Raw genomic sequence first — 57,159 nt, 5'->3', positions numbered from 1 at the left:
CGTTGTAGCGGCTCTCGCGATGGACGATGCGGTGGAGCAGCGTCTCGGGAATTTCGTAGAGCTTCGAATATTTCTGAATGAGCTTGGTGACGAAGCTCTTTTCGACGGTCGGCGCATCGTCCTTGTCGTCGTCGCTGAACATCGGCGGCGCCGTCGGCGGATCGATCGGCCCGGATTCATCGAAGCCGTAATCCATGCTGGAACGCGGCGTCGTATCGACTGCGGCAAGTGCAGCAAGGGCGCCGTTCTGCGGTGTCGCGGCAAAGGCAAGCTGGGTCGTCGGCTGTGCCGGGGCTCCCGGACGCGGCGTCGGCACCACGGACTGGATCGCCGTCATCTCGGGTGTCAGCGGGATTTGCGCATAGGCCGCCGGCTGCATGGTGAGATCGGCAGGCTGAGAGGTTGTCACGGTCGGCATTGCCGTCGCGGTCAGGGCCGGGGATGCCTGGGGAAGGGTGGCGCCGGCGACCGCCTGACCGGCTGTGCCTTCGGCTGTCGGGATTGCGGCAAGCGTGGCGTCTTCACCGGGTTTCGGCATCGGCACCACGGTCTGAGCAGCTGTCAGTTCGGCCTGAGAGGTGTATTCGACGCTCGCGCACCCGGTCATCACGCCGCAGCAGAGCACCGTAGAAACGACAAGACTGCGTTTCAGCGCGGACAATCCGATCGCTACCATTCCGTCACTTTCGTGAAATCGCGCCGCCCCGGCAGCGTTATAAAAGTTACTAAAAAGCTTAAATCCGACGACCCCATTAACCTATTCGTGACATTCCGGCAACCACGGATTATTTCTAAGCTGCAATACGGCGATACCCCGCGGTTACGGCGCCTGCGGCGATCAATAGGGTGCCGCCGGTGCGGTTTACAGCGCGCTGGACGCTCGCCTTGCGAATCAGTCCGCGTGCGGTATGGGCGAGAAATGCGTAAGTGGAGGCGTTGAGGATCGCCAGTACGAGGAAGGTCGCTTCCATGATCGCCATCTGACCGACGAAGGGCAGGGCCGGATTGAGGAACTGCGGCACGAAGGCGACGAAGAAGATGATGCTCTTCGGATTGAGGGCGGTGACGACATAGGCATGGAGGAAGATCTTGAGCGATTTCTCCTCCGGCAGATTGTCGTTGTCGGCGACCGGTTCGCCGATGACGGGAGCCCGCCAGAGCTTGATTCCCAGCCAGATCAGGTAGGCGCCGCCGATCCACTTCAGGACCGTGAAGAGGGTGGCGGAGGCGGCGAGGACGGCGCCGAGACCAAAGAGGGACGCCGTCATCGCGGTGAAGTCACCAAGCGCCACGCCGCTCACCGTCGCAAACGCAGTCCTGCGTCCATGACCGAGCGCATAGGAGACAACGAGCAGTATCGTCGGTCCCGGTATGGCCAGCATGATGGCGGATGCGGCCGCAAAAGCGAGCCAAGCTTCGAATGACATGGTGTCTCCTCCTATTCCTCAGGAACAAGCAAAGACATCATATTAACCATCCGTCAATCACGCTTCTTTGTATTTCTGGCCTATATTGTCCATGACTTCGGCAAACCATGCCGTCGACAGGTCAAAAGCCTTGCCGCCCTTGATGCGCGGGAATTCTATAGTGCGCAATTTACCGTTTTGCGCTTCATCGTGGCCGGTGACGCCGGAGACTTTGTTGAGCGCGCTTTCGACGGCGAGATCGACCATGCTCTGGATCAGCCGGAGGTCGTCGCCGTTGGCCGGCGCCGAGCGGGCGAAGTAGCCCGATTTCTGCACGAGCGAACGTTCGGCGTTCAACAGGCTGGCGAACTGCTTCTGGAACCAGGCGCCGACATTGATCGTGTCGATCTTCACATGGCCGAAGGCGTCGCGCTTGACCGTCTCTCCGGCGGCTTCGCGCTCCGCGACGATGGCGTCGAGGCAGGCGCCTTCGGAGACGAAGACCGTGGCGTGGCCGTTGCGGTCCATGCTTTCCTTCAGGCGGGCGGCCTCGGCGTCGAGGTCGAAAGCCATCTCAGGCAGATAGACGGCGTCGATGCTCTTCAGATGCGCGTCCATCATCAGGCCGTCGACATACTGGTTGCGGCTGGTGCGCTGGAGATAGGCGCGGGCGGTGGCGGCCGTCAGCCAGCCGCAATGGCGGCCCATGACCTCGTGGATGACGAGGGTGCGGGGGGCGGCCGTCTGTTCGTTGCCGACATTGTCGAAGAAATGCGCGCCGACTTCGGCCGCCGTCCAGGCGCCGAGCGACTGGCGGATCGGCACCACGTCGTTGTCAACAGTCTTCGGCAGGCCGACGACGGTCAGATTGTAACCGTTGGCGGCGAGATAGGCGGCAAGATCGGCGGCCGTGGTGTTGGTGTCGTCGCCGCCGATCGTGTGGAGAATGGTGATACCGTCATTGGCGAGACGTTCGGCGGCCACCCGCAGCGGGTTATCGCCTTCCTTAACCAGGCCGCGCTTGACGCAATCGGCGGCATTGGTGAGCTTGACGCGGCTGTTGCCGATCGGCGAGCCGCCATAACGATGCAGCAGCGGCGCCTTTTCGCGCATCTCGCGGGTGATCTCGATGCTGTCGCCGAGCAATACGCCCTGATAGCCGGACTTGTAGGCGACGATATCGATGTCGGGAGCAATGTCGCTGTAGCGTTCGATGAGGCCGCCGACGGCGGAGGAAAGACAGGGGGCCAGGCCTCCGGCGGTCAGCATTGCGACTTTCTGCTTGGCCATGATCCCTCCTATGGCGTTTCGGTGCGGCGGCGTCAGCTATCGGCGTTGCACTGAATTCGATTCAAGCGACGCGCTTACCTCATTGTTTTCATGCATGTCGTCATCCCGGACCCGCTGCACATTTCCAGGCGACATGCATGAGCGCATGGATGCGGCAGGGAAAGGAGCCTGTAAAGTAAAGAATTTACGAAAACGCGCCTTTCTGCGGCGTGGCGACCAGAAGAGCTGATATAATCGTTTCAAGCCCGTTCTGGCTGTCGAGAACTCTTGTGGAAATTACCGGCGAGCGCGCTCCGAAGCGCAGGTGCCCGGCGCAGGAGGACGCTTTGCTGCGGTGCGACAATTACCAAATCGTGAAAACTGTGTTCGGCCCTACGACCAATAGTCGCCTTGCAAAGGCTACGATTCTTTGGTCAAGCTGTTTGTATATAAGTTGACAAGCGTGCGAGAGATTTCGATGTCCTTCTGGGAAAAACTGTTGAATGCCATTGGCAATACCGCGGGCAATGCGCTGTCTGCGGTGGTCGAGGCTATCCGAACGGTTTTCGAAGGCGATCCCGAGACCCGGCGCAAGGTGGCTTTCTCCGTGGCGATCATCGCGCTGTCGGCCAAGATGGCCAAGGCCGACGGCATCGTCAGCGAGAAGGAGGTCGACGCCTTCCGCGAAATCTTCGAATTTCCGCAGGATCAGGCGAAGAACGTCGCCAGGCTTTACAACCTCGCACGTCAGGACGTGGCCGGCTACGAAGCCTATGCCGAAAGGCTTTCGACGCTCTGCGTGACCTGTGCGGCCAATTGCACGGTGCTGGAAGACGTGCTCGACGGTCTCTTCCATATCGCCAAGGCCGATGGGCTGATCCACGAGAAAGAACTGAATTTCCTCAGCCATATCGGCGAGATCTTCCAGATGAGCGAGACGCGCTTCGAGCAGATCGCCGCCCGTCACGTCTCCACAGGCGGCGATCCCTACAAGGTGCTCGGTGTGTTGCCCTCGGACGATTTCCCGACCATCCGCCGCCGCTATCACGGCCTCGTCAGCGAACATCACCCCGACCGGCTGATCTCGCGCGGCGTGCCGAAGGAGTTCCACGTCATCGCCAATGAGCGCATGGCGGCGCTGAACGCGGCCTATGCGGCGATCGAGAAGGAACGCCGCGCCGCATGACCTCTTTCGAGGCCGACTGCGGGAGCGCCCGCGTGCAGCCTTCGCCGAACCATGGCGAGCGCGCGGGCGGGCGCCGTCCTGACATGATCCTGCTGCACTATACCGGCATGCCGACGGCGGATGGCGCGCTCGACTGGCTCTGTCGCGCCGAGAGCCAGGTTTCCAGCCATTATTTCGTGCATGAGAACGGCGAGGTGGTGCAGCTGGTGCCGGAGGTGCGGCGGGCCTGGCACGCGGGAAAGAGCAGCTGGCACGGCGAGACGGATATCAATTCGCTGTCGATCGGCATCGAGATCGCCAATGCCGGCCATCCCGGCGGGCTTCCCGATTACCCAAAAGAGCAGATCGCCGCGGTGATCGAATTGTGTCGCGACTGTGTCAAACGTTGGTCGATCACGCCGGAGCGGGTCCTTGGGCACTCCGATGTCGCTCCGATTCGCAAGGTCGATCCGGGTGAGAAATTCCCCTGGGCCGAACTCTACAGGGCGGGCATCGGGCACTGGGTCGAGCCGGCAACGATCACCGGCGGGCGCTTCTTCCAGCGGGGTGATGCCGGCCAGCCTGTCGAGGCACTGCAGTCGATGCTGTCTCTCTATGGTTACGGCACTGAAATCACAGGGCAATTTTCCGAAAAGACGGCAGGTGACGTGGAGGCTTTCCAGCGTCATTTCCGGCCCGAACGGGTGGACGGCATCGCCGATTTCTCGACGATCGACACGCTGCACCGGCTTCTATCGGCGCTGCCGCGTTATTCCTGAGCGGAAGAGCCCCGACATCAGGTAGTTTTCTCGCGGCCGTCGAGAAAACTACCTCGCCACATCATTTCCCTATTATCTCCTCATTGCGATGGTCTAAGAACGCCCGCTGAACAGCGCTCACGGCTTTTTAAAGTGTAACCACGGGCGCCAAATGAAACGATAAGAATTGCTGCGGAACGCGATCAGTTCTTGATCGCGTATGACCGGATGACGGCGAGGCGCGCAGTCCTGCAATTCTATGGGTCGGAGTGATTAGACTACATGAATAATATGATTGTTGGTGCTGCGGCATGCGTTGGTATGCTGCTGGCGGGAAATAGTTTTGCCTTGGCTGGTGATGACTGGGGTGCCAGGGCCGAAACCATCCCGCTGAAAACCGTCGATCGCCAGAGCGGCTATGCCATGCCCGATTTTTCCGCCAGCGTTCCCTATGCCGCGCTGATCAATAAATATGCTGCCGAATACGACGTACCGGTGGCGCTCGCTCAGGCCGTCGTGCGTGTCGAGAGCAATTTCAATCCGAAGGCACGCGGCAGTGCCGGCGAAATCGGCCTGATGCAGATCAAGCCCGCGACGGCGCGGATGATGGGGTATTCCGGCACGAAGAAGGGCCTGTTCGATCCGGAAACCAACATCAAATACGGGATGAAATATCTGGCAGCCGCCCATCAGCTCGGCGGCGGGCAGACCTGCAACACCATCCTGAAATACAATGCCGGCCATGCCGCCACGCGCATGAACCCGGTGTCGAAGACCTATTGCGGCAAGGTCCTGGCGATGCTCGACTGAGCTTCGCCAGACGCGTCGGGCGAAAATTCTCCCGGCATTTTTGCGATATGAATCAGGACGCTTGCCGTGATATCCCCACCTGAATCGAGGTGAGCCACCTCGAGACGAGGTTAGGCCACCTCGAGACGAGGTTAGGCCACCTCGATGCGAGGTTAGGTATGGCAATCGATTTCAGGTTCATCATCATCGGGCGCGGCATGATGGGGGCAGCTGCTGCACGGCATCTCGCCTCGATGGCCGACGGCATCGCGCTGATCGGCCCGCGCGAGCCGGAGCAACGCAAGGCCCATCACGGGATATTCGCCAGCCATTACGACGAGGCGCGCATCACCCGCACTTTCGACGGCAATCTGGCCTGGGGAAGTTTCGCCGCCCGTGCGCTCGACCGCTACCGCGAAATCGAGGCAAGGAGCGGCATTTCCTTCTATTCGGAGGTCGGCTGCCTGTTTGCCGGTCCGACGCCAAGGGATGAGCAGGACTATATCAACCGGGCGCTAACCGTCAGCCGGACGCTCTGCAGCAATATCGAGACCATCGCGCCGTCGGACCTTGGCCAACGTTTTCCCTATCTTGCCGCCGATCCAGATTTCACCGGATATTTCGAGCGCAAGCGCGCCGGGCACATCAACCCGCGGGCGCTGGTGCGGGCGCAGGCGAGGCTTGCCGAACAGGGTGGCGTCTCGCTGATCGAAGCAGTCGCCACATCCGTGCGCGACGCCGGTTCCCATGTCGAAGTGACGGCCGGTGGCAGAAGCTACAGTGCCGAGCGCGTGCTGGTCGCTGCCGGCGGTTTCAGCAATTTCAATGCCCTGCTGCCGCGTCCCGTCGATACCAGGGTGATGGCGCGCACGGTCGTCTTCTACGAGATCGGCGCGCGCGAGATGGCGATCTTCGGCGATATGCCGTCGACGATCGTGCTCGGCGACCGGGAGGAGGATCACATCTATATCCTGCCGCCGGTGCGTTATCCCGACGGCAAGACCTATCTGAAACTCGGCGGCGACACCGAGATGCTGTCTTTCAGAGCGCTGGAGGATGTCGGCGCGTGGTTCCGTTCCGATGGCTGCGTGGCCGAGCGCGAGCATCTCGCGCGCGTCGCCCTCAAGTTGATGCCAGCGCTTGCCGGCTGCCCGGTCACCTCGGGGCCTTGCGTGGCAAATTTCACGCCGACCGGTTATCCCTACGCCGGATTTACCCAGTCGCCGCGCATCGCGGTGCTTACCGGCGGCAATTTCGTCGCGGCCAAATCTTCCGACGAACTCGGGCGATTGGGCGCCGTGCTTCTGGCCGAAGGGGCGCTCGGCGACAAGGATTTCGGCGGCGAGCTGACGCCGGTCTTTGCCTGAAAGGGAGCATCATGGCAGTCGATTTCAAATATATCGTCGTCGGCCGCGGGCTGATGGGGGCTGCGGCGGCGCGGCATCTGGCGCGACAAGTGGATGGTGTGGCGGTGATCGGCCCGGACGAGCCTGATGATCGCAAGGCGCATCAGGGCGTCTTCGCCAGCCATTACGACGAGGGGCGCATTACCCGCACCATCGACCCCGACCGCAACTGGGCGCTGCTCGCCAACCGCGCGATCGGCCGTTACCGCGAGATTTCCCGCGACAGCGGCATCGACTTCTATCGCGAGGTCGGCTGCGTCGTCGTCGCGCCTGATGGAAGCGATTATCTCCAGAGGACCCGGCAGGCGGCCGTCTCGCTTGGCGTCGAGACCAGCCTTCTCGGTGAGGCCGGGCTGAAGGCCGCCTTTCCTTTCTTCGCCTTTCCCGATGGCGCCGCCGGGGTCTTCGAGGCGAGAGGGGCCGGGCATATCAGTCCGCGCAAGCTGGTCAAGGCACAGTCGCTGCTGGCGGAAAAGGCCGGTGCCGCCGTCATTCGCGACCATGCCGTCTCGATCCGCAGCGTGGGCGGATCGGCTGTCGTCGAGACTGCCGGCGGCCGGAGCTATCGCGGCGAGAAGGTGCTGCTGGCAGCGGGCGGATTTTCCATTGCGGAGAATCTGTTGCCGCGTCCGGTTGCTATGACGGTTTATGGCCGGACGGTCACGCTTTTCGAGGTGAGCGAGATCGAGGCGGAGCGTCTTGCGACCATGCCGTCGCTCATTCTCGATGTGCCCGGCATCCATATCTACCTGCTGCCGCCGATCCGTTATCCCGACGGCAAATTCTACCTGAAGATCGGCGGCGACCCCGACGATCTGGCGCTCGGCGACGAGGCAGCGATGCGCGCGTGGTTCAAAACCGAGGGGCGCGAGACCGTGCGCGCCTATCTCAAACGTATCGTCGAAGGGCTCGTGCCCGACATGGCGCCGCTGTCGATTTCGACGGCGGCCTGCGTCGTGTCGCAGACGGAAAGCGGCCATCCGATGATCGGCTATACCTCATCGCCGGAAATCGCGGTGCTGACGGGCTGCGCCGGCACCTCTGCCAAGAGCTCGGACGAAATCGGCCGGCTTGGGGCCGAGCTGCTTTTATCAGGCAGAATCAGCGAACAGGGCTACTCCACGGATTTCACACCGCAATTTCGCTAAATAAATTTTGATTTAGGTGGCAATTGCCGTCTCTCTCGTTTATGGGAGCCCTGCCAGTTGGCTGGGCAGCCGCGCTTTACCAATGCCGAAAGGCGGTAGGGTGAGGAAAGTCCGGGCTCCACGGAAACACGGTGCCGGATAACGTCCGGCGAGGGCGACCTCAGGGAAAGTGCCACAGAAAGCAAACCGCCTGTCATGACAGGTAAGGGTGAAAGGGTGGGGTAAGAGCCCACCGCATCTCCGGCAACGGAAATGGCACGGTAAACCCCACCGGGAGCAAGACCGAATAGGGATGACGTGGCAGGCCGAAAGGCCTTCCGGCCGGTTTCCAGGCCAGTCATCCGGGTGGGTTGCGCGAGGCAGCGTGCAAACGCTGTCCCAGAGGAATGGCTGCCACGTTCCGGTTCACGCCGGGGCCATACAGAACCCGGCTTACAGGCCAACTGGCGATTAACTTTTGTGGCGTGATCAAGCCCCGATGTCAGGAATCACTTCCCGCTAAGCCGCTGAAATCGAAAGTTTTCAAGTGGATGCTCATGCAATCCGCCTGTTGAAAATTCTTTTTCCAAAAGCAGCGTTGCGCGCCATCGCGGGAGGGCGATCCTAACCCTTTGTTAAACTTAACGGCTTATAAATTTTTGATCATGCGTCTATTGCAAAATGGGCGTATCCCATTGACGCCCATATGGTCCCATGCTATCCCAAATGCGCACTGCACCAGGGCAATCACCTGCCCATTCATCGCAAAGCAAAGGCGTCTTCCTCTCCGGAAGCGTCGGAGGGGTTTTCGCTCATCCGGCTTGCGACGCTGTGCCTGATATCGGGAGTTTCGGGCGTCTTTTGGTCCGGATCCCTGCGGGAACGGATGTTTCGTGTGATGAGCCGCTTCCTTTCGAACGCGACCAACAGGATCGATGCCAAGGGCAGGGTTTCCGTGCCTTCGGCGTTCCGTTCCGTGCTGGCGCAGCGCAATGTTCAGGAGCTCTATTGCTTCCAGGACTTTGTGTTTCCGGCGATCAGCGTCGGCGGTCCGGATCTTCTCGAAAGATTCGAACGGCAGATTGCTGCGGAGGATCCGTTTTCGCCGGGTGCGAACGAGATGTCGCTTCTCATTCACGGGGGCGGGGTCTTCATGAAGCTCGACGCCGAGGGGCGGCTGATGGTCACGGATTTCATTCGCGGCTTTACCGGCATCTCGGACGAAGTGACTTTCGTCGGTCGGGCGGATCATTTTCAGCTCTGGCAGCCGCAGGCTTTTGTGGCTGCGCAGGCGCAGGCACGAGGGGAGCGCAAGCTGGCGGGCAAGCGTTCCTGAAAGAACGAGGGAACGGAATGGTGGCGAATCCTGGCGGAGGTTCAACTGATGCCGGTGGCGGACCGGTTCGTCACATTCCTGTTCTTCTTGATGAAGTGCTTTCGGCGCTGGCGCCCGCGCCCGGCAAGCTTATCCTCGACGGTACCTTCGGTGCGGGCGGTTATAGCTCCGCCATTCTTGCCGCCGGCGCCGAGGTGATCGCGCTCGATCGCGATCCGACGGCGATTGCATCCGGCCAGGCAATGGTTGCCGCCCATGCTGGCCGCCTCAAGCTCGTTCATTCGCAATTCTCGCATCTTGCTGATCATGCGCCGCAAGGCGGGCTCGATGGCGTCGTTCTCGATATCGGCGTTTCCTCCATGCAGATCGATGAGGCTGAGCGCGGTTTCTCCTTCCAGAAGAACGGGCCGCTCGACATGCGCATGTCGGCCGCAGGCGTTTCGGCCGCCGATGTCGTCAATCGTGCCAAGGTCGCCGATCTCATCCGCATCTTCCATTTCCTCGGCGAGGAAAGCCAGGCGCCGCGCATCGCGCATGCGATCGAGAAGCGCCGCGAGGAAAAGCCGTTCGAGACGACACGCGATCTTGCCGGTCTCATCGAGCTGGTCACCCCGCGCAAGATGAAGGACAAGATCCATCCGGCAACACGCGTCTTCCAGGCCTTGCGCATCTTCGTCAATGACGAGCTCGGCGAACTCGCGCAGGCTCTGTTTGCGGCAGAGGCGGCGCTGAAGCCGGGCGGCCGGCTGGTCGTCGTCACCTTTCATTCGCTCGAAGACCGGATCGTCAAGAAATTCTTCTCCGACCGCGCCGGCAAGGCGTCGGGGTCGCGGCATCTGCCGGTCGCGCATGAGCGGGCGGCAACTTTCGCAGCGATCGGCAAGCCGATGGTTTCGGCAAGCGAGGCGGAGGCGGAGATCAATCCGCGCGCCCGCTCCGCCAAGCTGCGCGCCGGCTTGAGGACGGAGGCCGCCGCTGAGGCCGCGGATATGTCGCTCTTCGGGTTTCCCAATCTCGCCAGTCTCGGAAAGCTTGGAGGTTGATATGCTGAAAACGTTCGATCTCGTGCTCATCGGCGTTATGACGGCCACCGCCGCCGTCACCTACACGATCAAGCATCGCGCCGAATTGAAGCTCGAGGAGGTTCATCGCCTCGAAGCCGAGATCAAGCTCGAAGAGGACACGATCGACCTTCTCAAGGCTGACTGGGCGCTGCAATCGCAGCCAAACCGTCTGGAGCGGCTGGTCAAGGCCTATGATGACGAGTTGCAACTGCAGCCGACGCAATCGACGGCGCTGGTGCATGCCAAGGAATTGCCGATGCTGAAATCCGAGGTTCCCGTGCCCGACGTGACCGAGGCCAAGGCTGGCGCCAAGGGCGCGACCGGGGCCGGCGCCAAGGGCGCAGCCCTAGCCGGCGTGACCGTCACGACGAAAGCGCAGCCCGTTCCAAAACCCGCGCCGCGCGCCGAGGCGGAGGATGAAGCAGACGAGATCGAAACGGGGTCGGTGGAATAATGTCGTTTCTTTCCCGCATCATGGTGTTGAAGAGCCAGGCGCATTTTTCCGCCGGCGTCTATAACCGGTTCGGCGGTCCGTCGCCCGCCGGCCTGGCGATCGAGGGATCCCGCAAGAAGAAATCGGGGCAGGCAAAGAGCCGTGTCGGCTTGCTGATCCTCGGCTTCATGGGTGTCTACGTCATTATCGGCGGTCGTCTCGTCGAATATGCGATGAAGGATCAGGAGGTCGTCTCCAGCATCCTGCCGCCCGATCGGCTGATGGCCTCGCGCCCCGACATTCTCGACCGCAACGGCGAAGTGCTGGCGACCGATATTCGCACCGTCTCGCTGTTTGCCGAGCCCAACAAGATCGTCGATGCCGACGAGGCGGTCGAGAAGCTTGCGACTGTTCTGCCCGAGCTCGATGTTCGGGATACCTATAAGAAGCTCTCGGTCAAAACCTCGCACTTCGCCTGGCTGCGCCGGCAACTGACGCCGAAGCAGCAGAGCCAGATCCTGGCGCTCGGCATTCCCGGCATCGGCTTCCGGCCGGAGAAGCGCCGCTTCTATCCGGGCGGCTCGACTGCCGCACATATCCTCGGTTACGTCAACATCGACAACCGCGGCGTAGCCGGCATGGAGAAATATATCGACGACCAGGGTCTTGCCGACCTCGCCTCGGTCGGCATGACCAGCGACCAGCCGCTCGAGCCGGTGCGGCTTTCGATCGACCTGCGCGTGCAGAACATCGTCCGGGACGCGGTCGTCAACGCCGTCAACAACTTCCAGTCCAAGGGCGCCGGTGCCGCCGTCATCGATGTGCATACCGGGGAAGTGCTGGCCATGGCCTCAGCGCCGGATTTCGATCCGAACGATCCGCAGGAAGGGGCCAAGGAGGGTTGGCTCAACCGGATGACCAACGGCACCTTCGAAATGGGATCGACCTTCAAGACCTTTTCGCTGGCGATGGCGCTCGACACCGGCAAGGTGAAGATGACCGACACATTCGATGCCAGCAAATCGATCTATATCGGCGGTTTCACCATCCACGATTTCCACGGGCAGCGCCGCTGGCTGACCGTGCCTGAGATTTTCCAGTATTCGTCGAATATCGGCACGGCGCGTGTCATCGACATCGTCGGCATCGACGCGCAGAAGGACTATCTGACCAAGTTCGGCCTCTTGACCAAGATGCAGACCGAACTGCCCGAGGTGAAGATGCCGAGCCAGCCGCGGGTCTGGAAGAAGATCAATTCGATTACGATTTCCTTCGGCCATGGCGTCTCGACGACGGCGCTGCAGACAGGGGTGGCGGCTGCCGCTCTCGTCAACGGCGGCAAGCTGATCGAGCCGACATTCCTGCCGCGCAGCCGCGAACAGGCCGATGAGATCGCCACGCAGGTCATCAAGAAGACGACCAGCGACGAGATCCGCTATCTGCTCGATTTCAACGGCTACAAAGGATCGGGCCGCGTCGCCCGCGTGCCGGGCTTTGCCGTCGGCAGCAAGACCGGTACGGCCGACAAGGTGGTGAACGGCCGTTATTCGGCGACTTTGAACTTCAATTCCTTCATTGCCGCATTCCCGATCAACGATCCAAGATATGCCGTGATCACCTTCTGCGACGAGCCGAAAACCGGCGAGAAGCAATATGGCGGAACGATCTCTGCCGGCACCGCAGGCCCGATCGCCCGCGAGATCATCAGCCGCGCGGCTCCCATTCTCGGCATCGAGCCGAAATTCGGGGAGGGCGGATCGGCCTTGCTGGTGTCTTATTGAGTGTGAATGAATATCGACGCCGATTCGCGAGGGGTGGACCGGCTTCAAGAGAGAAAAGTGCATTCGATGAAATTGCGAGACCTGGCCGGAGATCAGTTTCCGGAAATTGAAGCACAGCTCGAAGGCCCGGCAGGCCTGCTTGATATTTCAGGCCTGTCATCGGACAGCCGCCACGTGACGCCGGGCAATGCCTTCGTCGCAGTCGCCGGCACCAAGGCAGATGGCGCGGGCTTCATCGCCGATGCGGCCGGCCGAGGTGCAGCCGTCGCGATCTCCTCCCAGCCTGTTGATGCCTCCATCCCTGTGCTTGCGGTCAAGGAGCCGCGCCGGTTCCTTTCGATCGCCGCTTCGCGTTTCTTCGGCAGACAGCCCGAGACCATGGTCGCCGTCACCGGCACCGCGGGCAAGACCTCGGTTGCTTCTTTCACCCGGCAGATCTGGGCGCATGCTGGGCATGCGGCGGCGATGATCGGCACAACAGGTGTCGTCTCGCCGACGCGTAACGAATATGGTTCGCTGACGACGCCCGATCCGGTGTCGCTGCACAAGCTGCTCGCCGAACTTGCCGGCGAAGGTGTCACGCATGCGGCGATGGAGGCTTCCAGCCATGGCCTCGACCAAAGCCGGCTCGACGGCGTCAAGCTTGCCGCTGCCGCCTTCACCAATCTCGGCCGCGACCACATGGATTATCACCCGACGGTCGAGTCCTATATGGCCGCCAAGATGCGGCTGTTCGAGGTGCTGTTGCCGAAGGGTGCGCCGGCGGTCATCTTTGCCGACGATCCTTGGTCGGCGCAGGCGATCAAGGCCGCGGCCGATGCCGGTCATAATGTGCGCACCGTCGGGCGCAAGGGCGATTACCTCGCCTTGAAACGTGTCGAGCACTTCCGCCACAAGCAGACCGCCGAGATCCATATTGGCGGCGAAATCTTCGAAGTGGACATTCCGCTGGCCGGCGATTTCCAGGTCGCCAACGCACTGGTCGCGGCAGGTCTTGCCATGTCGACCGGCGTCGAGCCGAAAGTTGCGATGGCCGCACTCGAGAAGCTGGTCGGCGCGTCCGGCCGTCTCGAACTGGTCGGCCATACGAAAGACGGCGCGCTCGCCTATGTCGACTATGCCCATAAGCCTGACGCGCTGGAAAACGTGCTGGGCTCGGTCCGGCCCTTCACCACCGGCCGCGTCGTCGTCGTCTTCGGCTGCGGCGGCGACCGTGATCGCGGCAAACGGCCGATCATGGGCGAAATCGCCTGCCGGCTTGCCGACGTCGTCATCGTCACCGACGATAATCCGCGCTCGGAGGAGCCGGCCTCGATCCGGGCGGAGATCATGGCGGCGGCACCTAGCGCCGCGGAAATCGCCGATCGCGCCACCGCGATCCGTCAGGCGGTTGGTATGTTGCGATCCGGCGATACGCTGATCGTCGCCGGCAAGGGGCATGAAGAAGGGCAGACGATCGGCAGCGTGACCCTGCCGTTCTCCGATCATGCGGAGGTGCGCAAGGCCTTGGAGGAACTGCAATCTTGAGCTGGCTCTGGACGACCGAAGATATGATCGCAGCAATGGCGGGGCGCCCCTTCGGCACTCTGCCTGAAGGCATCACCGGCATTTCCATCGACAGCCGCTCGATTGCTCCAGGCGAAGCCTTCTTCGCGATCAAGGGCGACCGTGTCGACGGTCACGACTACGCATCGATGGCGGTGGCGAACGGTGCCTCGCTTCTCGTCGTCAGTGAGGCGAGGCTTCCGGCCATGGGCCGCCTGACGGTGCCGATGATCGTCGTGGAGGATGTGCTCGCGGCACTCGGCCGGCTCGGCCTTGCCTCGCGCGAGCGCTCCAAGGCCCGGATCATCGCGGTGACGGGCTCCGTGGGAAAGACGACCACCAAGGAAATGCTCCGGCATGTGCTGTCGCCCTCCGGCAAGGTGCATGCCTCCGTCGCCTCCTTCAACAATCATTGGGGCGTACCGCTGACGCTGGCGCGCATGCCTGGCGACACGGATTACGGTGTCTTCGAAGTCGGGATGAACCATCCCGGCGAGATCCGGCCGCTGGTCGAGATGATCCGTCCCGACGTCGCCATCATCACGACGATCGCGCCGGCGCATCTCGGCAATTTCAAGAACATCAAGGAGATCGCTGCCGCCAAAGCGGAGATCTTCGAGGGACTAGAACCAGGCGGCCATGTCGTGCTCAACCGCGACAACGACCAGTTCAATTTCCTCGACCGCACGGCTCAGTCGCTCGGTATCGAACACATCCGTTCTTTCGGCCAGCATGCCAAGGCCGAATTCCGGCTGGCGGAATTCAACGGCGCGGACGAGAATTCGACGCTGTGGCTGACGATCGGCGGCGAGACGCTGGAGGTCGCGATCGGCGCGCCCGGCCGCCATATCGCCGAAAATGCGCTCGCAGCGCTCGGGGTCGTCAGGATCGTCGGCGCCGATATGGAAAAGGCGATCGCTGCACTGGCGACGCTGAAGCCGGAAAAGGGCAGGGGCAAGCGCCACCGGCTTTCGATGGGCAGCGGCAGTGGCAGCTTTACGCTGATCGACGAAAGCTACAATGCCAATCCGGCTTCGATGCGCGCGGCGATCGCGCTGCTGGCGGCCTCCGAGCCGACCAGCCGCGGACGCCGCATCGCCGTGCTCGGCGACATGCTTGAAATGGGCGAGTATGCGCAGAAGGTTCATACCGATCTTGCCGTGCCGCTGCTTGCGGCCGGCATCGAACATGTCTGGCTCGCAGGAGCAGAGATGGCTGCGCTCAAGGAATCATTGCCGGAAAGCGTCCATGTCGAATATCGCGAGAACACCGGCGAACTGACGGATTATGTATTGAACTCGGTCGCACCGGGCGACGTGTTGATGGTGAAATCGTCTCTGGGCATCGGTTTCGGCAAGATCGTCGCCGCGCTCCTTGACAAGTTCCCGCCATTTTCCGACACGCAACGCGAACTTTGATCGGGTAAACAAGGGGCCCTGAATGCTGATCTGGCTTGTCGAACTGTCGGAATATTTCAAATTTCTGAACCTGTTCAGATATATTACCTTCCGCACAGGCGCTGCTCTCTTCACCTCGGCCCTGATCGTCTTCCTGTTCGGGCCGACGATCATCAATTCGCTGCGCATCCGGCAGGGCAAGGGCCAGCCGATCCGCGCCGACGGACCGCAGACGCATTTCAAGAAGGCCGGCACGCCGACCATGGGCGGGCTGATGATCCTTGCCGGCATCGTCGGCGCGTCGCTGCTCTGGGCCGATCTTTCCAACGTCTACGTCGTCGCCACGCTGCTGGTGACGCTCGGCTTCGGCGCGATCGGCTTCTATGACGACTATCTCAAGGTGACGAAGCAGAGCCATATGGGTTTTTCCGGCAAGGCGCGCCTCGGCATCGAGTTCATCATCGCCGGCATCGCCGTTTATTTCATGATGCGCACCGCCCTTGCCTCGGGCGTTGCCGGTTCGACCTTCGGCTCGTCGATCGCCTTTCCCTTCTTCAAGGACTTCATGATCAATATAGGCATCATGTTCGTCGTCTTCGGCGGCTTCGTCATCGTCGGCGCCGGCAATGCCGTCAACCTGACTGACGGCCTCGACGGGCTTGCCATCGTGCCTGTCATGATCGCCGCCGCCTCCTTCGGCGTCATCGCCTATCTCGCCGGTAACGTGGTGTTTGCGAACTACCTGCAGATCAATTTCGTGCCCGGCACCGGCGAGCTTGCAGTCGTCCTCGGCGCCGTCATCGGCGCCGGGCTCGGCTTCCTCTGGTTCAATGCGCCGCCGGCCGCCATCTTCATGGGCGACACCGGCTCGCTCGCGCTCGGCGGCACGATCGGCACCGTCGCCGTCGCCACCAAGCACGAGATCGTCATGGCGATCATCGGCGGCCTCTTCGTCATGGAGACGCTCTCGGTCATCATCCAGGTCGGCTTCTTCAAAATGACCGGCCGACGGGTCTTCCTGATGGCGCCGATCCATCATCACTTCGAGAAGAAGGGCTGGACCGAGAGCCAGGTGGTAATCCGCTTCTGGATCATCGCCGTCGGCCTTGCCATGCTCGGCCTCTCGACGCTGAAGCTGCGGTGAGGCGGCGATGATCCCGGTCACGACGCTCAAGGACAGGAAGGTCGCGCTTTTCGGGCTCGGCGGCTCCGGCCTTGCCACCGCCCGGGCGCTGGTTTCGGGCGGCGCCGAGGTGACCGCCTGGGACGACAATCCCGACAGCGTCGCCAAGGCTTCCGCCGAAGGCATCCGGACGGAGGACCTGCACACGATCGACTGGAGCGCGCAGGCGCTGTTCGTGCTATCACCAGGTGTGCCGCTCACCCACCCCAAGCCGCACTGGACCGTCGATCTTGCGCGCGCCGCCGGCGTCGATATCGTCGGCGATGTCGAGCTCTTCGTGCGCGAGCGCCGCGCCCGTGCGCCGGATTGCCCGTTCATCGCCATCACCGGCACCAACGGCAAGTCGACGACGACGGCGCTGATCGCCCATATCCTGAAATCGTCAGGTTACGATACGCAGCTCGGCGGCAATATCGGCACGGCGGTCCTGACGCTCGATCCGCCGAAGGCCGAACGTTACTACGTTGTCGAGTGCTCTTCCTACCAGATCGACCTGGCGCCGACGCTGGACCCGTCCGCCGGCATCCTGCTCAATCTGACGCCCGATCATCTCGACCGTCACGGCACGATGCAGCATTATGCCGACGTCAAGGAGCGGCTGGTCGCCGGCAGCGATACCGCGATCGTCGGCATCGACGACAGTCATTCGGCGCTGATTGCCGACCGCGTCGAGCGGGCAGGCGTCAAGGTGGTGCGCATCTCCCGCCGCAACGTGGTGGCATCAGGCATTTATGCTGAGGGCACCAGGCTCATTCAGGTCGCCGGCGGCGCCATGCTGCCCTTCGCCGATCTCGACGGCATCCAGACGCTGCGCGGCAGCCATAATGCGCAGAACGCCGCCGCAGCCGTGGCCGCCTGCCTTGCCGTCGGTGTTTCCGCCGACGACATCCGCGCCGGCCTTGCCTCATTCCCCGGCCTCAAGCACCGCATGCAGCCGGTGGGGCAGCGCGGCCGCGTCGTTTTCGTCAATGATTCCAAAGCGACCAATGCCGATGCCGCGGCGCCGGCGCTTTCGAGCTATGATCGCATCTACTGGATCGCCGGCGGCCTGCCGAAATCAGGCGGCATCACGACGCTCGCTCCCTATTTTCCGCGCATCGCCAAGGCCTATCTGATCGGTGAGGCGGCGGCGGAATTCGCAGCCACCCTCGGCGAGGCCGTGCCTTACGAGATCTCGGGTACGCTGGAGCGCGCGGTCGTGCATGCGGCAGCCGATGCCGAGCGCGACGGGGCTGCTTCGGCCGTGATGTTATCCCCGGCTTGCGCAAGCTTCGATCAGTATAAGAATTTCGAAGTCAGGGGTGAAGCCTTCGTCGGACACGTGGCAGCGCTTGACGGGATCGCGATGCTGATCGGTTCGGCAACAGGAGAGAAATGACATGGTAAGCCGCGCGGAACGTGGGCCTCTGGCCGATTGGTTCTGGACCATCGACCGCTTCTTCCTGGCGATGTTCATCTTCCTGATGGGCATCGGTTTCATGCTGTCCTTTGCGGCCTCTCCTGCCGTTGCCGAGCGCATCGGGCTCGAGCCTTTCCACTTCGTCAAGCGCCACGCGGCCTTCATGATCCCTTCGATCTCCGTCATGCTCGGACTGTCGTTCCTGACACCAAGGCAAGTGCGGCGAACGGCGATCCTGCTGCTGATCGTGTCGCTCGCCATGATGGTGCTGGTGCTGTTCGTCGGGCAGGAGGTCAAAGGCGGCAGGCGCTGGATCTGGATCGCCGGCCTCTCGATCCAGCCGTCGGAATTCATGAAGCCCGCCTTCGTCGTGGTTTGCGCCTGGCTGTTTGCCGAACATGCGCGACAGCCTGAAATTCCCGGCAATCTCTTCGCCATCATCCTGTTTGCCATCGTCGCCGCCCTGCTCGTCGCGCAGCCCGACCTCGGCCAGACCATCCTGACCACGGCCGTCTGGGGCGGGATGTTCTTCATGGCCGGCATGCCATGGATATGGATCATGCTGCTCGGCATCGGCGGCGCCGGCGGCCTGCTCAGCGCCTATTACGTCTTCCCGCACGTGGCCTTGCGCATAGACAAGTTCATGACCGGCGAGGGCGATACGTTCCAGATCGATACGGCGCGCGAGGCGATCATCCGCGGCAGCTGGTTCGGCCAGGGACCGGGCGAGGGCATCGTCAAGCGCATCATCCCGGATGCGCATACCGACTTCATCTTCTCTGTCGCGGCCGAGGAGTTCGGCATCGTCTTCTGCATGGCGCTGGTGGCGCTGTTTACCGTGCTGGTGCTGCGCGGCCTCTCGCATGCCTATCGCGAGCGCAACGACTTCAACCGCTTCGCCGTTGCCGGCCTGGTGCTGCAGATGGGCATCCAGTCGATCATCAATATCGGCGTCAACCTCGAACTGCTGCCGGCAAAGGGCATGACGCTGCCGCTGATTTCCTACGGCGGTTCGTCGATGGTGGCGATTTGCGTCACCGCCGGCTTCATTCTGGCGCTGACGCGCCATCGACCGGAAAAACGCGCGCAGGACCGGAGCCTTTTCCGCGTCCCGCACGGCATGCCGGCGGAGTAAAAGGCCATGAGCAAAGGCATCGTGCTGCTTGCCGCCGGGGGAACCGGCGGCCATGTGTTCCCGGCGGAGGCGCTGGCCTTCAAGCTGAAGGAGCGCGGCTACTCGGTGCATCTCGTTACCGACAGCCGGGCCGAGCGCTATGCCGGCAAGTTTCCGGCCGAGGAGATCCATGTCGTGCCGTCGGCGACGATCGGCCCGAAGAACCCGGTTGCCGTCGCGCGTTCGCTGTGGACGCTCTGGAGCGGCATGCGGGCGGCGAAGAAGCTGATCCAGCGGCTGAAGCCCGTCATCGTCGTCGGTTTCGGCGGTTATCCGACGGTGCCGCCATTGCTTGCCGCCACGAGGCTCGGCGTGCCGGCGATGATCCACGAGCAGAATGCCGTGATGGGCCGCGCCAACAAGGCCCTGGCGACACGCGTGCAGGGTATTGCCGGCGGTTTCCTGCCGGACGGGGGCGGCGCCTTCCCGGATAAGACGGTGACGACGGGCAATCCGGTCCGCCCGGCGATTATCGCCGCCGCCGAGGTGCCCTATGCACCGTCGCATCCGGGTGAAGCCTTCAATCTTGTCGTCTTCGGCGGCAGCCAGGGCGCGCAGTATTTCTCCAAGGCACTGCCGACGGCGATCAGCCTGCTCGACGATGCGCTGCGCCTGCGCCTGCGCATCACCCAGCAGGTGCGTCCCGAGGACATGGAAATGGTCGGCGGCTGCATCGCCAAGCTGGAGATGGGAGCCGATATCGCTCCCTTCTTCACCGACATGGCCGAGAGGCTGGCGAAAGCCCATCTCGTCATCTGCCGCTCTGGCGCCTCGACGGTTTCGGAGATCTCGGTCATCGGTCGGCCGGCGGTGCTGGTGCCTTACCCGCACGCTCTCGATCACGACCAGGCGGCGAATGCGGCAGCGCTGGCTGCGACCGGCGGGGCCAAGGTGATCGCCCAGTCGGAGCTTTCGCCGGAGAAGATCGCGGCGATCCTGACGGCCGTGATGAACGATCCGGAAAAGCTTTCGCACATGGCAGCGGCGGCGAAGCTCGCCGGAAAACCGGATGCGGCGAACTTGCTTGCCGACATGGTTGAGGCTATTGCCGCCGGACGGACAATAGCGGAATTCAAGAGGACACGCGTATGAAACTGCCGAAGGCGATCGGTCTCGTTCATTTCATCGGCATCGGCGGCATCGGCATGAGCGGCATTGCCGAGGTGCTGCACAATCTCGGCCACAAGGTGCAGGGATCCGACCAGGCCGACAGCGCCAATGTCCAGCGCCTGCGCGACAAGGGCATCGAGGTGTTCGTCGGCCACCGGGCCGAGAACCTGGGTGATGCCGAAGTCGTCGTCGTCTCGACCGCGATCAAAAAGAGCAATCCGGAACTGATCGCCGCCCGCGAAAAGCTGCTGCCGGTGGTGCGCCGCGCCGAAATGCTTGCGGAGCTGATGCGCTTCCGCAACGCGATCGCCATCGGCGGCACGCATGGCAAGACGACGACCACGTCGCTGGTCGCCACCCTGCTCGAAGCCGGCGGGCTCGATCCGACCGTCATCAACGGCGGTATCATCAACGCCTACGGCACCAATGCCCGCATGGGCGAGGGCGAGTGGATGGTGGTCGAGGCCGACGAATCCGACGGCACCTTCCTGAAGCTTCCGGCCGATGTCGCCGTCATCACCAATATCGATCCGGAGCATCTCGACCATTACGGCAATTTCGACGCCGTGCGCGCCGCCTTCCGGCAGTTCGTCGAAAACGTGCCGTTCTACGGTTTCGGCGTCATGTGCCTCGACCATCCCGAGGTGCAGTCACTGGTCGGCCGCATCGAGGACCGCAAGATCATCACCTATGGCGAAAACCCGCAGGCCGACGTGCGCTTCACCAATGTGCGCATCGACGGCACGCGCTCGATCTTCGACGTCGAAATCCGCCGCCGCCGCACCGGCCAGGTGATCGAACTCAAGGGGCTGGTCATGCCGATGCCCGGGCGGCATAATATTTCCAACGCGACGGCGGCGATCGCCGTTGCCAACCGGCTTGGCATATCGAGCGCCGATATCGCCAAGGGGCTAGCCTCCTTCGGCGGCGTCAAGCGCCGTTTCACGCTGACCGGCGAATGGAACGGGGTGCAGATCTTCGACGATTACGGCCACCATCCGGTCGAGATCAAGGCGGTGCTGCGCGCTGCCCGCGAATCCTGCAAGGGGCGGGTGATCGCGGTCCACCAGCCGCACCGCTACAGCCGGCTGGCAAGCCTATTCGAGGAATTCGCGGCCTGCTTCAACGATGCCGACAGCATTTTCCTGGCGCCGGTCTATGCGGCGGGCGAAGATCCGATCGCCGGTATCGATTCCGTGTCGCTGGTCTCGCGGATAAAATCCGGCGGCCATCGCGACGCCCGCTTCCTCTCCGCGGCCGAGCTTCTGCCGCAGATGGTTGCGGAGGTTGCAAAGCCGGGCGATTTCGTGGTTCTGTTGGGGGCTGGGAGCATCACATCCTGGGCAGCGGCGCTGCCCAAGCAACTGGAAGGCCTATCGGGAAAGTCCGTATGAAACAGGTGAATGGGGAAAAGCTTCTCGCGTCTCTCGGAGACGGTGTAAAGGATATCCGCGGTCGCATCACGCCGGATGCCCCCATGGACCGCGTCACCTGGTTCAGGGCAGGCGGCCTGGCCGAGCTGATGTTCCAGCCGCATGACATCGACGATCTCGTCGCCTTCCTGAAAATATTGCCGGAAGAGGTGCCGCTGACGGTGATCGGCGTCGGCTCCAACATCCTGGTGCGCGACGGCGGCATTCCCGGTGTCGTGCTGCGCCTGTCGGCCAAGGGCTTCGGCTTTGTCGAGCTTGCCGGCGAAAACCGTATTCTGGCCGGCAGCATCTGCCCCGACAAACATGTTGCGGCGATGGCGATGGACAACGGCATCGGCGGCTTCCATTTCTTCTACGGTATTCCGGGCAGCATCGGCGGCGCGGCGCGCATGAATGCCGGGGCCAACGGCGTGGAGACGCGCGAGCGGCTGATCGAGGTCAACGCCGTCGACCGCAAGGGCAACAAGCACGTGCTTTCCAATGCCGAGATGGGCTATTCCTATCGCCATTCGACCGCATCCAGCGAGCTGATTTTCACCTCCGTGCTGTTCGAGGGCTATCCGGAAGAGCGGGCGCAGATCCGTGCCGAGATGGACGCCGTGCGCAATCACCGCGAGACAGTGCAGCCGGTGCGCGAAAAGACCGGCGGATCGACCTTCAAGAACCCTGCTGGCCATTCGGCCTGGAAGCTGATCGACGAGGCAGGCTGCCGCGGTCTCGTCATCGGCGGAGCGCAGATGTCGTCGCTTCACTGCAACTTCATGATCAATATGGGGCAGGCGACCGGCTACGATCTCGAATATCTCGGCGAACAGGTGCGCCGCGAGGTCTTCGAGAAAGAGGGCATCAAGCTCGAATGGGAAATCAAGCGCCTCGGTGTCTTCATGCCCGGCCGCGAAGTGCGCCCGTTCCACGGCGTCACCAGCGAATAGCTTTTATTTCACGGCAAGCTTCAGACCTTCGCGCGGCGTGACGATGGGCGACCAGCCGAGCACGTTGCGGGCGTGGGATATATCGACCTGCAGCGAACCGCAAAGACGCTGGTAGACGGCGTCCTTTCCCGTCAATCTCGCGCCCAGCTGCAGCAAGGCGGGGGGGAAAGGGAGCAGCATCGGTTTGACGCCCAACCCCGCGGCAATTCCTTCGATGAGCCCGGGAGTGGAGAGATCTTCTCCGTCGCCTGCGAGAAAGGTCTGGCCGGCCGCACCCGGATGCGTCATGGCCGTGATGATCAGATCGACGAGATTTGGAAGCGCAACCAGCGTCCGGTGGTTCTTCAGGGACGCGAAAGGGAGCGGTATCTTTTTCCTGACAAGTCCGACGAGCAGGGCGAAGTTGCCCCTGGCGCCAGGCCCATAGACGAGCGGCGGCCGAATGACGACGACTTCGATGCCGGTTCGGGCGGAGATTTCATGCAGCCCGATTTCGCTTTCCAGCTTCGAAACGCCATAGGGATCGAGCGGCATCGGCGTGTCGTCGTGGCGGAAGGGCCGGTCGTTCTCTTCACCATTGACTTTAATGCTGCTGATGAACACGAGCCTTTTTACCCCGGCGCGCGCGGCCTGCTCGGCGAGATTGAGAGTGGCGGCGGTGTTGATCCGGCGGAATTCCGTCAGTGGATCGGCGGCGCGGTCGTTCATGATATGCACGCGGGCGGCGAGATGGACGACGACATCGACACCTTCGAGTGCTAGCGCCCAGTTCGTGTCGCTGGATATTTCGATAGGGAAATGCCGCATCTCTGCCGGAAAGCCGGCGGCTGCGGATCGCGTGGTCACCTTAAGCTCCCACAGCCGCTCTCCCTGCAGTCTTTCGACGAGAGGCCCGCCGACAAAGCCGGCCGCGCCGGTGATGAGGCATCGCATGATCTGTTCCCCGCTTTACCTTGAGTGCTCCGGTTAGCCGGAAGTGCCGACCGCATCAATAAAAAAGCCGCGCCGGTGACCGTCACGGCTTCCTCGACGACGCCGACTGACTGCAGGACCTGAGGTCATCTCTTTGAGATCGAATGGTTTTTCCACGCGGCTTTTCGGGTTTTGTCGATCGGCCGGGATGTTTGCCATGACACTTTGAAGAGGCGGAGCTCGGAAAAACGAGGTGGGCGACACGGACAAATGCCGCGCCCGGGAAGATGAAGTTAACGAAAGTAAACACTTCATTAACCATAATGATGCTCTAATGCATGCAGGTCGGACAAAGGCCCGAAGCGGCGCAGACAGCTTGGCGCAAGCGTCGATTTCGAGAATGGAAGTTATTTTTGGGGGTGTTGATGAGTCGCAAGCATGTCGCTGTCCTGATGGGCGGATTTTCCTCGGAACGGCCTGTCAGCCTTTCCTCGGGAAAGGCTTGCGCAGAAGCCCTCGAAGCGGAAGGCTTCGAGGTGACGCGGATCGACGTGGCGCGCGATGTTTCCGAAAAGCTTGCAGCGCTGAAGCCCGATGTGGTCTTCAACGCGCTGCATGGACCCTTCGGCGAGGATGGCACCATTCAGGGCATCCTCGAATATCTCGAGATCCCCTATACCCATTCGGGCGTGCTTGCCTCGGCGCTGGCGATGGATAAGGACAAGGCGAAGCTTGTCGCCGCCGCCGCCGGCATTCCTGTTGCCGAATCGCAGGTGGTCAACCGTTTCGCCTTTCCCTCGACGCATCCGATGAGGCCGCCCTATGTGGTGAAGCCCGTCCGCGAAGGGTCGAGCTTCGGTGTCGTCATCGTCACGGAAGATCAGGCGCATCCGCCCCAGGTCGTCAGCTCGCCCGAGTGGCGCTACGGCGAGGAGGTGCTCGTCGAGCGCTATGTTTACGGCCGCGAACTCACCTGCGGCGTCATGGGCGAGACTGCGCTCGGCGTCACCGAGGTGGTGCCGCAGGGGCACAATTTTTATGATTACGATTCCAAGTATGCGGCAGGCGGTTCAAAACACGTCATCCCGGCGAAAATTTCACCGAATATTTACCAAAAAATACAAACATTGGCTCTAAGGGCGCATCAGGCAATCGGTTGTCGCGGCGTCAGTCGGTCCGACTTTCGTTACGACGATCGTTTCTCCGAAGACGGCGAAATCATCTGGCTGGAGGTCAATACCCAGCCAGGCATGACTCCAACCTCGCTTGTGCCCGAAATGGCCGGTCATGCCGGCTATTCCTTTGGTGAGTTTCTCCGGTGGATGGTGGAGGACGCGTCTTGTTTGCGTTGACGGTCAAGAGGATAGGGCGCCCCAGCCATCATGCCGTGCTTCCGGTCATGGAAGCCGAAGAGCGATTCGTGTTGCCGCGTCCGCTGCGCCGCGTTACCCGTTTCCTGATCAGCCTCGGCAGCGGCCGCATTTATATCCCGGCCCATACGGGCACGGTTTCGGCGGTCGCTTTCCTGGCTGCAACAGGGCTTTACGGCATGTCGCTCGGTGGCCACACCGAAGCCGTTGCGCAGGCGACGACGACGGCGGCAGGTTTTGCAATCGAAGATGTGAAGGTCTCCGGCAATTCCGAGACTTCCGAAATCGAAATCCTGCAGCTGATCGGTCTCGACGGCACGACCTCGCTGGTCGCCCTCGACGTCGATGCGGCGCGCCGGAAGATCGCGCATTTGCCCTGGGTCGAGAATGTCGAAGTCCGCAAGATCTATCCGAAGACGATCGAGGTGAAGCTCAAGGAGCGTCAGGCCTATGCGATCTGGCAGCACGGGCAGGAGCTTTCGCTGATCGAAAAGAACGGCAGCGTCATTGCGCCGCTGCGCGACAACAAGTTTTCGTCGCTGCCGCTCGTCGTCGGCCGCGATGCGGAAACGGCGGCGGCGTCGCTCGACGACGCCTTCTCGAAGTGGCCCGACGTCAAGGCCCGCGTGAAGGCCTATGTCTGGATATCGGGCCGTCGCTGGGACCTGCACATGGATAACGGCGTTGTCGTCAAGCTGCCGGAAGACGGTATCGATCAGGCGCTGGCGACGCTTTCGAAGTTCGACAAGGAGCACCAGCTCCTGGAGCGCGACATTGCCGCGGTCGATCTCAGGCTGTCCGACAGAACCGCGATCCAATTGACGCCGGAGGCTGCGGTCCGCCGGCAGACGGCTGTGACGGAGCGCACGAAAGAATTGAAGAAGACGGGGCAGAATATATGAGCTTGTTCGGTTCGTCCCATTTCGGATTGCCGCGCCTGAAACCGCTTTCGTCGAAGCGGTCGCATGTCGTTTCTGTGCTCGACATCGGCTCGACCAAGGTGGTCTGCATGATCGGCCGGTTGACGCCGCGCGAGGAAAGCCAGATCCTGCCAGGCCGCACGCACAATATCGAGATCATCGGCATCGGCCATCAGCGTTCCCGCGGCATCAAGACCGGCGTGATCGCCGATCTCGACGCGCTGGAAGGCGTCATCCGTCTCGCCGTCGACGCGGCGGAGCGCATGGCGGGGCTGACCGTCGAGAGCCTGATCGTCAATCTGACGGCCGGCCGTCTCGGCAGCGACATCTACACGGCGACGATCGATCTCGGCGGCCAGGAAGTCGAGCTCAACGATCTGAAGAAGGTGTTGTCGGCGGCCTGCCAGCAGTCGCTGCGCCAGGACCGTTCGGTGCTGCATTCCCTGGCGACCGGCTTTTCGCTCGACGGCGAGCGCGGCATCCGCGATCCGCTGGCGATGTACGGCGATGCGCTCGGCGTCGACATGCATGTCGTGACGGCGGAGCGCTCGGCGCTGAGGAACCTCGAGCTCAGCGTCAACCGCGCGCATCTGTCGGTCGAGGGCATCGTTGCGACGCCCTATGCATCGGGCCTTGCGGCTCTCGTCGACGACGAGGTCGAGCTCGGCTGCGCGGCGATCGATATGGGCGGCGGCACGACGACGATCTCGGTCTTTGCCGAAGGCAAGCTCGTTCATACCGATGCCGTCGGCCTCGGCGGCCATCACGTGACCACCGATCTGGCGCGCGGCCTTTCGACCCGCATCGAGGATGCGGAGCGTCTGAAGGTCGTGCATGCCACGGCCCTTTCGAATTCTTCCGACGAGCGCGAGTTGATCTCGATCCCGCCGATCGGCGAGGATGATCGCGACCAGCCGTCGCAGGTGCCGCGGGCGCTGGTTTCGCGCATCGTTTCGGCCCGAATCGAAGAGACGATGGAACTGATACGCGACCGCATCCAGCGCTCCGGCTTCAGCCCCATCGTCGGCAAGCGCGTCGTCTTGACCGGTGGAGCCAGCCAGTTGACCGGCCTTGCCGATGTGGCGCGGCGCATCCTTGCCCGCAACGTCCGCATCGGCCGTCCGATGGGCGTCTCGGGACTGCCGACAGCGGCCAAGGGCCCGGCCTTTTCGACGGCCGTCGGCCTGATGATCTATCCGCAGGTCGCGGACATGGAGACACATGCGTCACAGAGCGGCCTGCTCATGTCGCTTGGGGGAAATAACAGCCGCATAGCCCGGATGGGCCAGTGGCTGAAGGAAAGCTTCTGAAAATTGAGTAATTGGCCGGCGTGGCGATGCGGCCAGAGAGAGAAGGAACAGGTACCATGACCATCAAGCTGCAAAAGCCTGACATCACAGAGCTGAAGCCGCGCATCACCGTATTCGGCGTTGGTGGCGGTGGCGGCAACGCCGTCAACAACATGATCACCGCCGGTCTCCAGGGCGTCGACTTCGTCGTCGCCAACACGGATGCCCAGGCGCTGACCATGACGAAGGCCGAACGGGTCATCCAGCTCGGCGCCAACGTCACCGAAGGCCTCGGCGCAGGTTCGCAGCCGGAAGTCGGCCGCGCGGCCGCCGAAGAGTGCATCGACGAGATCATCGATCACCTGAACGGCACGCATATGTGCTTCGTCACCGCCGGCATGGGCGGCGGCACCGGCACAGGTGCTGCGCCCGTCGTCGCACAGGCCGCCCGCAACAAGGGCATCCTGACGGTCGGCGTCGTCACCAAGCCGTTCCATTTCGAAGGCGGGCGCCGCATGCGCCTGGCCGAGATGGGCATCCAGGAGCTGCAGAAGTCTGTCGATACGCTGATCGTCATTCCGAACCAGAACCTCTTCCGCATTGCCAACGACAAGACGACCTTCGCCGACGCCTTTGCGATGGCCGACCAGGTTCTCTATTCGGGCGTTGCCTGCATCACCGATCTGATGGTGAAGGAAGGTCTCATCAACCTCGACTTCGCCGACGTCCGCTCGGTCATGCGCGAAATGGGCCGCGCGATGATGGGCACCGGCGAAGCCTCCGGCTCCGGCCGCGCGCTGCAGGCCGCCGAGGCTGCAATCGCCAACCCACTGCTCGACGAGACCTCGATGAAGGGCGCCCAGGGCCTGCTGATCTCCATCACCGGTGGTCGCGACCTCACCCTTTTCGAAGTCGACGAAGCCGCGACCCGCATCCGCGAGGAAGTCGATCCCGACGCCAACATCATCCTCGGCGCCACCTTCGATGAATCGCTTGAAGGCATCATCCGCGTCTCTGTCGTCGCAACCGGCATCGACCGGGCGATCAGCGAAGCCGCCGAGCGCAACCTGCAGCCGGTCGCACGGCCTGCAATCCGTCCCTCCGCGGCTGTTGCTCCGGCAGCGGCCGCAGTTCAGCCTGCCCCCGTGATGCAGGCACCGAAGGCCGTGGATCCGATTGCGCAGACCATCCGCGAAGCAGAGATGGAACGCGAGCTCGAGTTCCCGGCCCCGCGTGCTAGCGCCCCGGTGCAGCAGCCGGTGGTACAGCAGGAAACCTTCCGTCCGCAAAGCAAGATCTTCGCGCCCGCACCGGAAGCTCCGGCAATGCGTCCTCCGGTGCAGCAGCAGGCTCCGGCGCCCGTTATGAGCCAGCCGGTCATGAGCCAGCCCGTCCAGCAGCAGCCGGTCCGGCAGGAGCCGATCATCCGCCAGGCGCCCGAACCGATGCGCATGCCGAAGGTCGAGGATTTCCCGCCGGTCGTCCAGGCCGAACTCGACCACCGCACGCAGCCGGCTTCGGCGCATGCAGTGGAAGAGCGCGGTCCGATGGGCCTGCTGAAGCGAATCACCAATTCGCTTGGCCGCCGCGACGACGAAGCCGTTGCCGCCGACATGACTGCCGCACCGCCGGCCGCTTCGCAGCAGCGCCGTCCGTTGTCGCCCGAGGCAAGCCTCTACGCACCGCGCCGGGGCAACCTCGACGACCAGGGCCGGGCGGTTCCGCAGGCCCGGATGATGCAGGAAGACGACCAGCTGGAAATCCCGGCATTCCTGCGTCGCCAGTCGAACTGAGCGGCTGAGTAAGCACCGTTCATGCCCGGGATCGAGGTCCCGGGCATTGCTGTTTTTCAGCCCGTGATTCGCAAGCGATTTCAATCGTGTGACTTCGTAACAAAGCGAAAGAAACAGTGATTTGGATTGGAGCGCCGGGGCACGTAAGTATGGTGCAAGGAAACTGCCCCAGGAGCCCTTTCGACGGGCTCCTTGTACAGAATGAACGATGGCCGCGCCGATTGGGCAGACCCGGTGCGGAAGAATAAAGGCAGAATTTTATGGCAATTGGCTTGCTGGGTTTTCAAACGACGGTATCGCGTCCCGTGACGCTTTCGGGCATCGGGGTCCATTCGGGTGCGAATGTTTCGATCACGCTGAACCCGGCGGAATCGGACACCGGCGTTGTTTTCCAGCGCCTGCATGCCAATGGCGACATCACCGAACTCAAGGCCGTCTCCTCGCAGGTAGGCAATACCGACCTCTGCACCGTGCTCGGTTTCTCGCCGGCCCATTCGGTCGCGACGATCGAGCATGTCATGGCGGCGATCTATGCGCTCGGCCTCGACAATGTGGTGATCGAGGTGCAGGGCTCGGAAATGCCGATCATGGACGGCAGCTCGCTGCCCTTCGTCGAGGCGATCGAGCAGGTCGGTCTGGTTTCGCTCGGCGTCAAGCGCCGCTACATCCGTATCACCAAGCCGGTGCGTATCGAGCATGGCGGCTCCTGGAGCGAATTCCGTCCCTATGACGGCACGCGCTTCGAAGTCGAGATCGATTTTGACTGCCCGCTGATCGGCCGGCAGAAATGGGCCGGCGACATGTCCGCTTCCGTCTTCAAGACCGAGCTTTCCCGCGCTCGCACCTTCGGTTTCATGCGCGATGTCGAGCGTCTCTGGGCCTCGGGTCACGCGCTCGGCTCCTCGCTCGAAAATTCCGTCGTCATCTCGGACGACAACACCGTCATCAACGTCGAAGGGCTGCGTTACGCCAAGGACGAATTCGTCCGCCACAAGACGCTCGATGCCGTCGGCGATCTGTCGCTTGCCGGCGTCCAGTTCATCGGCTGCTACCGGTCCTATCGCGGCGGTCACAAGATGAATGCCAATGCGCTGAAGGCACTGCTTGCCGATCCCTCCGCCTATGAGGTTGTGGAGACGTCGACGCCGCGCCAGCGCGTCGCCGCCCGTGAACTGATTGCGGTCAGCGCTTCGGAATTCGCTCCCTGGTCGGCATGACCTCCAGCATATTTTCAAGACCAGGCCGCCTCTTTCCCGGAGGCGGTTTTTTTATGTCCGCCGGGTCAGATGCTTTACTGCCACAGGTCGGGGAAGAAAAGGAAAAGCCGGTCATTCCCCGGCTGCTGCCACAAAAATGCGTTAATGCCTTATCATTGCGTTGCTCTTGATGCACATTTATGGCTAGAAACGCCAGCGAGGCGTGGCTGCCGTGGAGCGAGCGGCGGCAGTGGGGTTCTTTCGAATGGGTTATGCAGGATCTGAAGGTATGATGAAGACAGCGCGTGCTTTGTTCGCATCGCTTCTGGTGCTCAGCGCAGGCGCCTCGATATCCGGTTGCCAGTCGGATCCTGATATCGACATCACCAAGCTCGGCCTCGAAACCGATCCGCCTGACGTACTCTACACCCAGGGCCTTGCCAACATGAAGGCCGGCAACATGGCGGAAGCGGCGCGCAAGTTCGACGCGATCGACCGCGAGAACCCGTTCTCCGAATGGGCGCGCAAGGCGCTTGTGATGAGCACCTTCGTCAAATACCGTCAGGGCCGCCTGGACGATGCGCTTGCCTCAGGCAACCGCTATATGTCGCAATATCCGAAATCGCAGGATGCCGCCTATGTGCAGTATCTCATCGGTCTCACCTATTCCAAGCAGATCGTCGACGTGACGCAGGACCAGCGCGCCTCGGCAAAGACGATCGAGGCGATGCAGGCCGTCATCGACAATTATCCGAACTCCGAATATGTCGACGACGCGCAGGCGAAAATCCGCTTCGCGCGCGACCAGCTCGCCGGCAAGGAAATGCAGATCGGCCGCTACTATATGGAGCGGAAGGAATATCTCGCCGCGATCTCGCGCTTCCGCATCGTCGTCGAGAAATATCCGAACACCAACCAGATCGAAGAGGCCTTGGCGCGTCTCGTCGAAGCTTATTATTCCATGGGCATCGTCGACGAGGCGCAGACGGCGGCGGCTGTTCTCGGCCACAATTATCCCGACAGCCAGTGGTACGCCGATTCCTACAAGCTGCTGCAGAGCGGCGGTGCCGAGCCGCGTGAAAACAAGGGCTCGTGGATCGCTGCGGCAGGCAAGAAACTTCTTCTCGGTTCCTGAGGCCAATGCTGATCCAGCTTTCGATCCGCGATATCGTCCTGATCGAGCGGCTGGATCTTGCCTTCGAGACAGGCCTCTCTGTGCTGACGGGCGAGACCGGGGCGGGCAAATCCATCCTGCTCGACAGCCTGTCGCTGGCGCTCGGTGGGCGCGGCGACGGCGGCCTGGTGCGCCACGGCGAGGACAAGGGCCAGGTGACGGCGGTGTTCGACGTCGGCATGGAGCACGGCGCCCGCAAGCTACTGCGTGAAAACGGTATCGACGACGAGGGCGACCTGATCTTCCGGCGCCAGCAATCGGCGGACGGGCGCACCAAGGCCTATGTCAACGACCAGCCGGTCAGCGTGCAGCTGATGCGCCAAGCCGGCCAGATGCTGGTCGAAATCCACGGCCAGCATGACGATCGCGCCCTTGTCGACACCAATGCCCACCGCACCCTGCTCGACGCCTTTGCCGGTTTAACCGATGAGGTTTTGGAGGTTTCCCGGCTGTATCGCCTGTGGCGCGACAGCGAGCGGGCGCTGAAGAAGCACCGCGAGAAGGTGGAAGGCGCGGCGCGCGAAGCCGACTATCTGCGTTCCTCCGTCGAGGAACTCGAGAAGCTCTCGCCGCAGGATGGCGAGGAGGACGAACTCGCCGATAACAGGCAGAAGATGATGAAGGCGGAGCGAATCGCCGGCGATATTGCCGAGGCGTCCGAGTTCCTGAACGGCAATGCCTCGCCGGTGCCGCATATCGCCTCGCTGGTGCGCCGGCTGGAGCGCAAGAGCCATGAGGCGCCGGGCCTGCTCGAAGACACCGTGACGCTGCTCGATGCCGCGCTCGACCAGCTTTCCAACGCGCAGATGGAAGTCGAGGCGGCGCTGCGCAAGACCGAATACGATCCGAGGGAACTGGAGCGGGTGGAGGAGCGGCTTTTCGCGCTCAGGGCCGCCTCGCGCAAATATTCCGTGCCCGTCACTGAGCTGCCGGCGCTTGCCGTCCGGATGATCGCCGATCTTGCCGACCTCGACGCGGGCGAGGAGAGGCTTGCCAGGCTCGAAGCCGAGGTCGGCCTTGCGCACGAGAATTACGACGCGGCGGCGCGCTCGCTCTCCGACAAACGCCATCATGCCGGCACAGCACTGGCTGCGGCCGTCATGACGGAGCTGCCGGCGCTGAAGCTCGAACGCGCCCGTTTCATGGTCGAGATCACCACGAATGCGCAAGAGGCGCTTGCCGAAGGCATCGACGTCGTCGAGTTTCATGTCCAGACGAATCCTGGCACGCGGCCGGGCTCGATCATGAAGGTGGCTTCCGGCGGGGAACTGTCGCGTTTCCTGCTGGCGCTGAAGGTGGCGCTCGCCGATCGTGGCTCGGCACCGACGCTCGTCTTCGACGAAATCGATACCGGTGTGGGCGGGGCGGTCGCCGATGCGATCGGTCAGCGGCTGAAGCGGCTGTCGGAGCGGGTGCAGGTGCTGTCGGTCACACATGCGCCTCAGGTTGCGGCGCGCGCGGCGACACACCTTCTGATCTCCAAGGGGCCGGCGGCCGAAGGCTCCGAAAAAATCGCCACACGGGTGGCGACGATGGCGCAGAAGGACCGCACCGAAGAGATCGCCCGGATGCTGGCCGGCGCTTCGGTGACGGAAGAGGCGAGGGCGGCCGCGAAGCGGCTGCTGGCCGGCAACGGCTGATCGCCAGACCGGCGGCTGTGATATGCGCTTCGATTCACGTTATGCGAATCACTCGATCAGCGGTGATCTCTTGCCATGCGTCTTTTCCATTTCAGCGATGATCCGGATATTGCCGTGTTCGAACCGCGCCCGGTCCGCATCCCCTCCGAACGCGCAGCAGGCCGGGAATGGCTGAACGGTCCGCTCGTCTGGGCGATCGATGGCGATCATGATTTCATGTATCTCTTTCCGCGTGACTGCCCGCGCATCCTGATCTGGGCGACGCCCGAGACGTCGGAGACGGAGCGACGTCGCTGGCTTGGCGACTGGCGGGCCGCCGTCTTCGTCGAACGCCATTGGCTGAAAAGGCTCGAGGCGGAGACCATCCATCGTTATGAGATGCCGGCGGAGGATTTCGAAGACCTTGAAGATGCGGGCATGTGGGTGTGCCGCCGTCGCGTCATTCCGATGGAGCGGATTGCCATATCGCGGCTCGATCGGGAGTTTGCGCCGAGAGGGGCGGAACTCCGGGTGGTCGATAGCCTGCGGCCGCTGAAGGGCCTCTGGAACACGAGCCTGCATGTCAGCGGTATTCGGTTGCGCAATGCGAGGGATTGGGAATAGGGCGACCCAATGCTACGCATCTATGCAATGCTCCGACGTGTCAATGCATTTCAGAGAATAGAATTTGGTGCGAACGCCGGCCCCACCCTCTCTTTTCATCCGGCAATTTTGCTCTAAAAACAATGCCAGATTCTCTGGAGTGATGTTCCATGTCCATCGAAGGTTCCGCCGTCGACACGTTGACGATCGAAGAGGCTGCCGCCGAGCTTGAGCGGCTGGCCAAGGAGATCGCGCATCACGATGCGCTCTATCACGGCAAGGACCGACCGGAGATATCGGATGCCGATTACGACGCGCTGAAGCGCCGCAACGATGCGCTGGAAGTGCGGTTTCCCGAGCTGATCCGTGAGGATAGCCCGTCGCGGCGTGTGGGTGCCGCGCCCTCCGTCACCTTCTCGCCGGTTGTCCATGCGCGGCCGATGCTGTCGCTCGACAACACGTTTTCGCAGGAGGACGTGCAGGATTTCGTTGCGAGCGTCTATCGCTTCCTCGGTCGGCTGCCGGACCAGTCGATCGCCTTTACCGCGGAGCCGAAAATCGACGGTCTGTCGATGTCGATCCGTTACGAAAACGGCAGGCTGGTGACGGCCGCGACGCGTGGCGACGGCACGACGGGGGAGAATGTCACCGCCAATATCCGCACCATCGCGGAAATTCCGAGTGAGCTGCCGAAGGGTGTGCCCGCGGTGGTGGAGATCCGCGGCGAGGTCTATATGGCCAAAAGCGATTTCCTGGCGCTGAACCGGCAGATGGAGGCGGAGGGCAAGCAGACCTATGTCAATCCGCGCAATACGGCGGCCGGGTCGCTGCGCCAGCTCGACGCCAAGGTGACGGCGAGCCGGAAGCTGAAATTCTTCGCCTATGCCTGGGGCGAAATGGCGGAGATGCCTGAAGATACGCAGTTCGGCATGGTGCAGATCTTCAAGAAATGGGGCTTTCCGGTGAACCCGCTGATGAAGCGGCTGAATTCGGTCGCCGACATTCTAGCGCATTACGATGAGATCGGCCTCGAGCGCCCGGATCTCGATTACGACATCGACGGCGTCGTCTACAAGGTCGACAGCCTCGAACTTCAGCAGCGCCTCGGCTTCCGCTCGCGCAGCCCGCGCTGGGCGACGGCGCACAAATTTCCGGCCGAACAGGCCTTCACCGAGGTCGAGAAGATCGAGATCCAGGTCGGCCGCACCGGGGCGCTGACGCCGGTGGCGCGGCTGAAGCCGATCACCGTCGGCGGCGTCGTCGTCACCAATGCGACGCTGCACAACGAGGACTACATCAAGGGTCTCGGCAATAGCGGCGAGCGCATCCGGCCTGAAGATCACGATATCCGCGAGGGCGATACCGTCATCGTCCAGCGCGCCGGCGACGTCATTCCGCAGATCCTCGACGTGGTGATGGAAAAACGTTTGGCTGACGCCCGTTCGTATGAATTTCCGAAAACCTGCCCGGTCTGCGGCTCGCATGCGGTGCGCGAGGTCAACGAGAAGACCGGCAAGATGGATTCGGTGCGCCGCTGCACCGGCGGCTTCATCTGCCGGGCGCAGGCGACGGAGCATCTGAAGCACTTCGTCTCGCGCAACGCCTTCGATATCGAAGGGCTCGGCTCCAAGCAGGTCGACTTCTTCTTCGAAAACGAGGATGCGTCGCTGCAGATCCGCACCGCGCCCGAAATCTTCACGCTGGAGAAGCGCCAGCAGCAATCGCTGACCAAGCTGGAGAATATCGACGGCTTCGGCAAGGTCAGTGTCGGCAAGCTCTATGCGGCGATCAACGAACGGCGCAGCATTGCGCTCCACCGTTTCATCTATGCGCTCGGCATCCGTCATGTCGGCGAGACCACGGCGAAGCTGCTGGCGCGCTCCTACGGCACATACGAAGTTTTTGCGACGGCGATGCAGGAGGCGGCACCGCTTTCCGGCGACGCCTGGAACGATCTCAACGCCATCGAGGGCATCGGCGAGGTCGTGGCGCGCGCCATGGTCGAGTTCTACAAGGAACCGCGCAATGTCGAGGTGATCACCCGCCTGCTTGAGGAGGTAACGCCCCAGCAAGCCGAACAGCCGGTCACCTCAGGCAGTCCGGTCGCCGGCAAGACCGTGGTTTTTACCGGCTCGCTGGAAAAATTCACCCGCGACGAGGCGAAGGCGAGGGCGGAAAGCCTCGGCGCCAAGGTGGCGGGATCGGTCTCGAAGAAGACCGACATCGTCGTCGCCGGCCCCGGCGCGGGCTCCAAGCTCGACAAGGCGCGCGAACTCGGCGTGCAGACGATGGACGAGGACGAGTGGCTGGCATTGATCAGCGGCTAAGGGGCTGACGGCACGCTGCCAGCCTCGTTCACTCATAACCTGAGCCGCGCCATCGTATAGGCGTCGACATACTTCCCCGATCGAAACCCAAAGGCCTTCAACAGGCCCTCCCGCTCGAAGCCAAACGTCTCGTAGAGGCCGATGGCGGCGTCGTTGTCGGTGTAGACGGTCAGTTCCAGCCGTTTGACATCCAGCCAGTCGTCGGCGGCGTCGACCATGGCGCCGAGCAGGATGCGGCCGAACCCGCGGCCGGTGAAATCGTCATGCACACCCATGCCGAGACTGGCGACGTGCTGCCTGCGGCCGGAGAGGCGGTTGAGGCCGCAATTGCCGATGATCTTGCCATCCAGGGTAACGACGAGATTCAGCGCGCCCGGCGACGGGTTTTCCATGTTTTTGCGGACCTCTTCGACCCTCTGGTACGGCGGCCGCAGGGTGCCGGCCCGATAGCCCGGCAGATTTATCAGATCGGTGATTTCCTCCGCATCGGAAAGGCGGACTGCGCGCACGAGGACGCCCTCCGGCAGGCGCGCTCGGCGGCCAGGCTCATTCTCTTCGTTTTCAGACATTGGCTGCTCTCCGTTGGTTTCAGGAGGAGAGCCGGAGTTTCTGAAAACCCTGCTCGCCTCGGCAGGGTTTTCGGGATGATCGGATCGCTGCTAACGCGCCATCGCTCCCGCATACCCTTCAAGGGTCGTGGTGTGATGAATAAGCGCTGCCATGGTCACCGAACCGATCATGGTGGCAAGTTTCGATATGTGGGGTTGAAATGTCAACCGTACGTCGTGCCGAATTTGCGCGGCCGGGAGCGGGACGGTATTTCTGTTCCCCGAAGAAACGATTCGGGTGCTGATTTGAAGACCATCGCGATTGACTTCGAGACGGCGAACGAACAGCGCGGCAGCGCCTGTTCCGTCGGCCTTGCCTGGATCGAGGAGGGCAGGGTCACGCGCGTCGAGGAGCGGCTGATCCGGCCGCGGGACATGCGTTTTTCCGGGATGAACATCGCGATCCATGGTATCCGGCCGGAGCATGTGGAGGATGCGCCCGATTTTCCCGAGGTGATGGACGAGTTCCACGAGGATATCAGCGGCGCGACGATGATCGCCCATAATGCCGCCTTCGATTTCAGCGTCTGGCGGGCGTGCCTCGATCTCTACCGACAATCCTATCCTGAATTGACCTATCTCTGCAGCCTGAAGATGGCGCAGCGGATCTGGCCGCACTTCCTCTCGCATCGGCTGAACCTGATCGCCGAGTATCTCGGCCTGCGTTTCGTTCACCACAACGCCGCCGAGGACGCCGTCGTCTGCGCGGCCGCAGCCATCGAGATGGCAAAAGCGGTCAAGGCCAATGCCGTTCACGCCATACCGGCGCTGATCGGCATGAGGCCCGGCCGGCTGACGGCGCGGGCCTATGAGCCCTGCACCTGCCGGAAAGGCTGATCGTTGTCGCCGTCGGCCTTTCTTGCAATGCATCGGGACGCACTTATCTAGAAGGCGGATTATTTAGGGAGCCGCCATGTCCAAGCTGCGCAATCTTCTCCTCGCCTTTTCCTTCGCCGCCCTTTCCGCCGGCGCCGCCTCGGCCGAAGTCGTCGGCAAGGTCGGGGTCGACTGGATCGGCAACGACATCATCGTCGAGGCGGTCTCCGATCCGGAGGTCAAGGGCATCACTTGCCACGTCACCTATTTCGACCGCAGCCTCATCGACCGGTTCAAGAACGGCAACTGGTTCGAAGATCCCTCCAACAATTCCATCGCCTGCCGGCAGACCGGGCCGATCGAGATCGGCAATATCGACCTGTCCAAGGATGGAAGCGAAGTATTCCGCCAGGGCATGTCGCTGATTTGGAAGACGCTGGTCGTCAACCGCATCTACGACAAGACCAACGACACGCTGATCTATCTTGCCCATTCCAGGGAACTGACGGATGGCTCGGCGAAGATGTCGATTTCGACGATTCCGCTCTATGGACAGAACGTGACGTGGAAGAATGGGAAGCCGCAATAAGGCTGCAGGTTGGTGCGCAACGCGAGTTTCATCTTGAGTAGTGCATCTCTCCGAGTTCCCTCATGCCTGTGCTTGTCACAGGCATCCAGCGTGCCAAAGTCCTTGGGCGCAGGAGACTCATTTTGACAAGCGAGCCATTCACCGCGCAGACGCGCGGTGAATGGATCTCTGTGACGAGCACAGAGATGACGGAGGAGAGGGTGTGCCATGCGGCTCGGAGAGATTGGCGATGTCCTCTTCAAACAAAAAGGCCCGGACAAACCGGGCCTTCCAACGCCAGAATGGAAGAATATCAAGCCGCCTGCGTCAATTCGTCGGCGATGACGGTGTCGAGGTTCAGGAAGCAGACCATCGTCTTTTCGAGCGCGACGATGCCGCGGCAGAAGGCGCGCTGGGCTTCCGGGATGATTTCCGGCGGCGGCTGCAGGTCTTCGCTCTTGATGGTCATCATGTCGGAAACCTGCTCGACCAGCAGGCCGACCAACTTGCCGGCGATATCGGTGACAATGATCGCCGAGCGCTCGGAGGGCTCGGTCATCTTCATGCCGAGCCGGCAGGCCATGTCGATGACGGGGATGACCGCGCCGCGCAGGTTGATAAGGCCGAGCACGTAAGGCGGGGTGTGCGGCATCGGCGTCACCGGCGCCCAGCCGCGAATTTCGCGGATGGCCATGATGTCGATGCAGAATTCCTGGTCGCCCAGGTGGAACGAGACGATTTCGAGATAAGCGCCCGACTGCTTAATGGCGTTGTTGTTGTTCATGGTCAGAATTCTTCCCAGTTATCCCCGGCGGAGTAGCGATGCAGAACCGCCGTTAAATATAGATGTGACGGCTTAAGTCTTTCCTAACGATATGTATTTTGGGATTGCCCGTCGCTCTGAAGGCAAGCTATTCACAAACATCGCATTTTTGATCCGTGCTGATTTCTGCGGGCCGACTTCCGGTTGGGGCGGCCGCGGTCGATGAGACAATTAATCACGGGTCAGAAAACATATTGTTGAGTTGCGCGCCTTCGGTCGAGACTATAATCACGCCGGCAGAGGCGGGCGGCGCATCCGCCTGGATCGAGGATCTCGCCAATGAAGACATTCCGCATCGCCGTCTGGGTCGGTGTCCTGATACTTGCCGGGGTTCTCGGCTTGGTCCGGTGGTATCCTTTTAAATCGGGGGATGTGGCGGTGGAGGCCCCCTTCGGTGTTCCTTTCACCCTGGTCTCTCAAAGCGGGCAGCCGATCACCGAGCAGGCACTGCGCGGCAAGCCGACGGCACTGTTCTTTGGCTTTACCCATTGCCCTGAAGTCTGCCCGACGACGCTTTTCGAGTTGAACGGCTGGATGGAGAAGGTCGATCCCAAGGGTGACAAGCTGCAGGCCTTTTTCGTGACCGTCGATCCGGAGCGCGACACGCCCGAGATCATGAATGGCTACGTCTCCAACGTTTCCAAGCGCATCACCGGCATTTCGGGCCCGCCCGACAAGATTGCCGAGGTCATCAAGGGTTTCCGCGTCTACGCCAAGAAGGTGCCGGTCGACGAGAAGGATCCGAACGGCGATTACACGATGGATCACAGCGCCTCGGTCTTCCTGCTCGATTCGGCCGGGCGGTTTGCCGGAACGATCGCCTATGGCGAAAACCCGGACACGGCGGTAAAGAAGCTGGAGAATCTCGTCAGCAAGGGGTGATGGTTTCAGCGTGATGGGGCGCTGGCTCGACCGATGGCGGGCAACGGAAACGGGAAAGACCGCCTATCGTGAGTGAAATCCGCCTTTACGTGACGACCACTGAAACCCAGGCCGAAGAGATCCTCGACCTTCTGAGCGCGGTCTTCGGCGAAGAAGACTTTGCCATCGGCACCACCGAAATCGATGAGAAGAAAGACATCTGGGAAGCCTCGATCTATATGATGGCCGAGGACGAGGCCGAGGTGCATTCCCGCGTCGAGGGCGCGTTGAAAACCTCTTTCCCCGATGCCCGGCTGGAGCGGGAAGTCATCCCCGATGTCGACTGGGTGGTGAAATCGCTGGAGGGGCTGAAGCCCGTCAGGGCAGGGCGCTTCCTGGTGCACGGCTCACATGACCGCGACAAGGTCCGCTCCGGCGATATCGCCATCGAGATCGATGCCGGACAGGCCTTCGGAACCGGCCATCACGGCACGACCGCCGGCTGCCTAGAGGCCATCGACGCCGTGGTGCGCTCGCGCCCGGTCCGCAACGCGCTCGATCTCGGCACCGGCAGCGGCGTGCTGGCGATTGCGGTGCGCAAGCTGAAGAACATACCGGTGCTGGCAACCGACATCGATCCGATCGCGACGCGGGTGGCGGCAGAAAACGTGCGCCGCAACGGCATCGCGTCGGGCATCGTCACTCGGACTGCGCCGGGCTTTCATTCGACGGCCTTTTCCGAGCATGGTCCCTTCGATCTCATCATCGCCAACATTCTCGCCCGGCCGTTGATCCGCATGGCGCCGCAGCTTGCGACGCATCTGGCACCCGGCGGCTCGGTCATCCTTTCGGGCATTCTCGCGGCGCAACGCTGGAAGGTGATCGCCGCCTATAGCGGCGCGCGGCTTCGCCATGTCAGGACGATTTGGCGCAACGGCTGGGTGACGATCCATTTCGATCGGCCGTGAGTTTTTGGGACGATGAGGAGGCGAGTGCCTGTCTGATGGCGCATCCGACGCTGTGTTTCACTGCACCGGCGGCGAGTTTGGCGAGAACATCACCTCATTCTCCGTCATCCTCGGCCTTGAGCCGAGGACCCATGCCACTGCTGCTGATGGATGCTGCATGGATGCTCGGCTCAAGGCCGAGCATGACGGAGCGTGGGGTCGGCGGGAGGAGCCATTCACCGTACAGACGCCTATATCAGGAACCTGTCCGCCAGCTAAACCCTACCGACGATAACAAAAAAGGCGGTGCCGATGGCACCGCCTTGGACCGGTCTATCCGGCCAATGCCCGCGAGCTCAAGGGGAGGAGCGCTCGAGCGGGCTCTACTGCATTCCAATAGGCCGGTCCGGGAGGGAGGAGACGGACGGGCTTTCAGATTTAGAACGCGTAGCTGGGAGCGCCGTTGTGGCGCGTGGCGCGCTGGCCGGCGCCGAGCAGCTTGAGGCTGTCGTCGTTCTGCGGCCGGCGGGCGCCGATGACGTGACGTACGGTCTGGCGTTCGCCAGCCTGTGCCGGGCTGCTATATGCGAAGCGCGAGAGAGAGGCGGTCATTTCAAAAAATCCTTTGTTGCAGGTTCATCGCGAACCGTTCGATGCCGCCTATATAGCTATTCTGAAAAGCCGAGGCAGAGGGTTTCGCTCATGGGAGCCATGCGGCCAATGCATAAAGCGTGCCAAATTAACTTTTCGCGTCACAGTTCTGTCAAAATATTGGGCGGCACCCTGGGTTTCGACTCGTTTCGTCGCTTTTTCTCCCCATCGGTTGAAATTTCGCTAACATGGCCGGCATCCCCTTTACCGGATTCGTCTCAATCATTCGGGTTTCCAGCATGTTCCAGTCCTTCGAAGTCACCTCCACGCCCCAATTCGGCAGGGATCGCGTATCGGCGCTGCGCGCTGCTTTCGATTCGCTCGGGATCGACGCCTTCCTTGTGCCGCGCGCCGACGAGTTCAACGGCGAATATGTTCCCGCATGTTCGGAGCGCCTGGCATGGCTGACGGGCTTCACCGGCTCGGCAGGCGTTGCAATGATACTGCGCACGCAGGCGATCGTCTTCGTCGACGGGCGTTATGTGACGCAGCTTGCCGAACAGGTCGACGGTTCGGTCTTCTCGGGCGGCGATCTCGTCAACGAGCCGCCGCATCTCTGGCTGGCCGCAAACGGAGCCAAGGGCCTGCGGCTCGGCATCGATCCCTGGCTGCATGCCGGTGCCGAGGTGCGCCGTCTGGAACGGGCGCTCTCGCAGATCGGCGGCACGCTCACCTTCCTGCCGCACAATCCGCTCGACAGGCTCTGGAGCGACCGGCCGGCCGAACCGCTCGGCGCGGTCAGCATCCAGAATGTCGCGCAGGCCGGCGTGCTGGCGAGCGACAAGATCGCCACGATCGCCGCCGATCTTTCGAAGAAAAACCTCGCCGCGGTGCTGATTGCCGATCCCTCCTCGGTTGCCTGGACCTTCAACATCCGCGGCGCCGACGTGCCGCACACGCCGCATCCGCTGGCGCGCGCCATCGTCCATGCCGACGGGCGGGCCGAGCTCTTCCTCGACAAGCGCAAGACCGGCATCGAGCCGGAGGCCTATCTCGCGCAGATCTGCACGCAGCTGCCGCCCTCGGCGCTGGAGGAAAGGCTCGCCGCCGTTTCCAGGGATGGCGGCCGTGTGCTGATCGACCCCGATATCGCCTCCTATGCGCTGGCCGAGATTATCCGCAAGGCGGGCGGCGAAGGCGTCGAGGGCGCCGATCCCGCCAAGCTGCCGCGCGCTGTGAAGAACGACGTCGAGATCAACGGCTCGGCCGCCGCGCATCTGCAGGATGGGGCGGCGATGGTGGAATTCCTCTATTGGCTGTCGCAGACGAAACCCGCGACAGTGAGCGAGATTGCCGCCGCCGAACACCTCGAAGCGGCGCGCGCCCGGGTCGGCCAAAACATGCAGAACCCGTTGAAGGACATTTCCTTCGACACGATTTCCGGCTCCGGCGAACATGCGGCGATCATGCATTACCGCGTGACGACCGAGACCAACCGGATGATCGAGGCCGGCGAACTTTTCCTGATCGATTCCGGCGCGCAATATATCAATGGCACGACCGACATCACTCGCACGGTTGGCATCGGGGCGGTTTCTGAGGAGCATCGCCGTTTCTTCACGCTGGTGTTGAAGGGTATGATCCAGATCAGCACGGCGCGGTTCCCGAAGGGCACTCGCGGCTGCGACCTCGATCCGCTGGCGCGCATTGCGCTCTGGCGGGCAGGGGCCGATTTCGCCCATGGCACCGGCCATGGCGTTGGCTCCTATCTCTCGGTGCATGAGGGACCGCAGCGCATCTCCAGGCTTTCGACGCAGGAACTGCTGCCCGGTATGATCCTGTCGAACGAACCGGGCTATTACCGGCCCGGCAGCTTTGGCATCCGCATCGAGAACCTGATCTATGTGCGCGCGGCCGAGGAGATCGACGGCGGCGATGCGGCCATGCTCGGCTTCGAAACGCTGACTTTCTGCCCGATCGACCGCAGCCTCGTCGTCCCAGAGCTTCTGACCCATGACGAGCTGCACTGGTTCAACAACTATCACCACCGCACGCGCGAGGCGCTGATGCCGCTGATCCACGACCACGATGTCAGGGCATGGCTCGAAAATGCAACGCTGCCGCTGGAATATTAAGGTAACGGCGTCTGGACGCCGGCCTCAGACGCCGGCGGTATGGCGCCAGATCATCACGGCGATCCAGGCGGCGACCAGCATCCATGTATGGGTGAAACGCAGGCCGACGAAGAGGGCGACGATCAGCGCCAGCTTCGAGTCCCAGCCGCCGATGAAGAACGCAGGTGCGACCAGCGTCGTTAGGACGGCGGCCGGCACGGCATTCAGTGCCGCCTCCATGCGCGGCGGGATGCTCCTCATCCGGGTGATGAGAATGTAGCCGCCGATGCGTGTGGCGAAGGTGGCGGCTGCGGCGGCGAGGATGACGAGCGCCATGTGAAGATCGAATTCCATGGCTCAGACCTCATGCATTTCGGATTGCAGCGCGTCGGCTTCGAGATCAGGCTCCCGCGACGGCAATGGCAGCAGGGCGGCGAGCACGATGCCGGCGGCCGCACCGAGGCTGACATGCCAGGGCGAGCCGACATAGCGATAGGCGAGCACGGAAGCCACGGCGCTGACGAGCGCCACGGGCAGGAAATTGTCGCGCTTGCGGAAGCCGAGGACGATGCCGAGGAAATAAGCCGGCAACAGGATATCGAGGCCGATGGCCTTGGGATCGCCGATGAAGCCGCCGAGCATGCCGCCGGCGACGCTGATCAGCACCCAGGGAATGTAGATGATGATGCCGAAGCCGAAATACCAGGCGAAGGTCAGCGGTTTGCCGGCCTCGCTGCGTTTCACCGCTTCGGCAAATTGCGGATCGACGAGCAGGAAGAAGGTGAAGAATTTCTGCACCGGCGTGAAATGGCCGATATAGCGCGCCAAGGCCGCCGAATAGAGCACGTGGCGGAAATTGACGGCGAGGATCGATAGCACGATCAGCCAGGCATGGACATTGTGGCCGAAGAGCTCGATGCCGACCATCTGGCTGGCGCCGGCATAGACGGTGGCGCTCATAAAGGCGACCTCGGAAAGCGACAGGCCGTTTTCGACGGCGAGCGCCCCGAACAACGCGCCAAAGGGCGCCGACGCCAGCGCAACGGCGGAGCCGCCCCGCAAACCTTCAACAAAGTCGGCGCGATTCATATGGGTGATCCTGTTGGAAATTCAGCTTTCACTTATGGTCTGTGATCTGCCGCGGCAATTGAATTTCGTTGATTGACCTATCGATTTCGCTGAAGCATCAAAACCCTGATCGCGTCGGCCAGAGAGGACCTCATGAAGAAGATCGAGTTTTCGAAGGAAGAAAAGGCTGAAATCGTTTCGCGCATCTGCGCTTATTTCGACCGGGAACTCGATCCCATCGGCGCCTTGCCGGCCGAATTCCTGCTTGATTTTTTCGCCGTGGAGATCGGGCCGTACCTCTACAATCGAGGGCTGAGAGATGCTCAAGCGGCCCTATTGAAGAGAATGGAAGACCTGGCCGAGGACATCCATCTTCTCGAGCGGGAGGAATAATCCTAGCGTCTGGGGACGGAAATCAGGGCCTTCATTTAACGCCGCAGGACATTTTTGCTTTCCAGCGTGCCACAGACCTCGTCAAACGCTTCGGCCCGGTTTCCGGGAGCGATGAGACCTACGACGCCTATGTCATGAAATAAGACGCCGGACATCAGTCGCTCTCGTTGTTCAGCGCCAAGGAGGGTGGGCGTGCGCCAAACCGACATTCCCTACGTTGTCTTTGGCGTGAGTCAGCCGGCCAGCACCTCAGCGCTGTCGATGATCGCGATGCCATGGGCGCGCATCTCGTCGATGGCGGCGGCGACGCCTTCGGGGCTGATGCCGCGGCTTGCATCCTCGATGAAGCGGACGCGAACACCAGGCATCATCTCCAGCGCGTCGAGGGCAGAGAATTTGACGCAATAGTCGGTCGCCAGCCCGCAGACGTCGAGGTCGGTGACACCCTGGTCCTCGAGGAAATCGGAAAGGCCGGTCGAGGCATCACGGTCATTGTCGCGGAAGGCCGAATAGCTGTCGATATCGGGATCCTCGCCCTTCTGCTGGATCAGGTCGATCTCTGCGGATTTCAGCGCGGGATGCAGTTCGGCATCGAGCGTGCCCTGGATGCAGTGGTCAGGCCACATCATCTGCGGCTTGCCCGACAGCTCGCCCATCTCGAAAGGCGCGGCGCCCGGATGGGCGGAGGCGAAGCTGCCGTGGCCTGGCGGGTGCCAATCCTGCGAGGCGACGATGAGGCCGTATTTGCCGCTGTCGATCAGGCTGTTTGCGACGGGAACCACCTTGTCGCCATCCGGCACCGGCAGATTGCCGCCCGGACAGAAGCCATTCTGAATGTCGACGAGCAGCAGCGCTTTCATCAAGGCCAATCCCTTCGCTTATCTCAGTGTAAGACGCCAAGCATATTGCACGCATCAACTAGTGGATTTCCCGGCGTCGGCGCGCAAGTGTTAATTCTGGTACTAGCGGTAGTAGCTGGCTGAAAAAGAATACGCTAATGCAACCATTGCGATTGTCGCGACGGCTCGCGTGTCGAAATGAAAAGGGAAGGAGGAAGCCGATTTTGCGTCTGGCGGCGGATCGAGGCTCCCCCGGCGGAGCCCCATGCCGAACTATGCCGCGGTCACGCCGTCGGCTGTGGAATCATCCGCTGCGGCGGAAGCGCCGTAGGTATTGCGGTGGGCTTGCAGGGCCGTCTGCATGTCGCTCAGCACTTTGGTGAGGAGCGGGTCGCTATCGCCTGACGCATTAATTTTGTTCGGATCGGCGGCGAGGAATTCGGACTCGGTCAACTTGCCGTCGCCATTTGTATCCATCGCGGCAAAGATGCCCTTGGAATCGTCGTCGCTCTGATCGCTGCCGTCGCTCTGATCGTCGCTGCCGTCAGTCTTCTGCAGGGACAGCATCAATGACAGGATGTCGGCGGTGATTTTTTTGGCGATATCGGCGCCGCTGTCGTCTGATGTCGCAGCCGTGCCGGATGACGAGGATTGCGATGCGGCGGCGAGCTCATCCGGGGAAATGACGCCGTCGCCATTCTTGTCGAGGCTGGAAAGCGGAGACTGGTACTGGGATAATGTGCTGCCGAGAGATGAAACACTGGTCACTTGAACCTCCTTCGAAAAGTTCGTCGTGAAGCCCGCCTTTCATGGACGGGCAGATTCCGGGCTAAGCTGATTTGCGCAATGCGTCAAAGCGACGTTTTGACACGTTAACTTTTCGGTTACCAAATATATCCTATTGGAATTATTGTATTTTTATAGGTGGGGGGGTTCGGCCGGACGGAGTTCTGCACCGGTCGCGAAAGCGAGATGCGAGGGCGATCTTGCTCCCGGCCGCGATTTCTGCCTTTCTTGCTCAGACGCAAGCCGGAAGCGAAACCATGTCCGAGGCAGAACCGAACGAGAAGATCGATGCGACGTTCCGCAACGGGTCGCTGACGGCGACCGGGATCATCCTCGGTTTCTCCCTTAATTTCATCAGCCTCTGGGTTTCCAATCCCAATGACTGGAGCCGCATCGACCTGCTGCCGATGTCGTTCCTGACCGTCGGCATCGCCATTCAGGTGAAGGTGTTTGCCGATCTCTTGGCGCGGGACTCGCTGCTCGCCGTCAAATATGACCGGTCGCGCCGGCTCTTCCTGATCGGATTGTCGATCGTGGCTGGCGGCATGGGCATCGCCCTGATGAACGACATCCTCGGGCTGGGAAGCATGCGAATGCTCGGCTGAAGGTTCTCGGCGCTGCGGGTCAGACGCGCTCGACGAACCCGTCCAGCACCCGCTTCTGGCCGGCCCGGTCGAACTCGATCGTCAGTTTGTTGCCTTCGATGCCGGTGATGTTGCCATTGCCGAATTTCAAATGGAACACGCGGTCGCCGAGGGTAAAGCGCGACGGTTCCGACGAGGTGGATTTTGCCACCAGCTCGCCGTCGATTGTCCGCCCCTTCGGGCCGCTTTCGCCATAGCCGATACGTTCGACGGCGTGGCCGGAGCGGCTGCCCCAATTGTCGCGCGTGGCGTCGGTCTTGTTGGCCTGGGCGCGTTTCCAGCCGGGGGTGGAATAGGAATTGGTAAAGGGTTCTGATTTGTCGAAGCGGGACTGGCCGTAGCCGCCACGGCCATAGCCACCATAGTTCTGTTCCATTTCGGCCACCTCGACATGGGTCTCCGGCAATTCGTCGAGGAAGCGCGAGGGCAGGGTCGATTGCCAGAGGCCGTGGATGCGGCGGTTGGAGACGAACCAGATGTGGCAGCGGTGCTTGGCGCGGGTGATGCCGACATAGGCGAGGCGGCGTTCCTCCTCCAGGCCGGCGCGGCCGCTTTCATCGAGCGAGCGCTGATGCGGGAAGAGACCTTCCTCCCAGCCCGGCAGGAAAACGGTGTCGAACTCCAGGCCCTTGGCCGAGTGCAGCGTCATGATCGAGACGGCATCGAGGTTCTCGTTGGTCTCGGCATCCATGACAAGAGAGACGTGCTCGAGAAAGCCCCGCATCGACTCGAAGCTTTCCATCGAGCGGATCAGTTCCTTCAGGTTTTCAAGGCGGCCGGGCGCTTCGGCGCTCTTGTCGTTCTTCCACATGTCGGTATAGCCGGACTCTTCGAGGATCTGCTCGGCAAGTTCGGTATGCGGTGTGTTTTCAAGCAGTTCCTGCCATCGGCGGAAAGATTGAATCACGTCGAAGAGGGCTTTGCGCGCCTTCGGCTTCAACTCGTCCGTTTCGATGATGTCGGCGGCTGCCGCAAGCATCGGGATATCGCGGGCTCGCGCGTAGTCATGCAGTGCGCGCACCGTCGTATCGCCGAGACCGCGCTTCGGCGTGTTGATGATGCGCTCGAAGGCGAGGTCGTCGGAAGCTTGAGCGACAAGGCGGAAATAGGCCATGGCATCGCGGATCTCGAGGCGCTCGTAGAAGCGCGGGCCGCCGATGACGCGGTAGTTGAGGCCGAGTGTGACGAAACGGTCTTCGAATTCGCGCATCTGGAAGGAGGCGCGCACGAGGATCGCCATATCGTTCAGCAGATGTTTGCCGCGCTGAAGCTGCTCAATCTCCTCGCCGATGGCGCGGGCTTCCTCCTCCGAATCCCAGGAGGCATGCACCTGTACCTTGACGTCATCCGGATTGGAGCGTTCGGTGAACAGCGTCTTGCCAAGCCGCCCTTCATTATGGGCGATCAGATGGGCGGCGGCTCCGAGGATGTGTTCGGTCGAGCGGTAGTTGCGCTCGAGCTTGATGACCTTGGCGCCGGGGAAATCCTTCTCGAAGCGCAGGATGTTGTCGACCTCGGCGCCGCGCCAGCCATAAATCGACTGATCGTCGTCGCCGACGCAGCAGACGTTCTGCGGCTCGCCCTTGGCGCGCTGGGCAAGGAGCCGGAGCCACATATATTGCGCGGTGTTGGTGTCCTGATACTCGTCGACGAGGATATAGCGGAAGCGGCCGTGATATTCCTTCAAGAGATCCGGGTTCTTGCGGAAGATCGCGATCGGATGCATCAGCAGGTCGCCGAAATCGCAGGCATTCAGCGTCGTCAGGCGCGCCTGATAGGCGAAATAGAGGTCGCGGCCGCGGCCATTGGCAAAGGCGCGGGCATCGCCCTCGGGGATATCGGCCGGGCCGAGCCCCTTGTTCTTCCAGGTGTCGATCATGCCGGCGAACTGTTTGGCCGGCCAGCGTTTGTCGTCGAGGCCTTCGGCTTGGATCAGTTGCTTGATCAGGCGGACGACATCGTCGGTGTCGAGAATGGTGAAATCGGAGCGCAAGCCGACGAGTTCGCCGTGGCGGCGCAGAAGCTTGACGCCGATCGAGTGGAAGGTGCCGAGCCAGGGCATGCCTTCGACAGCGCCGCCGACGAGCAGCGCGATGCGCTCCTTCATCTCGCGGGCGGCCTTGTTGGTAAAGGTGACGGCGAGAATCTGCGAGGGGAAGGCGCGGCCGGTATTGAGGATATGGGCAATGCGGGTCGTCAGCACGCGCGTCTTGCCGGTGCCGGCGCCGGCAAGCACGAGGACCGGGCCTTCCAGGGTTTCGACGGCTTCGGTCTGCTCGGGGTTCAGCCCGGCGAGATAATCCGGCCGGCTGCCGCCGTCGCGGGCCGCCATGGCGCGGGCGGCAATGCCACCGGTGGCGGGCGCCCTTCCGGCTGATGCGGCGGGCGGCTGCGGCTTGCGCGCCATCTCGCCCGGCTCTTCGTCGAAGAAGGGAATATCGTCGAAACTATTGCTCATGGCGCGTAATGTAGTGATTCGGGAAGGAAAGACCAGAAAAGATGTTCTGCTTTCATTCCCAAGCCGCCGCTATCCCAAGGGGTTTGTGCATGACGGCAGGGCTGCTGGATAGGACAGCGGCGACACGACGGAAAAATATCAGCCGCACTCTGTCGGAAACCGCGTTGGTGGGGCGTCCTTGGATCATCGGACAGTGGTCCGGATCTGCCGTCAACAAGGAGGCTGCATCATGACGAAGGTCGTTTCGAATCTCTGGTTCGCTGAGGAAGCGCGCGAAGCCGTCGAATTTTATGTGTCCATTATTCCGGATTCCGGCATCGGCCGCACCACCATCCTTCCGGCGGAAACGCCGAGCGGGCCTCCCGGCAGCGTCGAGCTGATCGAGTTCACGCTCGGCGATCAGGCCTTCCTGGCGATGAAGGCCGGGCCGCTCGATAGCTTCAACCATTCCTTCTCGATCGCGATTCTGTTGGAAAACCAGGCCGAGATCGATCGGATATGGGACGCGTTCCTCGCCAATGGCGGCACGCCGGAGGCCTGCGGCTGGCTGAAGGATCGCTGGGGCCTATCCTGGCAGATCGTGCCGCGCATGCTTGCCGAGATGATCGCCGACGACGACCGCGAGCGGGCCAAGCGTGTGACCGAGGTGATGCTCGGCATGGTCAAGATCGACGTCGGCGCGCTGGAGAAGGCATTCAACGGCTGAATTGCACCGGCGGGCGGAAGATCGCAACGATCGACTCACGGCCGGAATGCGGCCGTTTTCAAGATGTCAGCCGGGATCGGCACATGCTGTCCCGGCATCGACTCTGGGCAGATCTGGCTGCCAATCGTCGATTTTTCCGGAACTCGAATCACGGGCGACATTGCACACCCTTTTCATCTTTCTGTCACGTCGCGAAATGTGCTGATACCGCAAGCGTGCTTTTTTCAACTATAATGTGAAACAGTTTCGTAGAGTAAAAATAACCGGTGAATGCACGTTTTTGTGCGTTGCAAGAAATAGCCGGTGAGCGTCGAATATACCTACGAAATTATTGATTCTTAGGAACGCCGTAGCCATCTCGATGGTTATACGGCTTAGAGCCTGCGGCATAAACCTTAATGGAGGTCCCATGCTGAGTGAATCCGTATTCGATGCGTTTACGCGCAGTTACGAAGCGCGCCGCGAAACCGACCTGTCGGTGCAGGAATATCTCGATCTCTGCAAAAAGGACCCGATCGCCTATGCCAATGCGACCGAGCGCCTGCTCGCCGCCATAGGCGAGCCGCAGATGGTCGACACCGCCAGGGACGCGCGCCTCGGCCGGATCTTCATGAACAGGACCATCCGGATCTATCCTGCTTTTGCCGGCTTCCATGGCATGGAAGAGACGATCGAGCGCATCGTTTCCTTCTTCCGGCATGCCGCGCAGGGGCTGGAGGAGCGTAAGCAGATCCTCTATCTCCTCGGCCCGGTCGGCGGCGGCAAGTCGTCCTTGGCGGAGCGGCTGAAGCTGCTGATGGAGGTTCATCCGATCTACGTGCTGAAGGCGGGCGACGAGATCAGCCCGGTTTTCGAAAGTCCGCTCAACCTTTTCGATCCGGAAACGATGGGGCCGCTGCTCCAGGAGCAATATGGCATCCCGATGCGGCGCCTGAACGGTTTGATGAGCCCGTGGTGCCTGAAGCGGCTCGACGACTTCGGCGGTGATATTTCCCGCTTCCGTGTCGTCAGGATACAGCCTTCGCGGTTGCGCCAGATCGCCATCGCCAAGACCGAGCCCGGTGACGAGAACAATCAGGATATCTCGTCGCTGGTCGGCAAGGTCGATATCCGCAAGCTTGAGACCTACTCGCAGAACGATCCCGACGCCTACAGCTATTCGGGCGGGCTCAACCGCGCCAATCAGGGCGTGCTTGAATTCGTCGAAATGTTCAAGGCGCCGATCAAGATGCTGCACCCGCTGCTGACAGCGACGCAGGAGGGCAACTATATCGGCTCCGAGAATATCGGCGCCATACCCTTCTCGGGTATCGTGCTGGCGCATTCGAACGAAGCGGAATGGCAGACCTTCAAGGCCAACAAGAACAACGAGGCCTTCATCGACCGCATCTGCGTCATCAAAGTTCCCTATTGCCTGCGCGTGGCGGAAGAGCAGAAGATCTACGAGAAGCTGATCGAGGGATCGGAGCTTGCGGATACGCCGTGCGCCCCGGCAACGCTCGAAATGCTTGCCCGCTTCTCGGTGTTGTCCCGTCTGCGCAAGCATGAGAACTCGACGTTCTTCTCGAAGATGCGCACCTATGACGGCGAGAGCCTCAAGGAGACCGATCCGCGCGCCCGCAGCGTTCAGGAATACCGGGATGCCGCCGGCATCGACGAGGGCATGGACGGAATATCGACCCGCTTCGCCTTCAAAGTGCTCGCCTCCACCTTCAATCACGATACCACCGATATCGGCGCCGATCCGGTTCACCTGATGTACGTTCTGGAGCAGGCGATCCGCCGCGAGCAGTTTTCCGACGATGTCGAGAAGCGTTATCTGGAGTTCATCAAGGCCGATCTTGCGCCTCGCTACGCAGAGTTCATTGGCAATGAGATTCAGAAGGCCTATCTTGAGTCCTATGCGGATTACGGACAGAACCTGTTCGACCGCTACGTTGATTATGCCGATGCATGGATCGAAGACGTTGACTTCAAGGATCCCGATACCGGCCAGCTTCTCGACCGCGAGCTCCTCAATCAGGAACTGACGAAGATCGAAAAGCCGGCGGGCATTGCCAATCCGAAGGACTTCCGCAACGAAATCGTCAAGTTTTCGTTGCGGTCGCGGGCAGCCAACGGCGGAAAAAATCCGTCATGGACGAGTTACGAGAAAATCCGGGAAGTGATCGAAAAGCGAATGTTTTCGCAGGTCGAGGATCTTTTGCCGGTCATTTCCTTCGGATCGAAGAAGGATTCGGAAACAGAGAAGAAGCATAGCGAATTCGTCTCGCGCATGGCCGCGCGAGGTTACACGGAGCGGCAGGTTCGGCGCCTTGTCGAATGGTACATGCGCGTCAAACAGGCAAGTTAATGCGGAGCCATTATGCACATTGTCGACCGGCGGTTAAATCCGCGCGGTAAAAGTCTGGAAAATCGGCAGCGGTTCCTTCGACGCATGAAGGGCGCCGTGCAGCAGGCGGTGAAACGTTCTCTGCAAAACCGAAACATTCGAGATGTGCTCGACGGCGGGGAGATCAGCCTGCCGATCGATGGAATGGCCGAACCGAGCCTGCGCAGGGGCGAGGGTGGCATCAGTGATCACATCTTGCCGGGCAACAGGGCTTTTGTTGAAGGAGACATCCTTCCACGCCCGCCAAGCGGCAGAGGCGGAAAACCAAAGGATGCCGGCGAGGGTGACGGCGAGGATGGCTTCCGTTTCGTGCTGACGCGCGAGGAATTCCTCGACGTGTTCCTGGACGATCTGGAACTGCCCGACCTTGCCAAGCGGCGTCTGGCCGAAACCGAGGAGGAAACGCCATTCCGGGCCGGCTATTCGGTATCCGGATCGCCGTCCAACATCGCCGTCGGTCGCACGACGCGGCTGGCGATGATGCGCCGCGTCGCGCTTCACCGCCCGCGCCGCGAAGAGATCGAAGCCCTGCAGCGGCAGATCGAGGAATGCGAAGACGACGAGAGCCGACTGGCGCTTGAGGCGAAACTCAAAAGCCTGACGGAAAAAAGCCGACGCATTCCCTATATCGACCCGCTCGACGTGCGCTACCGCCGCTTCGAAAACGAGCCGAAGCCTGTGGCCAAAGCCGTGATGTTCTGCCTGATGGACGTCTCCGGCTCGATGTCGGAACACATGAAGGACCTTGCGAAACGGTTTTACCTGCTGCTCTATCTTTTTCTGTCGAAGCGCTACAAGAAAGTGGAGATCGTCTTCATCCGCCATACCGACAAGGCTGAAGAGGTCGACGAGGAAACCTTCTTCTACGGTCCGGCCACCGGCGGCACGCTTGTGTCCAGCGCCCTTGCGGCCATGCGCGGGATCATCGCGGCGCGTTTCGATCCGGCGGAGTGGAACATCTATGGCGCCCAGGCCTCGGACGGCGACAATGCCCATTCGGACGGAAACCTGAGCGGACAGCTGCTGCGCGAGATTTTGCCGCTGTGCCAGTACTTCGCCTATATCGAAGTTGGCGAAGAAGGCGGCGACTCGTCGGTATCGCGGTCACCGTTGTGGATGCTCTATGACGGGATACGCTCCGAGCTGCTGCCGCTTTCGATGCGCAAGGTCTGCCGGCGAAACGAAATATTCCCCGTTTTCCATGATCTGTTCCAGAAACGTGACGCACAGTCGAGGGTGACGCCATGACGATGACGATGAGGCCCAGAGAACGGCTGTTGTTCGAAGGTGCCGACTGGGATTTTTCAACGCTCCAGCGCATCCACGACGCCTGCGAGGACATCGCGCTTAACGAGCTCGGTCTCGACGTCTATCCGAACCAGATCGAAGTCATCACCTCGGAGCAGATGCTGGATGCCTATTCCTCGACCGGCATGCCGCTCTTTTACCGCCATTGGTCCTTTGGTAAACACTTCGCGCATCACGAAGCCTTCTACCGCCGCGGCATGCGCGACCTCGCCTATGAGATCGTCATCAACAGCTCTCCCTGCATCTCCTACTTGATGGAGGAGAATACGGCGACGATGCAGACGCTGGTCACCGCGCATGCGGCCTTCGGTCACAACCACTTCTTCAAGAACAATTATCTCTTCAAACTCTGGACCGATGCGGAGGGCATCCTCGATTACCTTGATTTCGCCAAGGGCTATATCACCCGCTGCGAAGAGCGTTACGGCGAGACCGCCGTCGAGCGGACGCTGGATGCGGCGCATGCGCTGATGTCGCACGGGGTGCATCGTTATGCGGGCAAGACCACCATCGATCTTCGCCAGGAGGAGAAACGGCAGCAGGAGCGCCGCACCCACGAGGAGCAGATGTTCAACGATCTGTGGCGCACGGTTCCCGTCGGCAAGGCCAAAAAGACGAACGACGGCGGCCTGGAAAAGCGCCGAGCCGCACTTGGCCTTCCGCAGGACAACATCCTTTATTTTCTCGAAAAAACCGCGCCGCGGCTGCAGCCATGGCAGCGCGAGATCATTCGCATCGTCCGCCATGTCGCCCAATATTTCCATCCCCAGCGACAGACCAAGGTGATGAACGAGGGAACCGCCACCTTCGTCCATTACCAGATCATGAACCGGCTTCACGAGCGGGGGCAGATAAGCGACGGAAACTTCCTCGAATTCTTGAAGTCGCACTCCAATGTCGTGTTCCAGCCGAGCTACGACGACCGCCGGTTCTCGGGTTTCAACCCCTATGCGCTCGGCTTTGCGATGATGCAGGATATCGAGAGGATCGTCACGAAGCCGACGGAAGAAGACCGCGCATGGTTTCCCGATATAGCGGGACGGGGCGATGCGATGGCGATCCTGCGCGACATCTGGGCCAATTACCGGGACGAAAGTTTCATCAGCCAATTCCTCAGCCCGAACCTGATCCGCCAGTTGCGGCTGTTCCATCTCTACGATGATCCGGAACAGACCGAGGGGATTCTGGTTTCGGCGATCCACAACGAGCGCGGATACCTGCGCATCCGTCGCCAGCTTTCGCGCGAATACGATATCGGCTGGACCGATCCGGCAATCGATATCGTCGATGTCGACCTCGCCGGCGACCGCCGCCTGCTGCTGCAGCACATCATGATGAACGGCAGCTATCTTCAGGAAGCCGACACGAGGCTTGTGCTGCAGCATCTTGCCGATCTCTGGGGCTACGATGTGTTGCTTCAGGAAATCGATGGTTCGAACACCGTGGCGAGGGAGCACACGGCGAGCCCCCGCAAGATCGTTCAATGATCGTCGCTATGTCTCCAAGCCGCATTTGTTGCCGTCGATAGTGCGCAATTATCGATGGCAACGAAGACAAAGGCTTAGTAACCTGCCGCCGCTGCAATCGCCCATCAGTCACCCACATTCACGTTTGCAGCGACCGTCCGGGAGCGAATAGCGCGGAGACGAGGGACCATGAGTGAAACGCGGCGCAAGCTGACGACGATCTTCTGTGCTGACGTGCAGGACTATACCCGGCTGATGGGGGCTGACGAGGAGGGGACGCTCGCGGCGCTGAAGCGCTGCCGGGAGGCGATGGGGCGCCTGATCGAAAGTCATGGCGGCCGCGTCATCAATACCTGGGGCGATGGGCTGATCGCCGATTTCCCGAGCGTGGTCGAGGCGGTGCGCGCGGCCGTCGACACCCAGAACGAACTGGCCGGTTTCAACGCCCGCCGCCCGGAAGACGGCCGCATGCTGTTCCGCATCGGCATCAATCTCGGCGATGTGATCGTCGAAGGCGACGACATCTACGGCGACGGGGTCAATATCGCCGCGCGGCTGCAGGCCTCGGCTTCGGCCGGCGGCATCGTCATATCGAGCACCGTCTACGATCAGGTCCGCAACAAGGTCGCTGTCGGTTTCGAGTTTCTCGGGCCGCTGATGGTGAAGAACGTCGATGAAGGCGTGCCGAGCTATGCGGTGAAGATCGGCGATGAGGCGCCGCCTCCCCAACGACCAAGCCCGTCGCGGCCGCAGCCGGCGGCTGAGATCGCCGAAGCAAGACCCGCGCCTGCCGGACGCAGGCTGTTCGCTGTGCTCGGCGTCATCGCGGCTGTGCTGATCGGCATCAATCTTCTATCGTGGCAGGGCGTTTTCTGGGCGCGCTTTCCGGTGCTTGCGCTCGCCGTCGTCGCTGCCTTCGCCTGGAATCGCAGCCAGATCCTGTTCAACCGGAAGGTGACCTCGCTGGCGATCGTGGCGCTCGGCATGGTCGGCATCAACCTCTTCACCTGGACGGGGCAGTTCTGGGCGGTGTGGCCGATGCTGGGGATTGCCGCCGTCATGGGCTTGCGATGGTCGATGCGCCGGTAAATCGGCGATCCCGGCTGGTTTTTTCAGGGGCGTCGAAGACGTTTGCGAGGTTCGCTCAAGCAAAAGTGAGCGGTCGGGTTATTCCCATTCTTTGCTGATATTACAAATCGGTAATGCCGGCTGCTTATGCTTGCCGGTAAACTGTAAACGCGCGATATTGTCGCATCAGACGGGATATTGATCCCGCGGCGCCTCTTTCGACCGACCCTGGTCCAACCTCGAGTCCCTCTGGAGACGTGAATGGCCTTTTGGAAGCAGTTGATACTTTCTCTCATCGTCATCGTTGCCGGCTTTGCCGCGTGGGTTTTTTTTGTGCCCGGCGCCGGCGAAATGATGCGCGATGCAGGTATTCCAGAGAGCATCGTTTCCAGGATCGCGCCGAAGGCTGAGGAGACGGGGGATGCCCGGGCGCAAGGCCAGCAGCGTGGCGAGGGGCAGGGAGAGGGCCAGGGACAGAACCGCCGCAATGGCGGTGGGCGCAACGGCGCCATTCTCGTCGCGACGCAGGCCGTCGTCCAGGGCGTCGTCAACGACCGGCTGAACGCCATCGGTACCGGTGACGCGATCCGCTCGGTCGCGGTCACGCCGCAGGCCTCGGGTACGATCCGCGAAATCCTCATCAAGTCGGGCGACAGGGTGAAGGCCGGCCAGGTGCTGGCCAAGCTCGACAGCGAGGAGCAGGTGATCGCCCGCGGCCAGGCTGATGTGGCGGTCAAAGCGGCCGTCGAGAAATCCAATCTCTATCACAACATCAAATCCAGCGTGTCGCGCA

Annotated in this window: 51 protein-coding genes and 1 other RNA gene (2 of these 52 only partly in view); 40 read left to right on the top strand and 12 right to left on the bottom strand. The window is 61.8% G+C overall.

Translation table 11 applies throughout. From position 1 onward, the window contains the following. The 3 genes from AF337_RS21215 to AF337_RS21205 form a co-directional block, all read right to left on the bottom strand. On the bottom strand, nt 1-676 hold the 5' portion of the coding sequence (locus AF337_RS21215; protein ID WP_049733655.1) for a lytic transglycosylase domain-containing protein. 257 nt of this gene lie to the left of the window's left edge; 676 of the gene's 933 nt are visible here — the first part of the coding sequence; it begins with the start codon at nt 674-676; its stop codon lies off the left edge, out of view. 115 nt (nt 677-791) lie between these two features. Further along, nucleotides 792-1,427, bottom strand: a complete 636-nt coding sequence (locus tag AF337_RS21210; protein WP_049733654.1) for a LysE family translocator — start codon at nt 1,425-1,427, stop codon at nt 792-794. Between the two features lie 57 nt (nt 1,428-1,484). Continuing rightward, nucleotides 1,485-2,696 carry a pyrophosphate--fructose-6-phosphate 1-phosphotransferase gene (locus tag AF337_RS21205; protein WP_049733653.1) on the bottom strand — a complete coding sequence of 404 codons (1,212 nt, stop codon included), beginning with the start codon at nt 2,694-2,696 and terminating at the stop codon, nt 1,485-1,487. 457 nt (nt 2,697-3,153) lie between these two features. On the opposite strand from AF337_RS21205, the gene AF337_RS21200 reads away from it, so the two are divergent. The 18 genes from AF337_RS21200 (at nt 3,154) to murB (ending at nt 22,707) form a co-directional block, all read left to right on the top strand. Beyond that, a complete protein-coding gene (locus AF337_RS21200; RefSeq protein WP_049733652.1) occupies nt 3,154-3,861 on the top strand; it encodes a J domain-containing protein in 708 nt (235 codons plus the stop codon). Then, nucleotides 3,858-4,619 carry an N-acetylmuramoyl-L-alanine amidase gene (locus tag AF337_RS21195; RefSeq protein WP_049733651.1) on the top strand — a complete coding sequence of 254 codons (762 nt, stop codon included), beginning with the start codon at nt 3,858-3,860 and terminating at the stop codon, nt 4,617-4,619. The genes AF337_RS21200 and AF337_RS21195 overlap by 4 nt, the downstream gene beginning before the upstream one ends. A gap of 261 nt (nt 4,620-4,880) precedes the next feature. Further along, entirely contained in the window at nt 4,881-5,408 is a 528-nt protein-coding gene (locus tag AF337_RS21190) for a lytic transglycosylase domain-containing protein (RefSeq protein WP_049733650.1), read from the top strand. A 158-nt stretch (nt 5,409-5,566) separates the two neighbouring features. Beyond that, entirely contained in the window at nt 5,567-6,754 is a 1,188-nt protein-coding gene (locus AF337_RS21185) for an NAD(P)/FAD-dependent oxidoreductase (protein WP_049733649.1), read from the top strand. Nucleotides 6,755-6,765: 11 nt separating this feature from the next. Then, nucleotides 6,766-7,941, top strand: coding sequence for an NAD(P)/FAD-dependent oxidoreductase (locus tag AF337_RS21180; RefSeq protein WP_049733648.1), 1,176 nt, complete (start codon nt 6,766-6,768; stop codon nt 7,939-7,941). A gap of 53 nt (nt 7,942-7,994) precedes the next feature. After that, an RNA gene (gene rnpB / locus AF337_RS39275) (RNase P RNA component class A) lies at nt 7,995-8,392 on the top strand. A gap of 426 nt (nt 8,393-8,818) precedes the next feature. Beyond that, nucleotides 8,819-9,256 (top strand): division/cell wall cluster transcriptional repressor MraZ, encoded by a 438-nt coding sequence (gene mraZ / locus AF337_RS21175; RefSeq protein ID WP_049733647.1) that lies wholly within the window; start codon nt 8,819-8,821, stop codon nt 9,254-9,256. Between the two features lie 17 nt (nt 9,257-9,273). After that, nucleotides 9,274-10,299: a 16S rRNA (cytosine(1402)-N(4))-methyltransferase RsmH gene (gene rsmH / locus AF337_RS21170; protein WP_049733646.1), complete on the top strand. Its 1,026-nt coding sequence runs from the start codon at nt 9,274-9,276 to the stop codon at nt 10,297-10,299. A gap of 1 nt (nt 10,300) precedes the next feature. Next, complete coding sequence (ftsL, locus tag AF337_RS21165) at nt 10,301-10,774, top strand: cell division protein FtsL (protein WP_049733645.1); 474 nt, start codon at nt 10,301-10,303, stop codon at nt 10,772-10,774. Further along, complete coding sequence (locus AF337_RS21160) at nt 10,774-12,534, top strand: peptidoglycan D,D-transpeptidase FtsI family protein (RefSeq protein WP_049733644.1); 1,761 nt, start codon at nt 10,774-10,776, stop codon at nt 12,532-12,534. Before ftsL ends, AF337_RS21160 begins: the two co-directional genes overlap by 1 nt. A 6-nt stretch (nt 12,535-12,540) precedes the next feature. Then, on the top strand, nt 12,541-14,061 hold the full coding sequence (locus tag AF337_RS21155) for a UDP-N-acetylmuramoyl-L-alanyl-D-glutamate--2,6-diaminopimelate ligase (protein ID WP_193393648.1): 1,521 nt from the start codon (nt 12,541-12,543) through the stop codon (nt 14,059-14,061). Continuing rightward, complete coding sequence (locus AF337_RS21150) at nt 14,058-15,497, top strand: UDP-N-acetylmuramoylalanyl-D-glutamyl-2,6-diaminopimelate--D-alanyl-D-alanine ligase (protein ID WP_049733643.1); 1,440 nt, start codon at nt 14,058-14,060, stop codon at nt 15,495-15,497. Before AF337_RS21155 ends, AF337_RS21150 begins: the two co-directional genes overlap by 4 nt. 22 nt (nt 15,498-15,519) lie before the next feature. Continuing rightward, the gene (gene mraY, locus AF337_RS21145) at nt 15,520-16,620 is read left to right on the top strand and encodes a phospho-N-acetylmuramoyl-pentapeptide-transferase (protein ID WP_049733642.1); all 1,101 of its coding nucleotides are present in this window, start codon (nt 15,520-15,522) and stop codon (nt 16,618-16,620) included. Between the two features lie 7 nt (nt 16,621-16,627). Next, on the top strand, nt 16,628-18,037 hold the full coding sequence (gene murD / locus AF337_RS21140; protein ID WP_049733641.1) for a UDP-N-acetylmuramoyl-L-alanine--D-glutamate ligase: 1,410 nt from the start codon (nt 16,628-16,630) through the stop codon (nt 18,035-18,037). A 1-nt stretch (nt 18,038) separates the two neighbouring features. Further along, nucleotides 18,039-19,193, top strand: coding sequence for a putative lipid II flippase FtsW (gene ftsW / locus AF337_RS21135; protein ID WP_049733640.1), 1,155 nt, complete (start codon nt 18,039-18,041; stop codon nt 19,191-19,193). A gap of 6 nt (nt 19,194-19,199) precedes the next feature. Further along, on the top strand, nt 19,200-20,324 hold the full coding sequence (murG, locus tag AF337_RS21130; RefSeq protein ID WP_049733639.1) for an undecaprenyldiphospho-muramoylpentapeptide beta-N-acetylglucosaminyltransferase: 1,125 nt from the start codon (nt 19,200-19,202) through the stop codon (nt 20,322-20,324). Beyond that, a complete protein-coding gene (gene murC / locus AF337_RS21125; protein WP_049733638.1) occupies nt 20,321-21,736 on the top strand; it encodes a UDP-N-acetylmuramate--L-alanine ligase in 1,416 nt (471 codons plus the stop codon). Before murG ends, murC begins: the two co-directional genes overlap by 4 nt. Next, complete coding sequence (gene murB / locus AF337_RS21120; protein WP_003593364.1) at nt 21,733-22,707, top strand: UDP-N-acetylmuramate dehydrogenase; 975 nt, start codon at nt 21,733-21,735, stop codon at nt 22,705-22,707. Before murC ends, murB begins: the two co-directional genes overlap by 4 nt. A 3-nt stretch (nt 22,708-22,710) precedes the next feature. Here murB and AF337_RS21115 read toward each other — a convergent pair whose 3' ends face one another. After that, nucleotides 22,711-23,640, bottom strand: coding sequence for a UDP-glucose 4-epimerase family protein (locus tag AF337_RS21115; protein ID WP_049733637.1), 930 nt, complete (start codon nt 23,638-23,640; stop codon nt 22,711-22,713). Between the two features lie 404 nt (nt 23,641-24,044). On the opposite strand from AF337_RS21115, the gene AF337_RS21110 reads away from it, so the two are divergent. The 9 genes from AF337_RS21110 (at nt 24,045) to ligA (ending at nt 35,910) form a co-directional block, all read left to right on the top strand. Continuing rightward, a complete protein-coding gene (locus tag AF337_RS21110) occupies nt 24,045-24,971 on the top strand; it encodes a D-alanine--D-alanine ligase (protein ID WP_049733636.1) in 927 nt (308 codons plus the stop codon). Beyond that, nucleotides 24,959-25,891 (top strand): cell division protein FtsQ/DivIB, encoded by a 933-nt coding sequence (locus tag AF337_RS21105; protein WP_049733635.1) that lies wholly within the window; start codon nt 24,959-24,961, stop codon nt 25,889-25,891. The genes AF337_RS21110 and AF337_RS21105 overlap by 13 nt, the downstream gene beginning before the upstream one ends. Then, the gene (gene ftsA / locus AF337_RS21100) at nt 25,888-27,219 is read left to right on the top strand and encodes a cell division protein FtsA (protein ID WP_049733634.1); all 1,332 of its coding nucleotides are present in this window, start codon (nt 25,888-25,890) and stop codon (nt 27,217-27,219) included. The genes AF337_RS21105 and ftsA overlap by 4 nt, the downstream gene beginning before the upstream one ends. Before the next feature lie 56 nt (nt 27,220-27,275). After that, nucleotides 27,276-28,991, top strand: coding sequence for a cell division protein FtsZ (ftsZ, locus tag AF337_RS21095; RefSeq protein ID WP_049733633.1), 1,716 nt, complete (start codon nt 27,276-27,278; stop codon nt 28,989-28,991). Nucleotides 28,992-29,251: 260 nt separating this feature from the next. After that, nucleotides 29,252-30,208, top strand: coding sequence for a UDP-3-O-acyl-N-acetylglucosamine deacetylase (lpxC, locus tag AF337_RS21090; protein WP_049733632.1), 957 nt, complete (start codon nt 29,252-29,254; stop codon nt 30,206-30,208). A gap of 244 nt (nt 30,209-30,452) precedes the next feature. Next, nucleotides 30,453-31,322, top strand: coding sequence for an outer membrane protein assembly factor BamD (locus tag AF337_RS21085; protein ID WP_018242851.1), 870 nt, complete (start codon nt 30,453-30,455; stop codon nt 31,320-31,322). 5 nt (nt 31,323-31,327) lie between these two features. After that, complete coding sequence (recN, locus tag AF337_RS21080; protein ID WP_049733631.1) at nt 31,328-33,001, top strand: DNA repair protein RecN; 1,674 nt, start codon at nt 31,328-31,330, stop codon at nt 32,999-33,001. Nucleotides 33,002-33,076: 75 nt separating this feature from the next. Further along, nucleotides 33,077-33,604, top strand: a complete 528-nt coding sequence (locus AF337_RS21075; protein ID WP_049733630.1) for a DUF6886 family protein — start codon at nt 33,077-33,079, stop codon at nt 33,602-33,604. A gap of 149 nt (nt 33,605-33,753) precedes the next feature. Next, complete coding sequence (gene ligA / locus AF337_RS21070; RefSeq protein WP_049733629.1) at nt 33,754-35,910, top strand: NAD-dependent DNA ligase LigA; 2,157 nt, start codon at nt 33,754-33,756, stop codon at nt 35,908-35,910. Nucleotides 35,911-35,942: 32 nt separating this feature from the next. Here the strand turns inward: ligA and AF337_RS21065 are convergent, their stop codons facing one another. Further along, nucleotides 35,943-36,479 carry a GNAT family N-acetyltransferase gene (locus AF337_RS21065; protein ID WP_049733628.1) on the bottom strand — a complete coding sequence of 179 codons (537 nt, stop codon included), beginning with the start codon at nt 36,477-36,479 and terminating at the stop codon, nt 35,943-35,945. Nucleotides 36,480-36,764: 285 nt separating this feature from the next. Here AF337_RS21065 and AF337_RS21060 point away from each other — a divergent pair, with 285 nt between their 5' ends. Both AF337_RS21060 and AF337_RS21055 read left to right on the top strand, forming a co-directional pair. After that, a complete protein-coding gene (locus tag AF337_RS21060) occupies nt 36,765-37,355 on the top strand; it encodes a 3'-5' exonuclease (RefSeq protein ID WP_049733627.1) in 591 nt (196 codons plus the stop codon). 76 nt (nt 37,356-37,431) lie between these two features. Next, nucleotides 37,432-37,923, top strand: a complete 492-nt coding sequence (locus tag AF337_RS21055; protein WP_049733626.1) for a CreA family protein — start codon at nt 37,432-37,434, stop codon at nt 37,921-37,923. 292 nt (nt 37,924-38,215) lie between these two features. On the opposite strand, the gene AF337_RS21050 is transcribed toward AF337_RS21055, so the two are convergent. Then, nucleotides 38,216-38,686, bottom strand: coding sequence for a chemotaxis protein CheW (locus AF337_RS21050; RefSeq protein WP_003541378.1), 471 nt, complete (start codon nt 38,684-38,686; stop codon nt 38,216-38,218). A 318-nt stretch (nt 38,687-39,004) separates the two neighbouring features. Here AF337_RS21050 and AF337_RS21045 point away from each other — a divergent pair, with 318 nt between their 5' ends. Next, nucleotides 39,005-39,607: an SCO family protein gene (locus AF337_RS21045; protein ID WP_049733625.1), complete on the top strand. Its 603-nt coding sequence runs from the start codon at nt 39,005-39,007 to the stop codon at nt 39,605-39,607. 68 nt (nt 39,608-39,675) lie between these two features. Beyond that, nucleotides 39,676-40,554, top strand: a complete 879-nt coding sequence (locus tag AF337_RS21040) for a 50S ribosomal protein L11 methyltransferase (protein ID WP_049733624.1) — start codon at nt 39,676-39,678, stop codon at nt 40,552-40,554. Nucleotides 40,555-40,971: 417 nt separating this feature from the next. Here the strand turns inward: AF337_RS21040 and AF337_RS43745 are convergent, their stop codons facing one another. After that, nucleotides 40,972-41,145 carry a hypothetical protein gene (locus AF337_RS43745; RefSeq protein ID WP_167347783.1) on the bottom strand — a complete coding sequence of 58 codons (174 nt, stop codon included), beginning with the start codon at nt 41,143-41,145 and terminating at the stop codon, nt 40,972-40,974. Nucleotides 41,146-41,423: 278 nt separating this feature from the next. Between AF337_RS43745 and AF337_RS21035 the strand changes: the two genes are divergently transcribed. Further along, nucleotides 41,424-43,259, top strand: coding sequence for an aminopeptidase P family protein (locus AF337_RS21035; RefSeq protein WP_049733717.1), 1,836 nt, complete (start codon nt 41,424-41,426; stop codon nt 43,257-43,259). Nucleotides 43,260-43,283: 24 nt separating this feature from the next. On the opposite strand, the gene AF337_RS21030 is transcribed toward AF337_RS21035, so the two are convergent. Then, the gene (locus tag AF337_RS21030) at nt 43,284-43,592 is read right to left on the bottom strand and encodes an AzlD family protein (protein WP_049733623.1); all 309 of its coding nucleotides are present in this window, start codon (nt 43,590-43,592) and stop codon (nt 43,284-43,286) included. A gap of 3 nt (nt 43,593-43,595) precedes the next feature. Continuing rightward, nucleotides 43,596-44,327 (bottom strand): AzlC family ABC transporter permease, encoded by a 732-nt coding sequence (locus AF337_RS21025; RefSeq protein WP_049733622.1) that lies wholly within the window; start codon nt 44,325-44,327, stop codon nt 43,596-43,598. Nucleotides 44,328-44,459: 132 nt separating this feature from the next. On the opposite strand from AF337_RS21025, the gene AF337_RS21020 reads away from it, so the two are divergent. After that, nucleotides 44,460-44,699 carry a DUF2164 domain-containing protein gene (locus AF337_RS21020; protein WP_049733621.1) on the top strand — a complete coding sequence of 80 codons (240 nt, stop codon included), beginning with the start codon at nt 44,460-44,462 and terminating at the stop codon, nt 44,697-44,699. A gap of 233 nt (nt 44,700-44,932) precedes the next feature. Here AF337_RS21020 and pncA read toward each other — a convergent pair whose 3' ends face one another. Then, nucleotides 44,933-45,559 carry a bifunctional nicotinamidase/pyrazinamidase gene (gene pncA, locus AF337_RS21015; RefSeq protein ID WP_049733620.1) on the bottom strand — a complete coding sequence of 209 codons (627 nt, stop codon included), beginning with the start codon at nt 45,557-45,559 and terminating at the stop codon, nt 44,933-44,935. 252 nt (nt 45,560-45,811) lie between these two features. Next, on the bottom strand, nt 45,812-46,306 hold the full coding sequence (locus tag AF337_RS21010; protein WP_049733619.1) for an EF-hand domain-containing protein: 495 nt from the start codon (nt 46,304-46,306) through the stop codon (nt 45,812-45,814). Nucleotides 46,307-46,581: 275 nt separating this feature from the next. Here AF337_RS21010 and AF337_RS21005 point away from each other — a divergent pair, with 275 nt between their 5' ends. Continuing rightward, a complete protein-coding gene (locus tag AF337_RS21005) occupies nt 46,582-46,929 on the top strand; it encodes a hypothetical protein (protein ID WP_049733716.1) in 348 nt (115 codons plus the stop codon). A gap of 19 nt (nt 46,930-46,948) precedes the next feature. On the opposite strand, the gene AF337_RS21000 is transcribed toward AF337_RS21005, so the two are convergent. Next, the gene (locus AF337_RS21000; RefSeq protein ID WP_049733618.1) at nt 46,949-49,426 is read right to left on the bottom strand and encodes an ATP-dependent helicase; all 2,478 of its coding nucleotides are present in this window, start codon (nt 49,424-49,426) and stop codon (nt 46,949-46,951) included. A 229-nt stretch (nt 49,427-49,655) separates the two neighbouring features. Here AF337_RS21000 and AF337_RS20995 point away from each other — a divergent pair, with 229 nt between their 5' ends. The 6 genes from AF337_RS20995 to AF337_RS20970 form a co-directional block, all read left to right on the top strand. Continuing rightward, nucleotides 49,656-50,132, top strand: a complete 477-nt coding sequence (locus AF337_RS20995; protein ID WP_049733617.1) for a VOC family protein — start codon at nt 49,656-49,658, stop codon at nt 50,130-50,132. A 409-nt stretch (nt 50,133-50,541) separates the two neighbouring features. Next, nucleotides 50,542-52,485: a PrkA family serine protein kinase gene (locus AF337_RS20990; protein ID WP_049733616.1), complete on the top strand. Its 1,944-nt coding sequence runs from the start codon at nt 50,542-50,544 to the stop codon at nt 52,483-52,485. Between the two features lie 12 nt (nt 52,486-52,497). After that, entirely contained in the window at nt 52,498-53,772 is a 1,275-nt protein-coding gene (locus AF337_RS20985; RefSeq protein ID WP_049733615.1) for a YeaH/YhbH family protein, read from the top strand. After that, nucleotides 53,769-55,319: a SpoVR family protein gene (locus tag AF337_RS20980; protein ID WP_049733614.1), complete on the top strand. Its 1,551-nt coding sequence runs from the start codon at nt 53,769-53,771 to the stop codon at nt 55,317-55,319. Before AF337_RS20985 ends, AF337_RS20980 begins: the two co-directional genes overlap by 4 nt. Before the next feature lie 168 nt (nt 55,320-55,487). Beyond that, nucleotides 55,488-56,387: an adenylate/guanylate cyclase domain-containing protein gene (locus AF337_RS20975; protein WP_049733613.1), complete on the top strand. Its 900-nt coding sequence runs from the start codon at nt 55,488-55,490 to the stop codon at nt 56,385-56,387. A 240-nt stretch (nt 56,388-56,627) separates the two neighbouring features. Further along, nucleotides 56,628-57,159, top strand: the beginning of a protein-coding gene (locus tag AF337_RS20970) for an efflux RND transporter periplasmic adaptor subunit (protein WP_049733612.1). 674 nt of this gene lie beyond the right edge of the window; only the first 532 of its 1,206 coding nucleotides appear in the window; it begins with the start codon at nt 56,628-56,630; its stop codon lies off the right edge, out of view.

Origin of the sequence: Rhizobium ecuadorense (genome assembly GCF_001187535.1) — a bacterium.
Lineage (GTDB): Bacteria > Pseudomonadota > Alphaproteobacteria > Rhizobiales > Rhizobiaceae > Rhizobium > Rhizobium ecuadorense.
The sequence above is the reverse complement of the archived record's forward strand: the minus strand, read 5'-3'. Positions and strand labels throughout refer to the sequence as shown.

Excerpts from the sequence above, each read along its gene's own strand:
- AF337_RS21210 (WP_049733654.1), bottom strand. The coding sequence starts at position 1,427 with ATGTCATTCGAAGCTTGGCTCGCTTTTGCGGCCGCATCCGCCATCATG.
- AF337_RS21205 (WP_049733653.1), bottom strand. The coding sequence starts at position 2,696 with ATGGCCAAGCAGAAAGTCGCAATGCTGACCGCCGGAGGCCTGGCCCCC.
- AF337_RS21200 (WP_049733652.1), top strand. The coding sequence starts at position 3,154 with ATGTCCTTCTGGGAAAAACTGTTGAATGCCATTGGCAATACCGCGGGC.
- AF337_RS21195 (WP_049733651.1), top strand. The coding sequence starts at position 3,858 with ATGACCTCTTTCGAGGCCGACTGCGGGAGCGCCCGCGTGCAGCCTTCG.
- AF337_RS21190 (WP_049733650.1), top strand. The coding sequence starts at position 4,881 with ATGAATAATATGATTGTTGGTGCTGCGGCATGCGTTGGTATGCTGCTG.
- AF337_RS21185 (WP_049733649.1), top strand. The coding sequence starts at position 5,567 with ATGGCAATCGATTTCAGGTTCATCATCATCGGGCGCGGCATGATGGGG.
- AF337_RS21180 (WP_049733648.1), top strand. The coding sequence starts at position 6,766 with ATGGCAGTCGATTTCAAATATATCGTCGTCGGCCGCGGGCTGATGGGG.
- mraZ (WP_049733647.1), top strand. The coding sequence starts at position 8,819 with ATGAGCCGCTTCCTTTCGAACGCGACCAACAGGATCGATGCCAAGGGC.
- rsmH (WP_049733646.1), top strand. The coding sequence starts at position 9,274 with ATGGTGGCGAATCCTGGCGGAGGTTCAACTGATGCCGGTGGCGGACCG.
- ftsL (WP_049733645.1), top strand. The coding sequence starts at position 10,301 with ATGCTGAAAACGTTCGATCTCGTGCTCATCGGCGTTATGACGGCCACC.
- AF337_RS21160 (WP_049733644.1), top strand. The coding sequence starts at position 10,774 with ATGTCGTTTCTTTCCCGCATCATGGTGTTGAAGAGCCAGGCGCATTTT.
- AF337_RS21155 (WP_193393648.1), top strand. The coding sequence starts at position 12,541 with ATGAATATCGACGCCGATTCGCGAGGGGTGGACCGGCTTCAAGAGAGA.
- mraY (WP_049733642.1), top strand. The coding sequence starts at position 15,520 with ATGCTGATCTGGCTTGTCGAACTGTCGGAATATTTCAAATTTCTGAAC.
- murD (WP_049733641.1), top strand. The coding sequence starts at position 16,628 with ATGATCCCGGTCACGACGCTCAAGGACAGGAAGGTCGCGCTTTTCGGG.
- ftsW (WP_049733640.1), top strand. The coding sequence starts at position 18,039 with ATGGTAAGCCGCGCGGAACGTGGGCCTCTGGCCGATTGGTTCTGGACC.
- murG (WP_049733639.1), top strand. The coding sequence starts at position 19,200 with ATGAGCAAAGGCATCGTGCTGCTTGCCGCCGGGGGAACCGGCGGCCAT.
- murC (WP_049733638.1), top strand. The coding sequence starts at position 20,321 with ATGAAACTGCCGAAGGCGATCGGTCTCGTTCATTTCATCGGCATCGGC.
- murB (WP_003593364.1), top strand. The coding sequence starts at position 21,733 with ATGAAACAGGTGAATGGGGAAAAGCTTCTCGCGTCTCTCGGAGACGGT.
- AF337_RS21115 (WP_049733637.1), bottom strand. The coding sequence starts at position 23,640 with ATGCGATGCCTCATCACCGGCGCGGCCGGCTTTGTCGGCGGGCCTCTC.
- AF337_RS21110 (WP_049733636.1), top strand. The coding sequence starts at position 24,045 with ATGAGTCGCAAGCATGTCGCTGTCCTGATGGGCGGATTTTCCTCGGAA.
- ftsA (WP_049733634.1), top strand. The coding sequence starts at position 25,888 with ATGAGCTTGTTCGGTTCGTCCCATTTCGGATTGCCGCGCCTGAAACCG.
- ftsZ (WP_049733633.1), top strand. The coding sequence starts at position 27,276 with ATGACCATCAAGCTGCAAAAGCCTGACATCACAGAGCTGAAGCCGCGC.
- lpxC (WP_049733632.1), top strand. The coding sequence starts at position 29,252 with ATGGCAATTGGCTTGCTGGGTTTTCAAACGACGGTATCGCGTCCCGTG.
- AF337_RS21085 (WP_018242851.1), top strand. The coding sequence starts at position 30,453 with ATGGGTTATGCAGGATCTGAAGGTATGATGAAGACAGCGCGTGCTTTG.
- recN (WP_049733631.1), top strand. The coding sequence starts at position 31,328 with ATGCTGATCCAGCTTTCGATCCGCGATATCGTCCTGATCGAGCGGCTG.
- AF337_RS21075 (WP_049733630.1), top strand. The coding sequence starts at position 33,077 with ATGCGTCTTTTCCATTTCAGCGATGATCCGGATATTGCCGTGTTCGAA.
- ligA (WP_049733629.1), top strand. The coding sequence starts at position 33,754 with ATGTCCATCGAAGGTTCCGCCGTCGACACGTTGACGATCGAAGAGGCT.
- AF337_RS21065 (WP_049733628.1), bottom strand. The coding sequence starts at position 36,479 with ATGTCTGAAAACGAAGAGAATGAGCCTGGCCGCCGAGCGCGCCTGCCG.
- AF337_RS21055 (WP_049733626.1), top strand. The coding sequence starts at position 37,432 with ATGTCCAAGCTGCGCAATCTTCTCCTCGCCTTTTCCTTCGCCGCCCTT.
- AF337_RS21050 (WP_003541378.1), bottom strand. The coding sequence starts at position 38,686 with ATGAACAACAACAACGCCATTAAGCAGTCGGGCGCTTATCTCGAAATC.
- AF337_RS21045 (WP_049733625.1), top strand. The coding sequence starts at position 39,005 with ATGAAGACATTCCGCATCGCCGTCTGGGTCGGTGTCCTGATACTTGCC.
- AF337_RS43745 (WP_167347783.1), bottom strand. The coding sequence starts at position 41,145 with ATGACCGCCTCTCTCTCGCGCTTCGCATATAGCAGCCCGGCACAGGCT.
- AF337_RS21035 (WP_049733717.1), top strand. The coding sequence starts at position 41,424 with ATGTTCCAGTCCTTCGAAGTCACCTCCACGCCCCAATTCGGCAGGGAT.
- AF337_RS21030 (WP_049733623.1), bottom strand. The coding sequence starts at position 43,592 with ATGGAATTCGATCTTCACATGGCGCTCGTCATCCTCGCCGCCGCAGCC.
- AF337_RS21025 (WP_049733622.1), bottom strand. The coding sequence starts at position 44,327 with ATGAATCGCGCCGACTTTGTTGAAGGTTTGCGGGGCGGCTCCGCCGTT.
- AF337_RS21020 (WP_049733621.1), top strand. The coding sequence starts at position 44,460 with ATGAAGAAGATCGAGTTTTCGAAGGAAGAAAAGGCTGAAATCGTTTCG.
- pncA (WP_049733620.1), bottom strand. The coding sequence starts at position 45,559 with ATGAAAGCGCTGCTGCTCGTCGACATTCAGAATGGCTTCTGTCCGGGC.
- AF337_RS21005 (WP_049733716.1), top strand. The coding sequence starts at position 46,582 with ATGTCCGAGGCAGAACCGAACGAGAAGATCGATGCGACGTTCCGCAAC.
- AF337_RS21000 (WP_049733618.1), bottom strand. The coding sequence starts at position 49,426 with ATGAGCAATAGTTTCGACGATATTCCCTTCTTCGACGAAGAGCCGGGC.
- AF337_RS20995 (WP_049733617.1), top strand. The coding sequence starts at position 49,656 with ATGACGAAGGTCGTTTCGAATCTCTGGTTCGCTGAGGAAGCGCGCGAA.
- AF337_RS20990 (WP_049733616.1), top strand. The coding sequence starts at position 50,542 with ATGCTGAGTGAATCCGTATTCGATGCGTTTACGCGCAGTTACGAAGCG.
- AF337_RS20985 (WP_049733615.1), top strand. The coding sequence starts at position 52,498 with ATGCACATTGTCGACCGGCGGTTAAATCCGCGCGGTAAAAGTCTGGAA.
- AF337_RS20980 (WP_049733614.1), top strand. The coding sequence starts at position 53,769 with ATGACGATGACGATGAGGCCCAGAGAACGGCTGTTGTTCGAAGGTGCC.
- AF337_RS20975 (WP_049733613.1), top strand. The coding sequence starts at position 55,488 with ATGAGTGAAACGCGGCGCAAGCTGACGACGATCTTCTGTGCTGACGTG.